Source organism: Corynebacterium sp. 2571A (genome assembly GCF_055700935.1).
This window is the reverse complement of the sequence record NZ_JASTTE010000005.1, coordinates 219537-264335: the sequence shown is the minus strand read 5'-3', so window position 1 is coordinate 264335 and position 44799 is coordinate 219537. Positions and strand designations below refer to the sequence as shown.

The 44799-nt window shown below is 64.6% G+C and carries 39 protein-coding genes, 5 tRNA genes and 1 pseudogene (1 of these 45 cut by a window edge); 15 read left to right on the top strand and 30 right to left on the bottom strand.

Annotation, left to right across the window (positions count from 1 at the left end; translation table 11 throughout):
• Positions 1-162: 162 nt before the first annotated feature.
• Positions 163-1431 (bottom strand): UDP-N-acetylglucosamine 1-carboxyvinyltransferase, encoded by a 1269-nt coding sequence (gene murA, locus QQS53_RS11330; protein WP_472775912.1) that lies wholly within the window; start codon positions 1429-1431, stop codon positions 163-165.
• A 20-nt stretch (positions 1432-1451) separates the two neighbouring features.
• Entirely contained in the window at positions 1452-2294 is an 843-nt protein-coding gene (gene ramA, locus QQS53_RS11325) for an acetate metabolism transcriptional regulator RamA (RefSeq protein ID WP_472775911.1), read from the bottom strand.
• Between the two features lie 358 nt (positions 2295-2652).
• Between ramA and cysK the strand changes: the two genes are divergently transcribed.
• Both cysK and epsC read left to right on the top strand, forming a co-directional pair.
• Complete coding sequence (gene cysK, locus QQS53_RS11320) at positions 2653-3591, top strand: cysteine synthase A (RefSeq protein WP_448239553.1); 939 nt, start codon at positions 2653-2655, stop codon at positions 3589-3591.
• Between the two features lie 92 nt (positions 3592-3683).
• On the top strand, positions 3684-4247 hold the full coding sequence (gene epsC / locus QQS53_RS11315; RefSeq protein ID WP_472775910.1) for a serine O-acetyltransferase EpsC: 564 nt from the start codon (positions 3684-3686) through the stop codon (positions 4245-4247).
• A gap of 73 nt (positions 4248-4320) precedes the next feature.
• On the opposite strand, the gene QQS53_RS11310 is transcribed toward epsC, so the two are convergent.
• The 5 genes from QQS53_RS11310 to QQS53_RS11290 all read right to left on the bottom strand — a co-directional run bounded on the left by QQS53_RS11310 (position 4321) and on the right by QQS53_RS11290 (position 5281).
• Positions 4321-4695: a GNAT family N-acetyltransferase gene (locus tag QQS53_RS11310; protein WP_472775909.1), complete on the bottom strand. Its 375-nt coding sequence runs from the start codon at positions 4693-4695 to the stop codon at positions 4321-4323.
• Positions 4660-4735, bottom strand: a tRNA-Phe gene (locus QQS53_RS11305). Before QQS53_RS11305 ends, QQS53_RS11310 begins: the two co-directional genes overlap by 36 nt.
• 20 nt (positions 4736-4755) lie before the next feature.
• Positions 4756-4832, bottom strand: a tRNA-Asp gene (locus QQS53_RS11300).
• 246 nt (positions 4833-5078) lie between these two features.
• A tRNA-Asp gene (locus QQS53_RS11295) sits at positions 5079-5152 on the bottom strand.
• Positions 5153-5208: 56 nt separating this feature from the next.
• A tRNA-Glu gene (locus QQS53_RS11290) sits at positions 5209-5281 on the bottom strand.
• Positions 5282-5397: 116 nt separating this feature from the next.
• Here QQS53_RS11290 and QQS53_RS11285 point away from each other — a divergent pair.
• Positions 5398-5730 (top strand): metal-sensitive transcriptional regulator, encoded by a 333-nt coding sequence (locus QQS53_RS11285; protein WP_472775908.1) that lies wholly within the window; start codon positions 5398-5400, stop codon positions 5728-5730.
• A 1275-nt stretch (positions 5731-7005) separates the two neighbouring features.
• On the opposite strand, the pseudogene QQS53_RS11280 reads toward QQS53_RS11285, so the two are convergent.
• From QQS53_RS11280 to QQS53_RS11270, 3 genes and pseudogenes are all read right to left on the bottom strand, one after another.
• A pseudogene (locus tag QQS53_RS11280) lies at positions 7006-7363 on the bottom strand (transposase); the annotation flags it as partial.
• Positions 7364-7571: 208 nt separating this feature from the next.
• Positions 7572-7644, bottom strand: a tRNA-Lys gene (locus tag QQS53_RS11275).
• 111 nt (positions 7645-7755) lie between these two features.
• The gene (locus QQS53_RS11270) at positions 7756-9255 is read right to left on the bottom strand and encodes an acetyl-CoA hydrolase/transferase family protein (protein WP_472775907.1); all 1500 of its coding nucleotides are present in this window, start codon (positions 9253-9255) and stop codon (positions 7756-7758) included.
• A 181-nt stretch (positions 9256-9436) separates the two neighbouring features.
• On the opposite strand from QQS53_RS11270, the gene dusB reads away from it, so the two are divergent.
• Both dusB and phoU read left to right on the top strand, forming a co-directional pair.
• Positions 9437-10582 carry a tRNA dihydrouridine synthase DusB gene (gene dusB / locus QQS53_RS11265; RefSeq protein ID WP_472775906.1) on the top strand — a complete coding sequence of 382 codons (1146 nt, stop codon included), beginning with the start codon at positions 9437-9439 and terminating at the stop codon, positions 10580-10582.
• A gap of 88 nt (positions 10583-10670) precedes the next feature.
• Positions 10671-11399: a phosphate signaling complex protein PhoU gene (phoU, locus tag QQS53_RS11260; RefSeq protein ID WP_472775905.1), complete on the top strand. Its 729-nt coding sequence runs from the start codon at positions 10671-10673 to the stop codon at positions 11397-11399.
• Between the two features lie 185 nt (positions 11400-11584).
• On the opposite strand, the gene pstB is transcribed toward phoU, so the two are convergent.
• The 5 genes from pstB to mshD form a co-directional block, all read right to left on the bottom strand.
• Positions 11585-12358, bottom strand: a complete 774-nt coding sequence (gene pstB / locus QQS53_RS11255; protein ID WP_472775904.1) for a phosphate ABC transporter ATP-binding protein PstB — start codon at positions 12356-12358, stop codon at positions 11585-11587.
• A gap of 59 nt (positions 12359-12417) precedes the next feature.
• Positions 12418-13332 (bottom strand): phosphate ABC transporter permease PstA, encoded by a 915-nt coding sequence (gene pstA, locus QQS53_RS11250; protein WP_472775903.1) that lies wholly within the window; start codon positions 13330-13332, stop codon positions 12418-12420.
• Positions 13333-13352: 20 nt separating this feature from the next.
• Positions 13353-14429: a phosphate ABC transporter permease subunit PstC gene (gene pstC, locus QQS53_RS11245; RefSeq protein ID WP_472775902.1), complete on the bottom strand. Its 1077-nt coding sequence runs from the start codon at positions 14427-14429 to the stop codon at positions 13353-13355.
• A gap of 167 nt (positions 14430-14596) precedes the next feature.
• Complete coding sequence (pstS, locus tag QQS53_RS11240) at positions 14597-15694, bottom strand: phosphate ABC transporter substrate-binding protein PstS (protein ID WP_472775901.1); 1098 nt, start codon at positions 15692-15694, stop codon at positions 14597-14599.
• A 338-nt stretch (positions 15695-16032) separates the two neighbouring features.
• Positions 16033-16962, bottom strand: coding sequence for a mycothiol synthase (gene mshD, locus QQS53_RS11235; protein ID WP_472775900.1), 930 nt, complete (start codon positions 16960-16962; stop codon positions 16033-16035).
• A gap of 32 nt (positions 16963-16994) precedes the next feature.
• Here mshD and QQS53_RS11230 point away from each other — a divergent pair, with 32 nt between their 5' ends.
• Entirely contained in the window at positions 16995-17813 is an 819-nt protein-coding gene (locus QQS53_RS11230; protein ID WP_472775899.1) for an LmeA family phospholipid-binding protein, read from the top strand.
• A 6-nt stretch (positions 17814-17819) separates the two neighbouring features.
• Here the strand turns inward: QQS53_RS11230 and QQS53_RS11225 are convergent, their stop codons facing one another.
• The gene (locus tag QQS53_RS11225; RefSeq protein WP_472775898.1) at positions 17820-18872 is read right to left on the bottom strand and encodes a diacylglycerol/lipid kinase family protein; all 1053 of its coding nucleotides are present in this window, start codon (positions 18870-18872) and stop codon (positions 17820-17822) included.
• 93 nt (positions 18873-18965) lie between these two features.
• Here QQS53_RS11225 and QQS53_RS11220 point away from each other — a divergent pair, with 93 nt between their 5' ends.
• Positions 18966-19694, top strand: a complete 729-nt coding sequence (locus QQS53_RS11220; RefSeq protein WP_472775897.1) for a heme-binding beta-barrel domain-containing protein — start codon at positions 18966-18968, stop codon at positions 19692-19694.
• 9 nt (positions 19695-19703) lie between these two features.
• Here QQS53_RS11220 and QQS53_RS11215 read toward each other — a convergent pair whose 3' ends face one another.
• The gene (locus tag QQS53_RS11215; protein ID WP_472775896.1) at positions 19704-20549 is read right to left on the bottom strand and encodes an aminodeoxychorismate lyase; all 846 of its coding nucleotides are present in this window, start codon (positions 20547-20549) and stop codon (positions 19704-19706) included.
• A 62-nt stretch (positions 20550-20611) separates the two neighbouring features.
• Between QQS53_RS11215 and ygfZ the strand changes: the two genes are divergently transcribed.
• A complete protein-coding gene (gene ygfZ, locus QQS53_RS11210; RefSeq protein ID WP_472775895.1) occupies positions 20612-21673 on the top strand; it encodes a CAF17-like 4Fe-4S cluster assembly/insertion protein YgfZ in 1062 nt (353 codons plus the stop codon).
• A 195-nt stretch (positions 21674-21868) separates the two neighbouring features.
• Positions 21869-22078, top strand: coding sequence for a DUF3073 domain-containing protein (locus QQS53_RS11205; RefSeq protein WP_210400087.1), 210 nt, complete (start codon positions 21869-21871; stop codon positions 22076-22078).
• Positions 22079-22151: 73 nt separating this feature from the next.
• On the opposite strand, the gene purM is transcribed toward QQS53_RS11205, so the two are convergent.
• The 3 genes from purM to QQS53_RS11190 form a co-directional block, all read right to left on the bottom strand.
• A complete protein-coding gene (purM, locus tag QQS53_RS11200; protein WP_448871858.1) occupies positions 22152-23213 on the bottom strand; it encodes a phosphoribosylformylglycinamidine cyclo-ligase in 1062 nt (353 codons plus the stop codon).
• A 30-nt stretch (positions 23214-23243) separates the two neighbouring features.
• A complete protein-coding gene (gene purF / locus QQS53_RS11195; RefSeq protein WP_472775894.1) occupies positions 23244-24752 on the bottom strand; it encodes an amidophosphoribosyltransferase in 1509 nt (502 codons plus the stop codon).
• Positions 24753-24821: 69 nt separating this feature from the next.
• Positions 24822-25217, bottom strand: coding sequence for a sterol carrier family protein (locus QQS53_RS11190; protein ID WP_472775893.1), 396 nt, complete (start codon positions 25215-25217; stop codon positions 24822-24824).
• Between the two features lie 170 nt (positions 25218-25387).
• Here QQS53_RS11190 and QQS53_RS11185 point away from each other — a divergent pair, with 170 nt between their 5' ends.
• Positions 25388-26338 carry an acyl-CoA thioesterase gene (locus tag QQS53_RS11185; protein ID WP_448871852.1) on the top strand — a complete coding sequence of 317 codons (951 nt, stop codon included), beginning with the start codon at positions 25388-25390 and terminating at the stop codon, positions 26336-26338.
• A 134-nt stretch (positions 26339-26472) separates the two neighbouring features.
• On the opposite strand, the gene trhA is transcribed toward QQS53_RS11185, so the two are convergent.
• A complete protein-coding gene (gene trhA, locus QQS53_RS11180) occupies positions 26473-27174 on the bottom strand; it encodes a PAQR family membrane homeostasis protein TrhA (protein WP_448871850.1) in 702 nt (233 codons plus the stop codon).
• A 127-nt stretch (positions 27175-27301) separates the two neighbouring features.
• Here trhA and QQS53_RS11175 point away from each other — a divergent pair, with 127 nt between their 5' ends.
• A complete protein-coding gene (locus QQS53_RS11175; RefSeq protein WP_472775892.1) occupies positions 27302-28354 on the top strand; it encodes an alpha/beta hydrolase in 1053 nt (350 codons plus the stop codon).
• Positions 28355-28492: 138 nt separating this feature from the next.
• Here the strand turns inward: QQS53_RS11175 and purL are convergent, their stop codons facing one another.
• The 3 genes from purL to purS are packed head-to-tail and all read right to left on the bottom strand — an operon-like array spanning position 28493 to position 31692.
• Positions 28493-30763 (bottom strand): phosphoribosylformylglycinamidine synthase subunit PurL, encoded by a 2271-nt coding sequence (gene purL / locus QQS53_RS11170; protein ID WP_472775891.1) that lies wholly within the window; start codon positions 30761-30763, stop codon positions 28493-28495.
• Between the two features lie 9 nt (positions 30764-30772).
• Entirely contained in the window at positions 30773-31450 is a 678-nt protein-coding gene (gene purQ / locus QQS53_RS11165) for a phosphoribosylformylglycinamidine synthase subunit PurQ (RefSeq protein ID WP_472775890.1), read from the bottom strand.
• Positions 31450-31692: a phosphoribosylformylglycinamidine synthase subunit PurS gene (gene purS / locus QQS53_RS11160; protein ID WP_070768624.1), complete on the bottom strand. Its 243-nt coding sequence runs from the start codon at positions 31690-31692 to the stop codon at positions 31450-31452. The genes purQ and purS overlap by 1 nt, the downstream gene beginning before the upstream one ends.
• A 320-nt stretch (positions 31693-32012) precedes the next feature.
• Here purS and QQS53_RS11155 point away from each other — a divergent pair, with 320 nt between their 5' ends.
• A complete protein-coding gene (locus tag QQS53_RS11155) occupies positions 32013-34748 on the top strand; it encodes an ExeM/NucH family extracellular endonuclease (RefSeq protein ID WP_472775889.1) in 2736 nt (911 codons plus the stop codon).
• On the opposite strand, the gene QQS53_RS11150 is transcribed toward QQS53_RS11155, so the two are convergent.
• From QQS53_RS11150 to QQS53_RS11130, 5 genes are all read right to left on the bottom strand, one after another.
• Entirely contained in the window at positions 34745-35428 is a 684-nt protein-coding gene (locus tag QQS53_RS11150) for a DUF2334 domain-containing protein (protein WP_472775888.1), read from the bottom strand. The genes QQS53_RS11155 and QQS53_RS11150 overlap by 4 nt on opposite strands.
• A gap of 46 nt (positions 35429-35474) precedes the next feature.
• Entirely contained in the window at positions 35475-37613 is a 2139-nt protein-coding gene (locus tag QQS53_RS11145) for a S9 family peptidase (protein ID WP_472775887.1), read from the bottom strand.
• Between the two features lie 879 nt (positions 37614-38492).
• Positions 38493-39377, bottom strand: coding sequence for a phosphoribosylaminoimidazolesuccinocarboxamide synthase (locus QQS53_RS11140; RefSeq protein WP_472775886.1), 885 nt, complete (start codon positions 39375-39377; stop codon positions 38493-38495).
• A 26-nt stretch (positions 39378-39403) separates the two neighbouring features.
• The gene (gene purB / locus QQS53_RS11135) at positions 39404-40834 is read right to left on the bottom strand and encodes an adenylosuccinate lyase (protein ID WP_472775885.1); all 1431 of its coding nucleotides are present in this window, start codon (positions 40832-40834) and stop codon (positions 39404-39406) included.
• Positions 40835-40856: 22 nt separating this feature from the next.
• A complete protein-coding gene (locus QQS53_RS11130) occupies positions 40857-41534 on the bottom strand; it encodes a metal-dependent transcriptional regulator (RefSeq protein ID WP_368534240.1) in 678 nt (225 codons plus the stop codon).
• Positions 41535-41588: 54 nt separating this feature from the next.
• Between QQS53_RS11130 and nrdI the strand changes: the two genes are divergently transcribed.
• A complete protein-coding gene (gene nrdI, locus QQS53_RS11125; RefSeq protein ID WP_472775884.1) occupies positions 41589-42023 on the top strand; it encodes a class Ib ribonucleoside-diphosphate reductase assembly flavoprotein NrdI in 435 nt (144 codons plus the stop codon).
• A 62-nt stretch (positions 42024-42085) separates the two neighbouring features.
• A complete protein-coding gene (nrdF, locus tag QQS53_RS11120) occupies positions 42086-43087 on the top strand; it encodes a class 1b ribonucleoside-diphosphate reductase subunit beta (protein WP_472775883.1) in 1002 nt (333 codons plus the stop codon).
• Between the two features lie 34 nt (positions 43088-43121).
• Here nrdF and purD read toward each other — a convergent pair whose 3' ends face one another.
• Positions 43122-44411, bottom strand: coding sequence for a phosphoribosylamine--glycine ligase (purD, locus tag QQS53_RS11115; RefSeq protein ID WP_472775882.1), 1290 nt, complete (start codon positions 44409-44411; stop codon positions 43122-43124).
• 34 nt (positions 44412-44445) lie between these two features.
• Between purD and QQS53_RS11110 the strand changes: the two genes are divergently transcribed.
• A protein-coding gene (locus QQS53_RS11110; protein ID WP_472775881.1) for an HIT family protein crosses the window boundary here: on the top strand, positions 44446-44799 show its 5' portion. The gene runs 72 nt beyond the window's last position; only the first 354 of its 426 coding nucleotides appear in the window; the start codon lies at positions 44446-44448; its stop codon lies beyond the right edge, outside the window.

Genomic DNA, 44799 nt, shown 5'->3' with positions numbered 1-44799 from the left:
TTCAACCTTACTCACAACCGTAAACAAAGTCAAACACCGTCACCGCCCGTTAACCTCTCGGCTACCTCGCGGCGACTGGGATTAATTTACACACAGTCCTAGAAAGACACAAATCCGCCGGTCACCGGTATTTTCCGGTGCCGACGGATGAGAGTTTATAAGCTAGTACCGCTCCTCTTCCTGGGTCCGCTCCACCTGAGCGCCCAGTCGGTTCAGGTTCTCTACGAAGTTCGGATAGCCGCGGTCGATGTGGAAGACATCGTGGACCACGGAGACCTCGTCCGCACACAGGCCCGCCAAGACCAGGCCGGCGCCGGCGCGGATATCCGAGCTCCAGACGTGGGTCGAGGACAACCGCTCTTGCCCTCGGACGATGACGTGGTGCCCATCGACTTGCGCGTCCGCGCCTAGGCGGAGCATCTCGTCGACAAAGCGGAAGCGGGATTCAAAGACGTTCTCGGTGATCATCGTCGTACCCTCGGCCACCGCGGACAGGCCAATGGCCATCGGCTGCAGGTCGGTCGGAAAGCCCGGGAACGGCAGAGTATTGAAGTTGACCGCCTTCGGGCGCCCATCCATGCGGACCCTAAAGCCCGTCTCGTAGGTCTCCACGTCGGCGCCGGCGGACTTGAGCTTTTCCAGCGGCAGATGCAGGTGCTTCGGGGCGATCCCGCCCACGGTCAGGTCGCCGCGGGTCATGGCCGCAGCGTAGGCCCAAGTGCCAGCGACGATACGGTCGCCGACAACCTCGTGCTCGGTGGGCTGAAGCTTGTCCACACCCTCGATAGTCACGGTCGAGGTACCCGCGCCACTGATGTGGGCGCCCATGGAGTTGAGCATGTTGCACAGGTCCACGATCTCCGGCTCGCGCGCGGCGTTATCTAAAACCGTGGTCCCCTCCGCCAGCACCGCGGCGGTCAAGATGTTCTCGGTGGCGCCGACCGAGGGGAAGTCGAGCTTGATCTTCGCGCCGTGGAGGCGCTGCGCCTCGGCGACGACGGCGCCGTGCTCGATCCGGGTCTTGGCACCCATCTTCTCCAGACCCGACTGGTGCATGTCCAGCGGGCGGGAGCCGATGGCGTCACCGCCGGGGAGGGCGACCTTTGCCCGGCCGCAGCGCGCGGTCAGCGGGCCCAAGACGCAGACGGAGGCGCGGAACTGCCGAACGGCGTCGAAGTCGGCGTCCGATCGCGGCTGGTCCGGGGTATCGATGGTGACTACCGAGCCATCGATAGCGACCTCGCAGCCCAACCCCTCAAGAACCTTCTTCATGAGGGGTACGTCGAGAATCTCCGGACAGTTAGTCAACGTCGTGCGGCCCTCCGCAAGCAGGGCGGCCGCCATCAGTTTCAGCACACTATTCTTGGCGCCGTCTACCCTCACAGAACCCTGCAGGCGGGCGCCACCGGTGACAATAAATTGGTCCTTCACACCGACCAACTTACAGCGTCTTAGGGCAGAGCGCCGATCCGGCGGGCGGCGTTTACCGCCTCGTAGCGGGTGTGCGCGCCGAGTTTACGCATCACAGAGCGCAGATAAGACTTGACGGTTTCGGCGCCAATACCCATCTCTTCGGCGGCCTCGACGTTCGTGTGGCCCAGGGCCACGCACGAGAGCACGTCGAGCTCGCGGGCAGAAAGCTTGGTGGACTGCTTGACGCGGACCGGCGAGACCATCTGATCGCACAGGGTCTCGAGTTCCTTGCGAATATCGTCCTCGGCCACGCGGTTGGCCAGCATGCGCAGCTTCGAGTGGGTGGAACGGACCTGCTCCCACTCCGCACCGTTCATGACGTGCCCGCTGCGGCCGGCACCGCTCTTGCCGCCGTCGGTGCGGCGCAGCACCGAGTTCACGGCCAGATCCTGCTCGAGGCAGCGGGCCGTCATGGTGACTTCCTCGATGACCTTGTCGCCCAGGCGGACCGGCGAGTGCACGCCGACGTAGAGCACGCCGCGGATTTCGCGCTGGACGATGACCGGCACGGCGACGATGGAGTGCAGTCCCTCGTCCTGGATGAGCCGGTCGTTTTCGTGGGAGATGGTCTTGGCGCGCAGGTAATCCGAAACGCCTACCGCGCGGCGGCTCTTGACGACGCGGCCGCCGACGCCGACGCCGGCATCGATAGTCAGGTTCTGCAGGGCGGGGGTGCGCAGGCCGACCCACTGTGTGATCTGCAGGCGATTATCCGGCAGCAAGGTGCCGTACATCGTCACCGGGATACCAGTGGCGGTCTTCAAGGAAGACAATGCGGCCCGTACGGCCTCGTCGTCATCTTTAATTCGGTGCGCTTCCAAGACGTACTCCTACTCGGGGGTACCCATTAAGGTGCACCCAGGGGTGCCCCTTTTGAACGGGTGTATTACAACACTGTTTCCCAACTGTAACGGGCTAACGGGGGTAATTCTAAATCAGCACTCACATAAAACACGAATCCGGCACCTATTTAAAATACAGACGACGGGGTTAGCCCTAAGCGCCGGCGCGCTCCAGCTGGTATAAGCACCCGCCCTCCCTACGGCAACTGCCGTGGTAGGCACGGTGGCCAACTGAATAAAACTCGGTCTATTTCTTGCGTACTGGTCGGTCTAGCCAACTAGTGTAGGGTGGGAAAAGTAAATCGGAAAACAGCTGCACAAGGAGTCCCGAATACCTATGGCAAAGATCTACGACAACATTCTCGAGACCATCGGCGGCACCCCGCTGGTTCGCGTCAACCGCCTGACCGAGGGCCTGAAGGCCGACGTGCTCGTTAAGGTTGAGTCCTTCAACCCGGCCAACTCGGTCAAGGACCGTATCGGCCAGGCCATCGTCGACGCCGCCGAGGCCTCCGGCGAGCTCAAGCCGGGCGGCACCATCGTGGAAGCCACCTCCGGCAACACCGGCATCGCCCTGGCCCTGGTCGGCGCGGCTCGCGGCTACAAGGTCATCCTGACCATGCCGGAGACCATGTCCAACGAGCGCCGCGTCCTGCTGCGCGCTTACGGCGCCGAGATCGTCCTGACCCCGGGCGCCGCCGGCATGCAGGGCGCAGTCGACAAGGCCAACGAGATTATTGAGCAGAACGAAGGCGCCATCCTGGCTCGCCAGTTCGCCAACGAGGCCAACCCGACCGTGCACTACAACACCACCGGCCCGGAGATCTGGAACGACACCGACGGCAACGTCGACATCCTGGTCGCGGGCGTCGGCACCGGCGGCACCATCACCGGCGCGGGCCGCTTCCTGAAGGAGAAGAACCCGGACCTGAAGGCCGTGGCCGTCGAACCGTCCGCTTCCCCGCTGCTGTCCGAGGGCAAGGCCGGCCCGCACAAGATCCAGGGTCTGGGCGCCAACTTCATCCCGGAGGTCCTGGACCGCAAGCTGGTCGACGAGGTCATCGCCATTAGCAACGAAGACGCTGTGGAGACCTCCCGCAAGCTGGCCGTCGCCGACGGCATCCTGGGCGGTATCTCCACCGGCGCCAACCTGAAGGCAGCCCTGGAGCTGGCGCAGCGCCCGGAGAACGAGGGCAAGACCATCGTCACCGTCGTCTGCGACTTCGGTGAGCGCTACGTCTCCACCATCCTCTACGAGGACATCCGCGAAGATTAATTTCACGCGTTAAGTGCCTGCTTGAGCCTTGTATAGCCAAGCAGGCACTTTTTCTTGCCTTTTAAGCGACCGGTTTTTAGTACGCTTTGGATATGAACTTCCTCAGCCGAATCCGCGAAGACCTAGCTAACGCCCGCGACCACGACCCCGCTGCCCGCGGCGACGTAGAAAACGCCATCGTCTATTCGGGACTGCACGCCATTTGGGCCCACCGCGTCTCCCACTGGCTCTGGAAGCGCGGCCTGAAGGGCCCGGCCCGCGTTTTAGCGCAGCTCAACCGCTTCTTTACCGGCATTGAGATCCACCCCGGCGCCACCATCGGACGCCGCTTCTTCATCGACCACGGCATGGGAATCGTCATCGGTGAGACCGCCGAGATCGGCGACGGCGTGATGCTCTACCACGGGGTTACCCTGGGCGGCCAGGTGCTCACCCAGACCAAACGCCACCCCACCATCGAAGACAACGTCGTCATCGGCGCCGGCGCCAAGGTACTCGGCCCCATCACTATCGGCCACGGCTCCGCCGTCGGCGCTAACGCGGTAGTCACCAAGGACGTGCCCCCGGAACACAGCGCCATCGGCATCCCGGCCAAGAACCGGCCGCGCCGCCACGAAGAGCGCATCAAGCTGGTCGACCCCGACTACTTCATCTAGCCAGCACGCCGAACGGCCGCAGCGCCCCACACGGGCCTGCAGCCGCTTGCCTAGCCTCCGGCTAGTATCCCGCTTATTTACCCGCCTGCAAGTCCCTGTAGGCGGGATTTTTGTCGATAAAGTGCGCCACGGCCGAGCAGGTCGGCCGCACGCGCTTGCCGGCCTCCCGGGCGCCTTCCAGCGCCGCCTGGATCAGGGGCTTGGACAGGCCCTTGCCCTGGAAGTCCGGGTGGACGACCGTGTGGTCGAACTCGCGCACGTCCGCATCATCCACGTAATGCGCGTAGCCGGCCTCCTGGCCGTCCACGGTGATGACGTACTGGGAGCGGTCGGTCTGGTTCGCAACGGCGTAATTATCCATGGCCCCAGTATGCCAAAAAGGCCCGTTCCCATGAGAGGAAACGGACCTTGCTGGTGGCCAGAGCCAGGATCGAACTGGCGACCCCACACTTTTCAGGCGTGTGCTCTACCGACTGAGCTATCTGGCCGAAGACTACGAAAGTAGCCTTGGCGACCCTGACGGGACTTGAACCCGCGACCTCCGCCGTGACAGGGCGGCGCGCTAACCAACTGCGCCACAGGGCCATTATTTAATTTGCGGCATTCCAGGGTGCCTGCACCCTGTCTTGCACGAGTTATTACTCTACACAGAACGCCGAAACATAGGCAAATCGCCTGCTAGCCATCCATATTCATAGCGAAAACCGGCGCCCATCAGGACACGTCGGCAAGCCTGCCCCACCCGCCTGCTGCCGCCCCGACACCAGCGGAAAACCGCGCCTCAAAAACGCGAAAAAGGGCCGAGGAAAACCTCGACCCTTCGCACTACTGCGACCCTGACGGGACTTGAACCCGCGACCTCCGCCGTGACAGGGCGGCGCGCTAACCAACTGCGCCACAGGGCCAGTACGTAAAAACGTACGTGGTAAAGAGGGACCCTAGAATTATGGAAACCTCTCCGTACCCCCAACGGGATTCGAACCCGTGCCGCTGCCGTGAAAGGGCAGTGTCCTAGGCCGCTAGACGATGGGGGCCTGCCGCGGTACCCAAGGCAGAAAACTCTCGCTTTCCCTTGCGCGACTTCTCAAAATATACTGGAAGAATCACTCAATACAAAATCGCGTCCTACCCCGGAGAAAAAACCACCGTCATGCCCGAAAATCACGAAGCCTGCTCGTGCCACGCACCGCATAAACACGGCTACAACGCGGATGCCGAGTCCAAGAAGGAGTACCTGGCCAGGCTGCGCAGGATCGAAGGACAAACCCGCGGCATCCACCGCATGCTCGACGAAGACCAGTACTGCATCGACATCATCACCCAGATCTCCGCGGTCACCTCTGCCCTGGAAAACGTCTCCCTCGCCCTCCTCGAGGACCATATCGCCCACTGCGTGGCCGGGGCCCGCAACGCGGACGGCACCATCTCCCAGGACAAGCTAGATGAGGCCATGCGCGCCATCAAAAAGATGGTCAAGAGCTAGGAGCCCGCAGCCGGCACCCCAGCCCTTCCCAACGGGCTTTAAGGGTCAATGCTTTTCAAGACACAAAAGAACCCACTAACGGCGCCGTGGCGCGCGTTAGCGGGCGTGTGCCATGAAAATAGGCTCGCCAGCGACCATAGATGCTGGTCAGGGGGCGTGAACACTGGTAACCAGATAGCAGGCCGCTTGTGTCAGGCAATACGCCGGCGCATTCACGTATCAGTATGAGCAACAAAGAGCGCTTAAAACGTTAGAGCGCGCACGCGCAAACGAGTGTCCGGACGTGACAATCACACGGGGCAAGGAAGTCGCGCCCCGTGACTCCCGCGCCAGCACCAGCTGGTTAGGTTGTGTCATTGGTTCATTTCGTCCAATCGATGAAAATCATTAGCACAAACAAAAGTGACCTTAACTAACTGCTCTAGTTAAGGTCACTTTTCTCGCATCATGATTTTACGATTTAATTACGCTCAAACCGTAAACGGACGTCCGTAGTCAATGTACATTACTCTTTTCCTGGAACGGAGCCAAAAGGTAGCGGCTTTTCCACGGGCAAGGAACTCTCCACAGATAGTAATCATTACCTACATATCCGTCTTCCCGTAGCACTCCTTCTGTCTCAGGTTGGGGGCGTACAACTCCATTAAACTTTTCGGGGATAAGGGCTCTACGACCTACTGGATCTGTCCACTGGAAATCATGTTCCCACCCTTCGTTAAAAGAACACCCATCGAAATAAACTAATACCTCACCCGGCGAGCTGAAAGAATGGGGAAGATTCTCTATCGGAATTTCCTCGTACCAAATGTCATGGTCTACTTTTTTGCCTTCATCAATCCACTCGAGAATCTCTTACTCATCAAAACTGGCACCTGCAAAAACCTGGATTGCTGTATCAGGCCTGTCTAGAAAGAAGCGTTTGACGTAGGCGAGATAAATATTAGATATATGCATTAACCGAGACCTATCTTTTAAAGGTTAAATGGAAGATTTCAGTTCTATCGAATGAATAAGTCGGTTTATTATCTGTATCACCACTTAAATCAGATGCTTTTCCACCATGCATGGTACTAACATGCGTCACGCTCGATACTCTTTATATGTCATGAAATTGGGCGCGCCAGCGACCATGGATAGTGTTCAGGAGGCGTGAACACTGGCGACCAGATAGTAGGAGAGCTTATGTGTCAAGCAGTATACCAGCGTATTCACGGAGAGTTTCCGATAGTTTGTGTACGGGGACTTGGTTTACAGCTAGTCCGCGAATCGGTCTGGTTATGCCACAGCTAGTTGGTTGATGTCTTTATTCCAGCCATTGGCCTTCGCTGCTTCAACATACCCGTTGCACTCAACGGCGCGCTTGGCTTGCTTCGCGCGTGTGGCAGCGCGTTTGTCTTCGATGTTGCGCACCATCAGCCACAGCGTCTTCAGCGCTGCAGTATCGTTCGGGAACTGGTCCCGGTTCCAGGTAGTTGTGCGCAGCTCAGCATTAAGTGACTCGATCGAATTCGTGGTGTACAACACCTTTTTGCGCAGCTGGCGGGAACTGCACAAACGGCACGAACCGATCGCATGCATCACGCCACACCTTCACCGACTGCCGGTAGTTCTGGCCAAGATCAGAGGTGTCGAAAGGTTAACTGACGGTGACCGCCCCACTATTTCCGGGGCCCACCATCAGCAAACGTTACACCACACTAAAAGACGCAACCCCGAGAAAATGGCGGCACTGATAAACTCAACCGAAACATAGGAAGTGTTTCCACGACCCCTAGAATCCGCCCACCAGCCCAGATACAACAAACCCCCGGTCAATTACGACCAGGGGAAGTGTTAATTCGTGGGCCCTGAGGGGCTCGAACCCTCGACCTGCGGATTAAAAGTCCGTAGCTCTACCAGCTGAGCTAAAGGCCCAATGCGTTCCTTATTCTAATAGGAGTCCACGACAGGAAGAAAATAGCCCCCGAACTCGACCCCAAAGGCCCAGTTCAAGGGCTACCAACTGCCTAAAAAGCGTCGGCGCGCTTACTGGGGACGCATATCCCCGGTCTCGGCGAAGCGGATCTGGAAGTCGAAGGCGGACTTCAGATCGTGCGGGGTGTGGATGAACTTACCCTGCTTGGCACGCTCGAAGTACTCCTCCAGCGCCGGGCGGTAATCCGGGTGGGCCACGGCGATGACCTTCTCGGCGCGCTCGCGCGGGGCCAAGCCGCGCAGGTCGGCCACGCCGTACTCGGTGATAATCACCATGGTGTCGTGCTCGGTGTGGTCGGTGTGAGCCACGAAAGGCACGATGGCGGAGATCTTGCCATCCTTAGCGATAGACGGGGACACGAAGGTGCTGATGTAGGCGTTGCGGGTGAAGTCGCCGGAGCCGCCGGTGCCGTTCATGATGCGGGTTCCGCCCACGTTGGTGGAGTTGATGTTGCCGTAGATATCGGCCTCAATCATGCCGTTGGAGGAAATCAGGCCGACGCGGCGGATGACCTCCGGGTGGTTGGAGACCTGCTGCGGGCGCAGCACGATGTGCTTGGCGTAGCGGTCGGCCTCGGCGTTCATCTTCTCCGCGTACTCCGGGGACAGCGCGAAGGAGGTAGCGGAAGCGACGGTCATCTTGCCGGCGTCGATAAGATCCAGCATGCCGTCCTGGATGACCTCGGTGTAGGCCTGGATGTTTTCGAACTTGGAATCCAGCAGGCCGGCCATCACGGCGTTCGGGACGTTGCCCACGCCCGACTGCATGATGAACTGGTCGTAAGCCAGGCGGCCGGCGGCAACCTCGCCCTCGAGGAAGTCGATGAAGTTCGCGGCGATCTTCTCGGAGGTCTCGTCCGGGGCCTTGAAGGGGGCGTTGCGGTCCGGGGCGTTGGTCTTAACGACGGCCACGACCTTGTCCTTGGGGACCTCGATGTAGGTCTCACCGATGCGGTCGCTGACCTTGGTGATCGGGATCGGCTGGCGGTTCGGCAGCTTCTCGATGCGGTAAATATCGTGCATGCCCTCCAGGTTCAGCGACTGCCACTCGTTAACCTCGAGGATGATCTTGTCCGCGGCCTCGATGTACTCGAGGTTGTTGCCCACGGCGGACGACGGCACGATGTTGCCGTCCTCGGTAATGCGGACGACCTCGATGATGGCTACCTGGAAGTCGCCGTAGAAGCCCTCCTCGACCTGCTGGCCCATGTGGGACAGGTGGACGTCCTGGTAGAGCAGCTCGCCGGAGTTGGCCTTGTTGCGCAGCACCGGGTCAGAGTTGTACGGAGCGCGGAAGCGCAGGGCGTCCGCCTCGGCCAGGACGCCGTCGCAGTCCGGGGCGGTGGAGGCGCCGGAGAAGACGTCAATCTTGAATTCTTCGCCCGCCTCGTGGGCCTTGGTGGCCTTCTCAGCGATGGCGGTCGGCAGTGCCTTCGGGTAACCGGCACCGGTGAAGCCGGAAATGCCGACTCGGTCGCCATTGTTAACGTACTTGGCTGCTTCCTCGGCGGAGACCACAAGGTCCTGGTAATACCCAATCCGCTCAGTCAAATCTTTACCTCCTGTAATTGTAGCGGCGCGCGAGTATGACGCACGCCGCATGGTTTTAGTTACACGCACCACATTAGCGAATATTTGCAACCTTTTCCGCAACAGTGCCAGAACTGTGAAGCCAGGTGCACCCGCCGTCCCGGTTTGCCAGCGTTTCTGCCCACAGTCCACAATATAGAACGTGACTTTGCGCATTGGTTCTATTTCTCTCGACTCCCCCGTCATCCTCGCCCCGATGGCCGGGGTGACGAACGTGGCTTTCCGCACGCTCTGCCGCGAGCAGGAGCTCGCCCGCACCGGCACCGTGTCCGGGCTCTACGTCTGCGAGATGGTCACCGCCCGCGCCCTGGTCGAACGCAATGAAAAGACCATGCACATGACTACCTTCGCCCCGAACGAAGATCCGCGCTCGCTGCAGCTCTACACCGTGGATCCGGAATACACCTACCGCGCCGCAAAGATGATCGTGGACGAGGATCTGGCCGACCACATCGACATGAACTTCGGCTGCCCGGTCCCGAAGGTCACCCGCCGCGGGGGCGGGTCCGCCCTGCCGTACAAGCGCCGACTGTTCGGCAATATCGTCGCCGCCGCCGTCAAGGCCACGGAAGGCACCGATATCCCGGTGACGGTGAAGATGCGCGTCGGCATCGACAGCGAGCACCACACGCACCTGGACGCCGGCCGGATCGCCGTCGAGGAGGGGGCGGCCGCCGTCGCCCTGCACGGGCGCACCGCCGCCCAGCGCTACTCCGGCCAGGCCGACTGGTCGGAGATCGCTCGCCTGAAGGAACACCTCGCCGACAGCGGCGTGCCGGTGCTGGGCAACGGCGACATCTTCAAGGCCTCCGATGCCGCCGCGATGATGGAAGCCACCGGCTGCGACGGCGTCGTCGTTGGCCGCGGCTGCCTGGGGCGGCCCTGGCTCTTCGCGGAGCTCTCCGCCCACCTGCGCGGCGAGCCGGTACCGCAGGAGCCTACCCTGGGGGAGGTCACGCGGATCCTCTACCGTCACGCGGAGCTGCTCGCGCACTACGACGGCGAGGCCCACGCCTGCCGCGATATTCGTAAACACATTGGGTGGTACCTGCGCGGTTTCCCGGTCGGCGGCGAGGTCCGCTCGCAGCTGTCCAAGGTCAACTCCCTGCCGGATCTGCGCGAGCTGCTCGCCCCCTGGGCCGGTTCTGACGCCCGGGCCGACGACGCCTCGGGGCCCCGCGGACGTCAGGGCTCACCGGCCAAGGTCGCGCTACCCGACGGTTGGCTGGATGACCCGGAAGATGAGGCGGTGCCCGCCGGTGCCGAGATTATGAACTCCGGCGGCTAAACCCCCAGCTTGTATACACCTATAGAGGTATCGAAAAATACTAGTTCTCGACGGGCGTTACCAATATACGTGCACTATACTGTGGGGCATGCGAATTGCCTACAGAGAGAAGTTAGATAACTTCGCGCACGACCTGATCCTGATGTGCGACACGGTTCAGGCGATCATGTCTCAGGCTTCGCGCGCGCTTCTGACGGCCGCCCTGCAGCCGGCGGAAGACGGTCTGTCCCTATCCGACGAGCTAGAAGAGCTGCGCACCCGGTGCGAAGAACGCGCCGTATCCCTCCTGGCACTGGAAAACCCCATGGCCAAGGACCTGCGCCAAGTGGTCTCCTCTATCTATATCGTGGAGGACCTCTACCGCATGGGCCAGCTGGCCAAGCACATCGCGAAGTCCGCGCGGCGCCGCCACCCGCACCACGTGGTTCCGGAGGAATTCATGGGGTACCTGGAAGAGCTCACCCGCCTGGTGGATGAGATGTGCTCGCGCACGCGCAACGCCCTCATCGACCCGGACCCCCAGCTGGCCCTGGAGCTGGCGAGCGACGATGACGCGGTGGACGACATCAACCACCACCTGATCACCATCCTGACCCAGCGGGAGTGGAAGTACTCCACCCGCTCGGCCGTGGACCTGGCCATGCTCTCGCGCTTCTACGAGCGCTACGCGGACCACTGCGTCAACGTGGCCGCCCGCATCCTGTACCTGAGCACCGGCATGCTGCCGGACGAGTACCTGGCCCGCCGAGCCGACGAGGACCGCCGCCAGGACATGGAGGCCCACTTCGCCGCCCTGGAGCGCCAGTTCCGCCGCTAAGCCCGTACACCCCCTCCCCTAGCCCCCTTTCCTCCCCTCTGCCCGCCGCGCGCCCTGCGCGGCGGGTTTCTCAACGACTAATCCCCCGGCACCAGGGCTCAACCTGGCGCCGGGGGATGAAGTCTTTAGCTCAGACAATCAAGTTTTAGCGCAGCGCACGGCGCAGCCGTGCGCGAGGGGAATCCTTAGCCGAAGCGGCCGGAGATGTAGTCTTCGGTTTCCTTCTTTTCCGGGTTCTCGAAGATCTTGGTGGTGTCGTTGAACTCCACCAGGTGACCCGGCTTACCGGTGGCCTCCAGGGAGAAGAAGCCGGTCTTGTCAGACACGCGGGAAGCCTGCTGCATGTTGTGGGTCACGATGACGATGGTGAAGTCCTGCTTCAGCTCGTGAATCAGGTCCTCGACCGCCAGGGTGGAAATCGGGTCCAGGGCCGAGCACGGCTCGTCCATGAGCAGCACTTCCGGCTCGACCGCGATGGCGCGGGCGATGCACAGACGCTGCTGCTGACCGCCGGAGAGGCCGCCGCCCGGCTTGTCCAGGCGGTCCTTGACCTCGTCCCACAGGTTGGCGCCGCGCAGGGACTTCTCCGCGACCTCCTTGAGCTTCTTCTTGTTCTTCTCGCCGGACAGCTTCAGGCCGGCGACGACGTTGTCCTCGATGGACATGGTCGGGAACGGGTTGGCCTTCTGGAAGACCATGCCGATGGTGTTGCGCACGGAGACCGGGTCGACCTTGGAGTCGTAGATATTCTGGCCGTCCAGCAGGATTTCGCCCTTGACGTAGGCGCCCGGGATGACCTCGTGCATGCGGTTGAGGGTACGCAGCACGGTGGACTTACCACAGCCGGACGGGCCGATGAACGCAGTTACCGCCTGGGCCGGGATGTGCATGTTGACGTTCTGCACAGCGTGGAAGTCGCCGTAGTAGATATTGACGTCGTTGAGTTCGAGTTTGGACATCTTGTGCTCCTGTGTATGAGAGTTGTCGGTGAAAGTTCGGGCCGTCAAGCCAGTGCGGGTTACTGCTTGACCGAGAACTTCGCGGAGATGATTCGAGCGGCAACGTTGAGCAGCGCGATGAGAAGGACCAGGGTGAAGGCGGCGCCCCAGAGCTTGTCGAGGACGGGTTCGGTAACGCCGGCCTTGTACATGTCCAACATCATCAGCGGCAGCGAGGACATGGTGCCGCTCGTCGGGTCCCACTTCAGGGCGCTGGTGGAACCGACCAGGATGAGGACCGGAGCGGACTCGCCCATGATGCGGGCGATTGCCAGCATCACACCGGTGGCAATACCGGACAGTGCGGTCGGAAGAACGATCTTGGCGATGGTCTTCCACTTCGGCACGCCCAGAGCGTAGGAGGCCTCGCGCAGGTCCATCGGGACCACGCGCAACATCTCCTCGGTGTTACGGACGACAATCGGAATCATCAGCAGCAACAGGGACCACGCCAGGGCCAGACCAGAGCGGTCGAAGCCCATGACGCCAATCCAGGCGGCGTAGACGAACAGGGCGGCAACGATGGACGGGACACCGGACAGGATGTCCACCATGAAGGTGGTGATGCGGCCGAGCCAGCCACCGCGGGAGTACTCCACCAGGTAGATGGCGGTGAACACGCCGATCGGGACAGCGATGATGGTCGCCAGGCCGGCCTGGATGAGGGTACCGACGATGGCGTGCAGCGCACCGCCGCCGGGCTGGTGGTACATGACGCCCAGCATGTCCTCGGTCCACCACTCCAGGTTCAGAGTGACGGGCAGGCCCTTGACGATGAGCTCCCAGAGCACCCACACCAGCGGGATGAGAGCGACAATCATGCACAGGTAGATAAGGACAGTCGCCGCGCTGTTGGCGAACTTGCGCTTGCCCGAGATGTCGGTAAAGGAGTTGTGCGTGGTCGAAACGTCAGAAGCAGCTACAGCATTAGACATTGTTTTTTATCCTCACTCTTCTACTTCTTGGAGACGATCGCGCGGGCAATAGCGTTGACGATGAACGTCAGCAAGAACAGCACCAGACCGGCGGCGATGTAGGCGCCCGCCTTAATCGGGTTGTTGAACTCCGGTGCCGCGTTCGCAATCGCGGTCGCGAAGGTGGTACCGCCATCGAACAGGGAGAAGCGGAACTCGGACGACGGGCCGACGACCATGTACAGGGCCATGGTCTCACCGAGCGCGCGACCCAGACCCAGCATGGCGCCAGAGATGTAGCCCGACAGGCCGAACGGCAGAACGGTCATGCGGACGACTTCCCAGCGGGTAGCGCCCAGGGCGAGGGCGGACTCGACCTGCCCCTTCGGGGTCTGGACGAAGACCTCGCGCGCGGTTGCGGCGATAATCGGCAGAATCATCACGGCCAGGACAATGCCACCGGTGAACATGTTGCGGGCGGTGGCGAACGACGGCGAGTTCTCGTAGACGGTGAAGAGGAAGAACCCACCGGCCCAGCTGTGAATCCACTCGTAGAATCCCGAGAGCACCGGGCCCAGGACCAGCCAGCCCCACAGGCCGTAAACGATGGACGGGACGGCGGCCAGCATGTCGACCAAGAAGCCCATCGGCTTGACCAGGCGCGCCGGCGCGTAGTTGGACAGGAAGATGGCCACGCCCAATGCCACCGGCATGGCGATGATGAGAGCCAGCACCGACATGGTGACCGTCGCGGCGAACAGGTTCGGGATACCGAAGTACATTTCGTCCACGTTGGACGTGTCCCACGGACCCGTGTAGGTGAAGAAGCCGAGGTAGCCTTCGGCGTTGCGGTTCAGCGCGGGGACGGCACGGATAATCAGGAAGATGCCGATAGCCGCAATGAAGACGGTGATAAGGGTGGCGGACGCCGTGGATAAAATCTCAAAGACGCGATCGCCCGGGCGCTTAACGCCGCCGGTCTTCACGCCCTCGGAAGCGCCCTGGGGTTCGTTGTCGGGTTGGCCCGCGGCGGTGGTCGTAGCCACGGAGTGGCCTTCCACGTTGCGGTCGTCGTCGAGCTTCTTATGCTCACCCGTTGTCGAGTTGTACTCAGCCATGTGGCGGGGATCCTTCAACTTGTAGGGTTTTTACGTGTGTCACATCATCCCGCTTAACGGGAAGAACCCCCGACGGCGTAGAAAGCGGCCGGCGGGGGAAATTCAACCATCTGGAGCACCACCCCGCGCTTCGTGCGGGACGATGACCCAGTCAGTATGAGGATGCTTTAGGACGCCTGAATCTCGTCGACAGCCGTCTTCAGGCGATCCAGGTGAGCGCCGGAGACCGGGATGTGGCCGGCCTCGGTCAGACCCTCATCCTGGTGATCCAGAGCGGTCTTCAGGAACTCCTTCAGCAGGGCTGCCTCGGACTCGTCGTAGCCAGCGGAGCAGACAATCTCGTAGGTGGTCAGGATGAGCGGGTAGGACCCCTCATCGGAGGAGGAGAACAGGGCCTCGGAGTTAACAACCATGTCGTTGCCCTCGGTCTCGAACTCCAGGTTCTCCAGAGCGGTACCGACGGTCTCCTCGGACAGCTCGGTCGGGCCGGCACCGAAGTCGATCTTGGCGACGCCCAGGCCAGCCTGCTCAGCGTGAGAGTGCTCGACGTAGGTGATGCCGCCGTCGATGCTGGAGACCTGGGTAGCAACACCGGAGGAGCCGTTGGCACCCTCGCCTACCTCGGTCGGGAAGTTCTTGCCGCCTTCGTTGTCCCACTCTTCGGTGGCGTCGTGCAGGAACTTCTGGAAGTTGTCGGAGGTACCGGACTCGTCGGAGCGGTAGACCACAGAGATGCGGGTGTCCGGCAGGTCAACGCCCTCGTTGTCAGCCTGGATGGCCTCATCGTTCCATTCGGTGATGTCACCCTTGAAGATCTTGGCAACGTTCTCGGTGGAAAGGTTCAGCTCGTCAACACCCTCCAGGTTGTAGGCGATAGCAACCGGGCCGATGACGAACGGCAGGTGCCAAGCGTCGTTGCCGTTGCAACGATCCTTAGCAGCGTCGACCTGCTCCTCCTCCAGCGGGGAGTCGGAACCGGCGAAGGTGACCTGGCCATCGACGAACTGAGTACGGCCGGAGCCGGAGCCGGTGGCGTTGTAGGCCAGGCTAGCGTCGCCGCCAGTAGCTTCCTGGAACTTGGAAGCAAAGTAGTCCATAGCGTTTTGCTGGGAGGAAGCGCCCTCACCAGTCAGCTCGCCGGAAACCTCGGTCTCGCCCTCAGCGGAGGAGTCGGAGGAGTCAGAGTCGTTGCAGGCGACCAGAGCGGTAGAAGAAGCCGCGATGATGCCGAAGATTGCAGCGGTGCGCTTGAAATTGCGAATCACGGGAAACCTTTCCTGTGGAGATCAGATTCAACTTGATTGTCCGAGCACCTTTACCCGCGTGCTTCCACCCCATGGGACGGTGGAGCCGGGCTGACCTCCAGCGCGGTGGAACTGGCCTTTAAGCGGTGAACTAGTCCGCAGCGCAGTGCCTCCGAGCCGTGAAGGCCTGGATACTCACAACGCTTAAAGCTATCCAGTCTTGGTTAACCCGAAAGGTGCCTTTCGGTTAACACTGAGTTAACAATCGTCCCACCGCAGGTGATTCTACTCACCTTTCACGTTTCACTGTGTTCTTCGCCTGGTTGTGGTTTGGATTTGGTCTGGTTTTCAGGCTGTCCCTAGCGGTTCTGCACGCCGTAGACGCAGTGGCGCTCGGCCACCTCGAAGCCCGCCTTCTCGTAGGAGCGCACGGCCGCCGCGTTGTCCGCCTCCACGTACAAAATCACCTTGTCAGCGCCCTTGTCCTGCATGCGCTGCAGGCCCAGCGCCAGCAGCGGACGGGATAGCCCCTTGCCCCGGTAGGAGCTGGCCAGACCGATGACGTAGACCTCGCCGAAGGACTCGTCCTCCTCGGTGGTTGCCGGGGAGTGCCATTTGGTCCAGTGGAAGCCGGCCAGCGTCGGTTCCGCGCCGCGGGTATCCCACAGGAAGAGCACGTCCGCAGGGTCGAACCAGGAGTTGTCCTTGCCGCGCTCCAAGCGCTCGGCGTCCCAGCCGCCCTGCTCCGGGTGCCAGCTAAACGCCTCGTTGTTGACCGCCAGCCAGGCTCGGTCCACGGCAGCGGCCCCCAAGCGTTCGGCGGCCGCCGGGTAATCCAGGGCCTGAAGTCCCGGCGCGTCGTCGGCAGAAAAGGCCGCGGCGCTGGACAACGGTTCCCCTTCAACTGCCATGACCAAAAGCTCGCGCTCTACCTCCCGGCCCGCGGCGGCAGCCAGGTGCTGGGCCGCCGGCAGGTTGCCGTGTGCCCAGACCGGGCGATCGCCAAGCTCGGCCAGCAGGGCCTTGCCCCCGCCGTGGCCGCGGAAGTCGGGGGCGACGAAGAGCTCGGCGCTGTCGCCGTCGTCAGCCGCCGCCCCGGCCAGGTCCTCACCCACCCAGAGCAGGGTATGGGTATGGCCCAGGCGGGCATCCGCCAGCCCCGCCAGGAACTGCTCGGACAGGGGTGCCACCCCGTCGGCTTGGGCGGCGTCGCGCGCTAGGGCGGCTACGGCGCGGGCCGTGGCGGCATCGTCGGGCAGGTGCGTGGTCTTAGTGCTAGTCGCTGTCATGGTTTCCAGGATAGTTTGCAACAATGGAACATGTGACTGACGTTGTTGTGCCCGCCCGCGCCCGCAAGCCGCTTGCCTGGTTGTTGGGCATCGCCGCGGTGGGCGGAAGCCTGTTCGTGGTGGACTCCGGCTTCGCCATGCATGCGGAGCACTCCATTTCCCAGCGGGTCAAGGAAGAATCCAAGCTGGAAAACTCCCCCGAGGTCTTCGTCGGGGGCATGCCCTACCTGGGGGCGGCGGTAACCAACGAGATCCCGCTGATCGAGGTCAAGTCCCTCGACGTGGAGGTCCCCCACCTAGGGATGATCAACGCGCAGACCACCCTACGCGATATCACCGTCGCCGCCGACCAGCTGACCAGCGGCAACTTCGCCGGCGCCCCGGTGTCCACCTTCTCGCGCGCCATCACCCTGGACGGGGTGGCGCTCGGGCGCCTGCTGGACATCACTGACTTGTCGATTGCCAACCCGGACAACATCTCGCCTACGGGCGGCATGGCCTCCGAGGCCGAGCTCAGTGGCACCGTCGCCGGCGCGAAAGAGCCCACCCGGGTGCGCGTGACGCTGCGGCTAGTCGGCGAGCGCTTCTACATGCGCCCGGTGGAGATCCTGGAGCTGGCCGCGGGCACGAGCGAAGAAGAGGCCACGAAGGCCTTCGAGTTGGAGCTGGATACCCGGCAGCTGCCGCTGCCCGCCCAGGCCACCGCCGTGCGCCTGCAGGGCGGCGGCATCACCTTCGAGACCCAGCGCCGCAACACCCACCTGCAGCCCGGGCAGCTCGCCCCCATCGAGATCGCCGGGGACTACGACTCCGACGGGCGCGAGGTCAACGACGAGAATTCCGGCGCCTAGCCGCGCCTACTTAATCCGGATCAGATCCCGCAAGATCTCCTTGAGGCTGCGCTTGTGCGGCTCGCCGGCCTCCTGCGGGGCGAAGACCTCGAGGGCGTCCGGCACCGACTTGAGCTGTACCCGGGTGTGCGTGCCCTCGGATTCCCCGTCCGCCTGGAAGCGGTGCGGGGTCGGGCAGCTCAGCGTCACCGCGGTGGCGTCGTCGAATTGCAGGGTGCGCGCGCTGGTGACCTTGTTGAGCCAGCGGCGGTGATCCACGCCGATGAGGTGCAACATGCCCACCAGGCCGGACACGCCCTGCAGGCTGCTCAGGCCGAACAGACCCAGTCCTTCGTCGAAGGAGTTGCGCGGGTTGGTCACCATGGGCAGCGGGCCCAGGAAAGTCCACGGGTTGGTATTCGAGGCCAGCATCAGGGGCACGTTCTCGTGCTCCCAGCGCTGCCCGTCGCGGCCTTCCGCGACCACGTTGATGCGCGGCGGCCGGCGCAGCGCGCGGGTATAGGCGCGCACCCCGATGGCCAGGTATCGCAGCGGGGTGGCCGCAAAGCCGCGCTCGCGGGCGCGGTCCACGCGCGCCAGGACGTCGGCGTCCAGGCCGAAGCCCGCGTTCACCGCGAACCAGCGCTCGTCCCAGGTGCCCAGGCAGATGGTGCGGGTGCTGTGGCGGTCAAGCAGCCGGGCCAGCACGTGGGTCGCGTCCACGGCGCCGGCGGGAAAGCCCAGCGCGCGCACGAAGACATTCGCCGAGCCGGTCGGGATGATAGCCAGCACGGGCAGGTCCTCCGGGCGGGGTTGCTGCCCAGAGCCTGCGGAGTCTTTGACCGTGCCGAGTAGGCCGTTGACGATCTCGTTGACGGTGCCGTCGCCGCCCATGGCGATGACCGCGTCGAAGTCTGCGCGGCGCATGCCGGCCACCATCTGCTCCGCATGCCCCGGGTACTGGGTCATCCGGGCCTCCATGGACAGCCCGGGCACCGACCGCAGGGCCGGCACGACCTGCCGCAGCAGGCCGGCGTTCTGGCTCGTGGAGTTCGGGTTCAGGATTAATAGGACACGCACACACCACACTCTATCGACCTGGGCCGGGTTTCGCTGGCTTTCTCCCCCGCCCAACCACGCAGTGCCGACGCGCAGTTAGCTAGGATCGAGGGCATGACTGAGCGAAACGAACACTCCGAAAACCCCGAGAACACCACCCCGGCGGGCGAGCCGGCCCCGGACACGGCTGCCGATGCCGCCGCGGCGAACACCGGCTCCAATGGCAAGCTCAACGGCAACGCCGCCGTGAACCACGCCGCCGAGGCCTGGAAGGACGCCTCGGCGCGCAACATCCCGGCCCCGGACTTCGCCGAGATCCCCGTCTCGGAGGACACCGCCAACCTGCGCCAGGGCCCGTCCCTGCACGACGGCCTGCTGGCCCTCCTGCCGCTGGTAGGCGTGTGGCAGGGCGAGGGCCAGGCACACGGCACCGACGGCAACGAGTACACCTTCGGCCAGCGCCTGATTATCGCCCACGACGGCGAGAACTACCTGTCCTTTAGCTCCCGGACCTGGAAGATCGACTCCGATGGCAACCCGGGCGAGGCCGACGTGCGCGAGTCCGGCTTCTGGCGCATCTCCCCGAAGGACGAGATCGAGATGACCTACACGTCCTCGACCGGAATCGTCGAGATCTTCTACGGCGAGCCCTTCAACGAGCGCGCCTGGCAGCTCGAGTCCGCCTCGACCATGGTCACCGAGACCGGCCCGAAGAACCTGGGCCCGGGCAAGCGCATGTACGGGCTGATGCCCAACAACAACCTGGGCTGGGTCGACGAGCGCCTCGTCGACGGCGAGATGCGCCCGTACATGTCCGCCGAGCTTTCCCGCGTCGCCGGCTAGCTTCTCGCGCTACGCCGCCACCGCGGCGTCGATAAGCGCGCGGATCTCCTTCTCGTTGTCCGGGGCCGCCAGCTTGGTCCCGTTCAGCGAGCGGACGCGCACCCCGGTGCGCACCGAGGAAACCAGCCAAACCGAGTCCGAGCGCTGCAGGTAGCCCAGGTCCATCTCCTTGGCCTTGCAGTTATAACCGCGCTCCTCGGCCAGCGCGAACAGCGCCGCCTGCGTGGTGCCCGGCAGAATCCCCGGGGCCTTGGGCGTGCGCAGCTTCTTACCGCGCACCGCCACGACCGTCGAGGTCGCCCCCTCCAGCACCAGCCCGCTGTCCGGGTGGGTATAGATGACGTCGTCGTAGCCGTCGTGGCGGGCCTGCCGCAGCGTAGCCAGCGTCGCGGCGTAGTTCAGGGTCTTGGCCAGCACCTTGTCATCGGCCTGCCAGCGCCGCGGGGTGGCCCACACGCGCACCCCCTTCGCCCGCTGGGTCAACACGTCCGCGCCGATGGGCTGGACCGCCACCCACGCCGTGGGTACCCCGGTCGAGGCCCGCCCCCGCGAATAGGTCCAGGTGCACTTAGCCTCCTCCGCGTCGAATTCGTTCGCGGCCAGCGCGGTGGCCTCCAGCCACTTGTCCAGGCACGGTTCCGGCAGCCCGAGGGCGCGGGCGGAGCGGGCGAAGCGCTGCGCGTGCCGCTCGACGTTTTTGGCCTCCCCGCCCCTAATGAGCAGGGACTCAAAGACCCCGTCGCCCCGCGTGACGGCCGCGTCGTCCCAAAAGACCAGCGGCAGCGTGGGGTTGTGGCGGCGGATCGAACCCCCGAAGGGCTCGACCACGTAGATTACGGGCGCAGGTTGTAGCATGCCCATAATTATGCCCCGTTGGGCCTAGCCAAGCAGGCGAATGGCGCGTTACGATGGCAAGTGTGAGTTATTCTTCTGTTCTTCTTCAGCGCCCCGGCGCTGCCGAATTCCAGTCAGAAACACCGCTTGATGCCGCCGGGGTCGCGTGGCATTACGGAAACCCGCTGGGCGAACAGCGCGCCGCCCAGTCCGGCCCCATCGCCGTCGACCGCAGCCACCGCCGTTTCGTGCAGGTCAGCGGCCAGGACTCCGCGGAGTTCCTAAACAACCTCCTGTCGCAGAAGCTGGACGATGTCCCCGTGGGCTACAGCGCCACGGCCCTCGACTTGGACATCCAGGGCCACATCCTGCACCAGGCGGATATCGCCCGCACGGCCGAGGGGTTCTTCCTCGATCTGCCCGCGGGCCAAGCAGACAGCCTACGCGATTTCCTGACCAAGATGGTCTTCTGGTCCCAGGTAGAAATCGCCGAACCCGACTACGCCCTGCTGACGGTCCTGGGCGACGGGGAAGTCTCCACCCCCTCCTCCACCGTCTTTAGCCGGGACGTCGACTGGCCGGGGATCCGCCGCCGCGACATCGTCGTGCCTCGCGCGGAGCTGGCCAGCGCCGTCGGGGAGCTGGAAGCGGCCGGGGCCACCCTGGCCGGGCTGATGGCGTATACCGCCGAGCGCATCCGCGCCCGCGAACCGGAGCTGGCCGTGGACTTGGACAACAAGTCCATCCCCCACGAGGTCCCGCAGTGGATCGGCCGCGGCGAGCACGCCGGCGCCGTGCACCTGAACAAGGGCTGCTACCGCGGGCAGGAGACCGTGGCGCGCGTAGAAAACCTCGGCCGCTCTCCCCGCCTGCTAGTGCTGCTGCACCTGGACGGCTCGGCCCCGCAGCTGCCCGAACCGGGATCCGAAATCACCTTCTCCGGGCGCCGCGTCGGGCGGATGGGCTCTCTCGTCGACGACTGCGACTTCGGCCCCATCGCCCTAGGCTTGGTCAAGCGCTCCGCCCTGGATGCCGGGCAGCTGACCATCGGCCAGGCGGCCGCCAACCTGGATCCGGATTCCATTCCCACCTCCGAGGGGCCGAAGGCCGGGCGCGCGGCCATCAACAAGCTGCGCGGCAAGTAGAGCCACCCGTTTACGGGCCTAGTGGGAAAAACCTTTAAGTCTCTCACTAGGCCATTTGCCCTGCCTTAGGGGGTCGTGCGGAATTTTTTTGACGTACAGGCTATTGTGTCTTACAGGAAGATACTCAAATGACAAGCCGATGGGGCCATCCGAAACCCTGGATCGTGCCCTACACACCTCAAGGGGGTCATGCACATGGGACGCGGACGCGCGAAGGCAAAGCAGACCAAAGTTGCACGCCAGTTGAAGTACAATTCTCCGGAGATGGACTTGGATTCGCTCCAGCGCGAGCTAGCCTCCAAGAAGCCGGGCGATGGATGGGGCCGAGAGGATGAAGAAGACGACCGCTACGAAGACCCATACGCCGACTACATCGACGACTGGGACGACGAAGACAAAGGTTAACCCCTAAAAACGCCACTACGCCGCCGGCGACCAGGACTTGGTCACCGGCGGCGTAGGTGTATATGGTGGGCGATTAGAAGTTCGGGTGGTTGCCGCTCACGACGACGCGGGGCTCGCCCTCGGCGGACTTGCGCACCTCGCCCAGCTCCCAGGCATCCAGGTGGCGGGCGGTGAGCATGGCCAGCGCTCGGTCGCGGTCCTCGGCGGAGACCACCGCCACCATGCCGACGCCCATGTTGAAGGTCTTTTCCATCTCGGACAGCTCGACCTTGCCTACCGAGGAGATGGTGCGGAAGATCTGGCCCGGGGTCCAGGTGGAGCGGGCCACGTGCGCGGTCAGCCCCTCCGGGATCACGCGCTCCAGGTTGCCGGCCAGGCCGCCGCCGGTGACGTGGCAGAACGTTGCCACGTGGCACTCCGCGGCCAGCGCCAGGCAGTCCTGGGCGTAGATGCGGGTCGGGATGAGCATCTCCTCTCCCAGGGTGCGGCCGAGCTCGTCCATGTAACCGTCCAGCGGCAGTCCGGCCTGCTCGAGCAGGACGTGGCGGGCCAGGGAGTAGCCGTTGGAGTGCAGGCCGGACGAGCCCATGGCGATGAGCACGTCGCCGTCGCGGACCTTGTCCGGGCCCAGCACGCTATCGGCCTCGACCACGCCCACGGCGGTGGCGGAGACGTCGTAATCATCGACCTCCATCACGCCGGGGTGCTCGGCGGTCTCGCCGCCCAGCAGCGCGGCACCCGCCTGCACGCAGCCCTCGGCGATGCCGGCCACGATCTCCGCGACCTTTTCCGGAACGACCTTGCCGACGGCGATGTAGTCCTGCAAAAACAGCGGCTCGGCGCCGCAGACCACCAGGTCGTCGACGCACATGGCCACCAGGTCGATGCCGATGGTGTCGTGCTTGTCCATCGCCTGGGCCACTGCCAGCTTCGTGCCCACGCCGTCCGAGCCCGCCGCCAGGATGGGTTCCTTGTAGTCGCCGAGCTTGAACAGGCCCGCGAACCCGCCCAGGCCGCCCATGACCTCCGGGCGGGTCGCGCGCTTTGCGTGCGGGGCGAACAGCTGGACAGCGCGGTCGCCGGCGGCGATGTCCACACCGGCGGCGGCGTAAGTGTTGTCAGTCGTATCGGTCATAGCGAAAGTTTCATTCCTTGGGGGTCTTTTTTAAGAGTTCTGGCTCATAAGCGTACGCACGGCATCCGCGTTGGGGTTGCCGGCCGGCAGGCCCAGCGGGTAGTGGCCGTCGAAGCAGGCGGCGCACAGCTGGCTGCGCGGCTGCTCGGTCGCCGCGATCATTTCATCCACGCTGACGAAGCCCAGGCTGTCGGCGCCGATGGCCTCGCAGATGGTCTGGCAGATGACCTCCGGGTCATCGCTCGGCGCGACGTTGGCGATGAGCTCGCCCGGGGAGGCAAAATCGATGCCGTAGAAGCACGGCCACTTCACCGGCGGGGAGGCGATCCGCACGTGGACCTCGGCGGCTCCGGCCTCCCGCAGCATGCGGATGAGGGCGCGCTGGGTGTTGCCGCGGACGATGGAGTCATCCACCACCACCAGCTTCTTGCCGGCGATGACCTCCTTGAGCGGGTTGAGCTTGAGCCGGATGCCCAGCTGGCGCAGGGTCTGCGTGGGCTGGATGAAGGTGCGGCCCACGTAGGCGTTTTTCACCAGGCCGTGGGCGAAGGTGATGCCGGATTCGCGGGCGTAACCGACCGCGGCCGGGTTGCCAGACTCCGGCACCGGGATGACCAGGTCGGCGTCCTCCGCCGGGAACTGGCGGGCCAGGCGGCGGCCGATATCCACGCGGGTCTCGTTGACCGAGCGCCCGGAGATATGGGTATCGGGCCGGGCCAGGTAGACGTATTCGAAGACGCAGCCGTGGCGGGTGGGCTCGACGAATTTCTCGGAGCGGATCCCCGTCTCATCAATGGCGACGAGCTCGCCCGGTTCGATTTCCCGGATGAACTGCGCGCCCACGATATCAAGCGCGCAGGTCTCGGAGGCGACCACGAAGCCCTGCGGCAGGCGGCCCAGCGCCAGCGGGCGCACGCCGTGGCCGTCGCGCGCGGCGTACAGGGTATGGCCGTCGGTAAAGGTCAGGCAGAAAGCGCCCTGAACGCGGGGCAGCAGTTGGCGGGCGGATTCAAAGACGGAGGTTTCGTCATTGACGCCGTCGCCCAGCAACATGGACAGGCACATCGAGTCGGAGACCGACTCCTCGTGCGGCTTAATCAGCCCGCGGTCCACGGCTTCCTGGCGCAGTTCCAGGTAGTTGACCAGGTTGCCGTTGTGACCGAGCGCGATATCCACCCCGTTGGAGGACGCGCCGAACATCGGCTGCACGTTGGACCATTCCTTGCCACCGGCGGTGGAATAGCGGGTGTGCCCGACGGACACGTTGCCCTGCAGGGAGCTCAGGATGGACTCGTCGAAGATATTGGCCACTAGCCCCATGTCTTTGAAAACCACCAGGCGGTCATCATCCCCGACCGCCATGCCGGCGGCCTCCTGGCCGCGGTGCTGGAGGGCGAAAAGCCCGAAATAGGTAAGCTTGGAAACCTCTTCTCCCGGGGCCCAGACGCCAAAGACGCCGCATTCTTCCCGCGGAGAGGTCTCGCCGTGATCGTCGAGATTAGTGAGGCCAGTTGTCTGAAGTGATTTGACGGCTTCCACGCCGGTTATCTTAGTCGTTTCGCCAGCCCGGTACTAATGCCCGGCCGCCTTGGTGCCCGCTTGCGCGGCTTAGCGGCCCAGCGGGATGACGGGCAGCCACTCCGCGATCTCCGCCGCGCGGGAGCCGGAAGCATCAACCTGCCCTGCGTCGACGGCGGCTTGCCAGCTGGTATGCCCGGTGGCCAAGCGCAGCCACGTGTGCGGATCCGTCTCCACGACATTGGGTGGGGTGCCGCGGGTGTGGCGCGGTCCCTCAATACACTGGACGGCCACGAACGGGGGTACCCGCAGCTCCACCGAGTGCCCCGGCGCGTCCTGCTCCACCAGCCGGGCCGTGTTGCGCACCGCCTGCGCCAGCGTGGCCCGCGCCGGCCGCCGCGCGGAGTCCGGGTTTTCTTTCTGGATCCACTCTGCCAAAGCCACGACGGCCGCGCGCGCCGCGGCGGGATCTGCCTTCTTTGCCATGCCGCCCAGTCTAGTCCCCGCCACCCCGGCGCTGCCTGCGCGCACCCTTGCGGCAGTCCGCGACGCCACGTGCCCTAATCCTTCCTCCCGCCCTGGTAGCTTTATATATTATGACCACTACTCCGCAGACGCAGGATGCTCTCAAGTCCCCGCAAATCACCCTTCGTTTCATGGCTTCGCCCACTGATGTCCTCATGGCTGGCGCCCAGGGCATCAGCGGCGGCCGCGTTCTGGAATGGATCGACAAGGCCGCCTACGCGTGCGCGGTCCAGTGGTCCGGTCAGTACTGCGTGACCGCTTACGTAGGCCACATTCACTTCACCCGCCCCATCCCCTCGGGCCACATCGTGGAGGTCCGCTCCCGCATTGCGATGACCGGCCGGTCGTCCATGCACATCGTCAACGAGGTGCTCTCCGCGGACCCGCGCGACGGCATCTTCACCCGCGCCTGCGACTGCCTGGTCATCTTCGTGGCCAAGGACGCCGAAACCAACAAGTCGACCCCGGTGCCCACGTTCACCCCGGAAAACGACGAGCAGCGCCGCGTCGCCGAGGCCGCCCAGTCCCGTATTGAGCTGCGCAAGGCCATCGAAGAGGAGATGGAACAGCAGACCTACGAGGGCCCGTCCTACGCCCCGCGGCTTGTAAACCGCTTTCTGGCCAAGCCGACGGACGTCAACTGGGGCGGCAAGGTCCACGGCGGCACCGCCATGGAGTGGATCGACGAGGCCGGCACCGCCTGTACCATGGAATGGTCCGGTGAGCACACCGTGGCCGTCTACGCCGGCGGCATCCGCTTCTACCGCCCGATTGCCATCGGCGACCTCATCGAGGTCGACGCCCGCATGATGCGCACCGACAACCGTTCGATGCAGATGTCCATCCACGTGCGCGCCGGCAACCCGCGCGGCGGCCGCAACAACCTGGAGACCGCCATCCACGCCACCGTGGCCTACATGGCCATCGACCGCGACTTCCAGCCACAGGCCGCCCGCCAGTTCACCCCGGTCACCGACGAGGACAAGCGGCTGGCCGAGCACGCCAACATCCTGCGGGAGTTACGCGGCAAGTACTCCCCCAAGCCCCTCATCGTCGCGCCCAACAACCAGCACATCGACTAAGCCCCCGCCCCAGCAGTCAGCGCCCGGCAGCCAGCGCTAGGACCGGCAATTCGTCCGAGTTTCTCGTCCCCTGGCGGTTCTTCGGCCCCGGTGGCCCTGTCTTCACTATTTATATTAGCGGCCCGCCCGGGCTTTTAGCCGGCACCAACGACCACCATCCACACGGCGACCAGGTGGACCGCGGCGGCCGCGATTGTCGCGGTGTGGAAATGCTCGTGGTAGCCGTAGATGCGGGCGTTACGCCCCGGCCACTTGAATCCGTAGACCACCGCGCCTAAGGAATAGACTAGGCCGCCGGCAAACAGCAACCAGACCACCGCGGGGCCTTCCTGCCGCCACAGGGTCGGGATGAGCGGGACTATCAACCAGCCGAGCACCAGGTACACGGCCACGGATAGCCAGCGCGGGTGCTCCACCCAGACCAGGTTAAGTATTACGCCAGCTACCGCTCCGCCCCAGGCCACCCCGAGCAGGATCCACGCCGTCGCGCCGTCGAAGGCGATAAGGGACAGCGGCGTATAGGTCGCCGCGATGAACACGGCAATGGTGGCGTGATCTGCCCGCCGCCACCACTGCACGGCCCGGAAACTGCCCCACGGCCAACGGTGGTAGGTTGCGGAGACCGCGAATAGCCCGACCAGGCACACCCCGTAGACCGTCACGCCCATAGCCGGCGCCCAGCTCAGCGTCATCCAGGAATATGTAATGAGCACGGTGGCGGCAACTAGGGCAGCCAGGGCGGCGAAGACGTGCCCCCACCCGCGGGTAAGCGGGCGCGGGCCACGGTCGGCCACCAGCCTGGTCCGTTCGACTATGCCGTCCTGTACCGGCGCCATTTTTCCTCCTCGCAAGACTCAACCGACGTTGTGACCGCCGCTGCTAGCCGTAGTATAACCTACGGTCGCGTAACCCAAGGCTGTGAAAATCCTTCGAATTCCTTGCTATATGCGTTATAGTCGAACGGTGTTTAAATCTGTCTCTCTCCGCCGCCCCCGTGCGCTAGCCGCCGCCTTCGCCGCGGTCGCCGCCCTGGGGTTCGGCCTCGCCAGCCCTGCCACCCCGTCTGCCCAGGCCCAGTCGAGCCTCATCGACGGCTCCTTCCAGCTGCCCGGCAACCAGAGCAAGCAGCCCTGGTTGGGCAACCAGCCGAAGATCGTGAACAAGCGCCACGTCAACGGCAACTTCTGGAAGGTGGACGTGTGGTCCCCGGCCAACCGCGCCGTTATCACCAATAACGTGCTGCTGCCCGGCGGCGACCAGCCGCGCGGCTCCTTCTACCTGCTGCCCGGAATCCAGGGTGGCGAGCAGGGCATGAACTGGATGAGCCACACCGACATCGGCCCGTGGTTCGCCGGCAAGAACGTCAATGTGGTCATGCCCATCGGCGGCGCTTATTCCCTCTACACCGACTGGAATACCGCGGATCCCATCCTGGGCGTTAACAAGTGGAACACCTACATGACCCACGAGCTTCCGCCGCTCATCGACGCCGAATTCCACGGCAACGGCCGCGACGCTATCGCCGGCCTGTCCTCCACCGGCGCCGCCGCCCTCGACATCGCCGGCCACGCCCCGCAGCGCTTCCGCGCCGCCGCCTCCTACTCCGGTTGCCCGGTCCGCTCCGGCGCCCTGGGATGGCCGGTCTCCAGCATCATGATGGCCGCCGGCGGCGGCTCTTCCGTCAATGCCTGGGGCCTGCCCGGCTCCCCAGCCTGGGCCGACCACGATCCCAACGCCCAGCCGCACCGACTGCGCGACGTCAAGGTCTTCGTTGCTTCCGCCTCCGGCACCCCCGGCCCCATAGACGGCAACTACGGCCCCGCCCAACACCTGGGCCCGTCCGCGACCGAGAAGGTTGCCAACGAGTGCACCAATATCTACACCCGCACCGCCCGCGCAGCCGGCGTCGACGTCAACCGCTACTACACCAACACCGGCTCCCACTCCTTCCCGCTGTTCTCCCACCAACTCAAGGTCAGCTGGGCACAAACCATCCAGCCGACCATCGGCGGCTAAAGCGGCCGCCCCGGGCGGGGTTAGCCGCGCAACGCTAAAGCGTCTTAAGCGCCCTTTCTACACCCCGCATACGGTCGATTGGCCCCACGAAAAATGCCTCACACCGCGTACCACGGTGCGAGGCATTTTCTGTCGGCCCTATTCCACCACGGAGTTCGCCCCCACGGCGTGGCCGAAGAGGTCGGGCAGGGTGGCGGACCAGGCGTCGACCAGCTGGGTCAGCGGGACGGCGGTCTGGCCCAGGATGAGGCTGTCCACCGCGGTGGTCTTGCCAACCTGGGCGGCCGGGATGCCCAGCTCCTGGGCGCGCTGGAGGACCGCGTCCGCCTTGTCCTTGGTCGTGGCGACCAGGGCGCGGGAGGCGGACTCGGAGAACGCGGCGACGAACTCGTCGTCGTGCACGGCGGCCAGATCGAGCTCGACGCCGACGCGGTTGCGCTTGGCCATCTCGAACGCGGTGACGGCCAGGCCGCCCTCGGAGACATCGTGGGCCGCGGTGAGGTCGGAGTTGCCGTGGAAGAACTCGGCCAGCTTGGCCTCGTTAGCCAGGTCCACCTGCGGCGGCAGGCCGGACAGGCCCTTGCCGGAGACCTGCTGCCAGATGGAGCCGCCGAATTCGTCCTGGGTGGAGCCCAAGAGGATGAGGACCTCGTCCTCAGCCGTGCCCAGGTGGTGGCCGATGGAGTCGGCGACGTCGTCGATAACGCCTAGCACGCCGACGACCGGGGTCGGCAGGATGGGCTCCTCCCCAGTCTGGTTGTAGAAGGAGACGTTGCCGCCGGAGACCGGGATGCCCAGCTCGACCGCGCCGTCGGCCAGGCCGTGGACGGCCTGGCGGAACTGCCACATCACGTCCGGGTTTTCCGGGGAACCGAAGTTCAGGCAGTTGGTGACGGCCACCGGGCGGGCGCCGGTCACCGCGACGTTGCGGTAGGCCTCGGCCAGGGCCAGGCGCGCGCCCATGTTCGGGTCCAGCTTGGTGTAGCGGCCCGAGGCGTCCGCGGAGACGGCGACGCCGCGGCCGGTCTCCTCGTCGATGCGCAGCACGCCGGCATCCGCGTGGTGCGATTGCACCGTGTTGCCGCGGACGTAGCGGTCGTACTGGTTGGTAATGAAGTCACGAGAGCACAGCGCCGGGGAGGACACCAGCTGGAGGAGGGCATCTCCCAGCGGGGCGTGATCCACGCCGCCGAAGTCCTGCAGCTCGTCCTGCCACTCCGGGCGGGCGTAGGGGCGCTCGTAGACCGGGGCTTCGTCGGCGATGGTGCCGGCCGGGGCGTCCACGACGACCTCGCCCTGGTGGCGGATGACCAGGTGCTTGCCGGTGGTGACCTCACCAATCTCGGCGCAGGTGACGTCCCAGTGCGCACAGATCTCGCGGAAGCGCTCCACGTTCTCCGGGGCCACGACCGCGCACATGCGCTCCTGAGACTCGGAAGCCAGGATTTCGGCGGCGGTCATGTGCTCGGCGCGCAGCGGGACCTCGTCCAGGTTGATTTCCATGCCGCCGTCGCCGGAGGCGGCCAGCTCACTGGTGGCACAGGCCAGGCCGGCGCCGCCCAGGTCCTGGATGCCGACCACCACGCCGGCGTGGTAGAGGTCCAGGCAGCACTCGATGAGGACCTTCTCCGCGAAGGGGTCGCCCACCTGGACGGCCGGCAGCTTGCGCTCCGCGCCGTCCTCGAAGGTGTCAGAAGCCAGCACGGACACGCCGCCGATGCCGTCCAGACCCGTGCGGGAGCCAAACAGCATGACCTTGTTGCCGGTGCCGGAGGCGAAGGCCAGCTTCAGGTCCTCGACCTTCAACGTGCCCACGCACAGGGCGTTGACCAGCGGGTTGCCTGCGTAGGACTCATCAAAGACGGTCTCGCCCCCAATATTGGGAAGACCCAGGCAGTTGCCGTAGCCGCCGATACCTTCGACCACGCCCGGCAGGACGCGCTTGGTATCCGCGGCATCGGCTGGGCCGAAGCGCAGCTGGTCCATGACCGCGATGGGGCGCGCGCCCATGGCCATGATGTCACGGACGATCCCGCCCACGCCGGTGGCCGCGCCCTGGTAGGGCTCGACGTATGACGGGTGGTTGTGGGACTCCACGCGGAAGGTCACCGCGTTGCCGTCCCCGATGTCGACCACGCCGGCGTTCTCGCCGATACCGGCGAGGATCTTCTCCCCCATCTCTTCGGTCATGGTCTGGCCGAAGTAGCGCAGGTGCGTCTTCGAGGACTTATACGAGCAGTGCTCCGACCACATCACGGAGTACATGGTCAGCTCGGCATCGGTCGGCCTACGCCCCAGGATGTCCTTGATGCGCTGGTATTCGTCGTCCTTGAGCCCCAGCTCGCGGAAGGGCTGTTCCAGGTCCGGGTCCTGCTGGGCCTGGGAGACGGTGTCATTGTGTACGGTCATGTGCGCCTCCTAAACTGCGGCCGTCACGGCGTTGATAGCGGATACAAAAAGACCCAGGCCGTCGGTGGACGGCCCGGTAAGCGGATCGATGGCGTGCTCGGGGTGCGGCATCAGCCCCACGACCCGGCCGGTCTCGTTGGTAATACCGGCGATCGCGTTGACGGACCCGTTGTAGTTGTCCGTGTAGCGGAAAACCACGCGGCCTTCCTTCTCCAGCTCCTCGACGGTCTCCGCGGCGGCCTGGAAACGGCCCTCGCCGTGCTTGGCCGGGATGAGGATCCGCTGGCCAGCCTCAAACTCGCTGGTCCAGGCGGTCTGCGCGTTCGCGACCTCCAGGTAGGTGTCGGTGCAGTGGAAGTGCAGCCCCTGGTTGCGGGTCAGCGCCCCGGGCAGCAGGCCGGCTTCAGTCAGGATCTGGAAGCCGTTGCAAATGCCCAGCACCGGCATGCCCTTGTGGGCGGCGTCGACGACCGAGCGCATGACGGGCGCGAGGGCGGAAATCGCCCCGGAGCGCAGGTAGTCGCCGTAGGAAAAGCCCCCGGGGACCACGACCGCGTCCACGCCACGCAGGTCGGCATCAGCGTGCCAGAGGTTTTCCACCTCGGCGCCGGCCCGGCGCGCGGCGCGGGCCGCGTCAACGTCGTCGAGCGTGCCCGGGAAAGTAATTACTCCGATCTTGGCGGACACTACTTGACCTCCAGCCCGGTGACCTCGTAGTCCTCGATGACGGTGTTGGCCAGCAGGGTGGCCGCGACCTTCTCCAGCTCCTCGGCCGTCACGGAGTCCGCGACCTCCAACTCGAAGCGCTTGCCCTGGCGGACATCGCTGACCCCTTCAACCCCAATCCGACCCAGCGCGCGGACAACAGCTTGCCCCTGCGGATCCAGAATCTCGGCCTTCGGCATGACATTGACAACTACACGAGCCATTAAATTTCCTTACTGTGCTCACGGCTAGGTCTGCGCGCACTAGTTTAGCCTGCCTAGGGCCGCAAAACCTACCCATCCCAGCGGTCACCCCCACACCAATTCCTGCTCCCCCGATCGGGGCCGGAAAGTAAACACCGGGTATACCCGGCAAAGACGGAAACCAAAATCTAGGCCACACCTAGGCAAACCCCCTGCGGGCGTCGAACACGCGGCAGCGCTTACTCCCGCTAGTGTCCGCTCCGTGTTCTACAACTGAGGGTAATGCGCTCGGAACGCAGGAAATTGTCTGTCTTTCCCCCAACAAAGGTGGTTCGTTCCCTATGTCTTCTCCCCAGTTGTCTTCTCCCCAGTCCTCGCGGCGGGTGGCCCGCCGCCGCGGCGCGCTCGTGCTCGCGGCCGTCACCTCTACCGTTAGCGCCGGTCTCTGCGTCCCCGCAGCCTCGGCCGCCCCGGCCGGGGACAACGTCGTCATCTCCGAGGTCTACGGCGGCGGTGGCAACTCCGGCGCCGAGTACACCCACGACTTCATCGAGCTCTACAACCCGACGGATAGCGACATCAGCTTAGACGGCTGGAACGTCGAGTACTTCTCCGCCAAGGGCGGCTCCGGCGGCACCACCCAGCTGAGCGGGAAAATCCCGGCCGGGGCCCACTACCTCATCCAGCAGGCCCAGGGCAACGGCGGCAGCACCGCTTTGCCGGCTGCCGATGCCACCGGCAGCCTGGCCATGTCCGCCACCAAGGGCTCGGTCCAGCTCAGCGACGGCGCGGGCGAGGCGATCGACTTGGTGGGCTTCGGCGAGGCCAGCCTGTCCGAGGGCTCGCCGGCCCAGGCGCCGAACAACCAGACCTCGGTCCAGCGCGACGAGCACGGCACCGACACCGATGACAACTCAGCGGACTTCACCGCCGGCGCCCCCAGCCCGGCGGGCACCGGCGGAGGCGTGGCCCCGGAACCGGGCACTGATCCGGAGCCGCAGGATCCTCCCGCCGAGGGCGAGGTCGTGGCCATCGCCGATATCCAGGGCACGGGCCCGGCCTCCCCGCTGGTCGACCAGACCGTGACCACCGAGGGCGTCGTCACCGCCGTGTGGGAAGAAGGCGGCCTGAACGGCTACACCATCCAGACCGGCGGCGAGTCCGCGGCCGGCGAGGCCAGCCACGGCCTGTTCGTCTACGCCGGCAACGACGGCGAGTACCCGGAAATCGGCCAGTCCGTGCGGGTTACCGGCAAGGTCTCCGAGTACTACGGCAACACCCAGGTTTCGGCGCGCAACTTCACCGAGCTGGAGGAGCCGCTGGAGAAGGTCGAACCCATCGACATCGAGGAACTGCCCGCCGGCGACGAGGCCCGGGAGGCCTACGAGTCCATGCTGGTACTGCCCGGCACCCACACCGTGACCAACAACTACGCACTCAACACCTACGGCGAGGTCGGCTTGGCCGCGGGCCAAGACGCCCTGCGCCAGCCCTCCGATGTCCATGCTCCCTCGACGGATCCGAACTCCCCGCTCAAGCAGCTGGAAAAGGACAACGCCGAGCGCCTGGTCACCCTGGACGACGGCCGGACCCGCGACTACCTGAAGACCGACAAGGACACCCCGCTGCCGTATATCGCCCAGAACGGCGGCCAGACCATCAAGAGCCTGCGCACCACCGACCAGGTGGAATTCCAGCAGCCGGTCGTCGTGCACTACTCCCACGAGCAGTGGCGCTTCCAGCCCACCTCCCCGGTCACCGGCGAGACCGCCGGCGCGGATCTGCCGATTAGCTGGGAGGACTCCCGCGCCGCGGAGCTAAACGCCCTCGACGTGGGGGGCGACTACACCATCGGCGCCTTCAACGTCCTGAACTACTTCACCTCCCTGGGCGAGGAGTTCGGCGGCAGCTCCTACGACGACAAGGACGGCAACCCGGTCACCGTCAACCGCGGGACCACCCGCGGCGCCTACACCCAGAGCGCCTTCGAAGACCAGCAGGCCAAAATCGTCGCGGCCATCAACGGCCTGGACGCCGACGTCATCGCGCTGTCCGAAATCGAGGACACCTTCGGCGTGACCGGGGATCTCTCCCGCCGCGACGAGGCACTGAACCACCTCGTCGAGGAGCTCAACGCCGCGGGCGGAAACTGGAAGGCCGTCGCCTCCCCGTCCGAGGGCGTGCCGGAGGACGTCGACGTCATCCGCACCGCGTTCATCTACGACCCGGACCGCGTGCGCCCGGTGGGCGAGTCCCGCATCTTCAGCGACGCCCGCTTCACCGGTACCGCGCGTGAGCCTCTGGCCCAGGAGTTCGCCCCGGCTGGTGCCAGCGAGGACGCCGAGACCTTCGTGGCCGTGGCCAACCATTTCAAGTCCAAGGGTTCCGTAGTCAAGGATGACGCGGACCGCGGCGACGGCCAAGGCAACAACCCCAACGTGCGCAGCGCGCAGGCCCAGGCGGTCTTAGACCACCTGGCCAAGCAGCCGGACTGGCAGGACAAGGCCACCTTCGTCATGGGCGATCTGAACACCTACACGCGCGAGGAGGCCCTGGATATCTTCCGCAACCACGGCTACACCGTGCCGGCGGAGACCTTTGATGCCGATGCCTCCTACCAGTTCAGCGGCCTGCTCGGCTCCCTGGACCACGTCCTGGCCAACGGGGTGGCCAGCGAGCACGTCACCGACGCGCAGGTCTGGAACATCAACGCGGACGAGCCCGTCGCCTTCGAGTATTCGCGCCGCAACTACAACGCGGTCGACTTCTACGACGGCTCCCCGTTCCGCTCCTCCGACCACGACCCGGTCAAGGTCGGCTTCTCCCTCGGCGACGACGACGGCGCCGGCGAGGAAAACGATGGGGACGATAACAACGAAGACGACGACCAGGGCAAGCCGGCGGGTTCGGGGGATGCCGGCTCGAGTGGCTCCTCGGTGGGCGGCGCTATCGTGGCAGGGATCGCTGGCGTGGCCGCGATCCTGGGCATCGGTACCGCCCTGGCGGGTGGCCTGCGCGGCGTGCTGCCGATGTTGCCGGCGGATGTCCGCCGCGTCATCGAGCGCCTGCTGCCCTAGTTCGGCAGGAAGATGCTGTAGTCGGCCGGCTGCGCGCCGGCCGCTGCGGCCTTGTGCACGGCCTTGACGAAGTCCTTGACCACCTTCCGGTCGTCGAGGTTACGGCCGGACACGGACAGACGGACCGTGTTGCCGCGCTGGGCGGAGCGTTCCGCCGCGCGGATGATGTTGCGGCGCCACCACTTGGCCGCGCCGAAGCCCTCGCCGTAGGAGAGGTTGCGCGACTGGTAGAACTTCCCGGACTCCAGCTCGTGGATGCCGCGGGTAGACACGGCCACGTCGAAGCCGAAGGCCGGCAGCACCTTGAGGGTTCCCTCCGACATGCGCCAGCGCGGCGGGGCGAAGATGGTGGGACTAAAGCCGATCTTGCCCATCTGCCGGGTCGCACCGGCCAGCCGCAGCTTTGCTTCGTGCTCATCGAGGTTGGCGAATTCCGCGCGGCGGCCCTGGACGGCCTGATCGAAGCCGTTGAGAATCAGTACCCGGCCGGCGTCTGCTTGCTCTTTGACCCAGCCCTTCGTCTTGGAGTCCTTAGCCAAATGCCAATTGCCGTCAATGTGCGGGGCAATCAGAAGAGACACAGGAATCCCCTCGGCATCCAGGATGCGGAGGAGATTCGAGGCCTGTTTCCGGGTGTCGTCGAAAATACTGGAAATCGAAACCAGGAGGTGGCCATGCATAAGAAGTATTATCGCACAGCCTTCTAGGTTCCGCGCGTCGAGAACGCTACTCGGCACACCCCGTGGCCTGGTTAATGATCCAGGCGTATTCGAAGGCGTTCTGGCGCCACTTGTCGTAGCGACCGGACACGCCGCCGTGGCCGGCGACCATCTCCGTCTTCAGCAGGAACTGTCCGCCGCTGGCAACGGTGCGCAGCTTGGCAATCCACTTGGCGGGCTCCACGTAAAGCACGCGGGTGTCGTTCAGCGAGGTCGTGGCCAGGATGTTCGGGTAATCCTGCGCCGTGACGTTCTCGTACGGGGCGTAGCTGGCCATGTAGTCGTAGAAGGCCGGGTCGTGGTACGGGTCGCCCCACTCGTCCCACTCCACCACCGTGAGCGGGAGCTCCGGCATGAGCATGGAGGTCAGCGGATCGACGAAAGGCACGGCGGCCTGGATGGCGGTGAAACGGTCCGGGGCCATATTCGCCACCGCACCCATGAGCATGCCGCCCGCGGAGCCGCCTTCCGCTGCCAGCCGGTCCGGGCTGGTCAGGCCGCGGGCGATGAGATCATCGGCCACGTCGATGAAGTCGGTGAAGGTGCTCTTCTTCTCCATGAGCTTGCCGTGGTCGTACCAGCCACGGCCCATCTCCCCGCCGCCGCGGACGTGGGCGACGGCGAAAACCATACCGCGGTCCAGCAGCGACAGGCGGGTGACGGAGAACCCGGGGTCGACGCTGGTCTCGTAGGAACCGTAGCCGTAGAGCAGCATCGGCTGCGGCGCGGAGGTGTCCAGGTCCGCGCGGTGCACCACGGAGACGGGGATCTCCGTGCCGTCTTGCGCGGTGGCCCACAGGCGGTAGGCGGTGTAATCACTGGGCTCGTAGCCGCCCTGGACCTCCTGCTGCTTCAGCAGGGTGCGCTCGCCGGTGGCGACGTCGTACTGCAGGACCTGGGCAGGCTGCGTAAATGAGCCGTAGACCATGCGGATGACCGGGGTGTCCCACTCCGGGTTGCCGGTGGTGCCGGCGGTATAGATCTCCTCGTCGAAGTCGACCTGGGTGAACTCGCCGAGCCCCTCGCCCTCGGTCAGGGGCATGACGGCGATGCGTCCGATGCCGCCGCTGCGGTAGACCAGCACCAGCTGGTGCTGGTAGGTATCCACGCCCTCGATACGCACGTCCTCGCGGTGCGGGACCAGCACCTGGGTATCGCGCAGGGCGGGTAGGCCGGTGTCCTTCGTCAGCGCCGGGCAGACGGTGACCTCGAAGTTGGCGCCGGCGGCGTTGTGGGTGACGATCCAGCGGTCCTCGCCGTCGATGACGGCGTGGTCCACCTCGTATTCGACCCCGGATTCGCGCTCCCAAAGCAGCTGGAATTCGCCTTCCGGCTGGTCCTGCTCCAGCACCCAGAACTCCGAGGTGATCTTCGAACTGGAGACCAAGAACAGGTACTTGTCGCTGCGGGTGCCGCCCACTCCCACACTGAAGTGGGCGTCTTCCTCGTAGAAGATGCGCACGTCGTCTTCCTGCGGCGTGCCTACCTTGTGGCGCCACACGCTGTCGGCGCGCCAAGCCTCGTCGACGGTCTGGTAAAAGATGTAATCCTCGCCGACCCAGGTCGCGCCGTAGAACAGGCCAGTCAGGTGATCGTCGAGCAGTTCGCCCGTAGCCAGGTCCTTGATGCGCAGCTCGAAGCGCTCGTCACCGCTGACGTCGACGGAATAGGCCAGGTAGCGCCCCGAGGTCGTGATGGAAGAAGCCCCGAGGGAGAAGAATTCGTTGCCTTCGGCCAGCTCGTTCAGGTCCAGTAGCACCTCTTCGCCTGCCGGGCGGCCCTCCTTCGGGATGACGGGCGGGAACCACGGGTCCGCGCCTTCCTCAACCGGCAGGCGGCAGGACAGGCCGTAGCTTTTGCCCTCCTGGGAGCGACCGTAGTACCAGTAATCGCCCTGGCGCACGGGAACGGACATATCCGTTTCCTTGATGCGCGATTTAATCTCCTGGTAGATATTCTCGGTCAGCGTCTCCAAGTGCGCGGTCTGCGCCTTGGTGTAGTCGTTTTCCGCGTTAAGGTAGTCCAGCGTGTCCTGCGACTTCTTATCCCGCAGCCACTCGTAATCATCGACGAAAGTGCGGCCGTGGAATTGGCGCGAAATCGGACGGACGGGGGCTACCGGAGCATGCATGGATTCATCAGTCATAGGCCCCCATCCTACGTCACCGCGTCCCCCAGCCGGCGGGTCACTCCCGCCCGGAATCGCGCTGGTTGTCTTTAAGGATCCTGCCTAAGTAAAGAAATCCGAGCACCAGAATAAGGGGGACTGCTAGCCCGCCCACTACGGAAAGGATAAGAACAAGTATTTCCACAGTGAACCTTTCTTTTTATGCCTTGATAGTCACACATGCCCAGTTGCCTGGACCGTCACTAGTTTTGACCCGTCCGCAGAATTTGCTACCGGGATCCATATTCCGGTGAATTTCAAAAGTGTGCGAAACTCGGGCGGGGCTACATTTTGGCCCAAACGAATCCGACCCGGAGCGCCCATTCTCTCGATAAACGATCTCGAAGCCGTCAACGCATGCATTGCCTGAAGCGATTTCCGTCCCAGGGATATAAGAAACGCTGGCTTTCTCTACATGAACGCCACCACCCTTCACAAAAATTCGGTTCGAAGCCGCAACACCTCCGGGAGCCCAAGTCAACCCTTCCGCCGATCGAGTTTGGATCTTCCCATTCATCCTTTCCTGCGGCACATCCGAAGTCACCTCCGGTGCGGGGCCTCAGCTTCCAACACTTCATGTTCCTGTCCGCCCTCAGCACTAGCAGAGACCACACCGAAACCAAGTTGTGAAACTACAACACCTACAATGGCTAGTGTTCCGCTCGCCTTCTTTAGCAAAGCCTTCTCCAATCACAGAAGTAGTTCTCACCTTCAATCGATATATCTATCAAAGCAATACGTCTCCGTCAAGACTCGAGGTTCATAACCAACTGACGTTACAGAGTTTTCACGAGCGATAGAGTGCCGCGACGGAACAAAAGCGATCGTGGAGCATTCTGAGCTGCTTCCAAAGATGAACTACCCCACCCACTCGATGAACTGCTTGCCCGACAGGCGCTCGTAGGCCTCGATGTAGCGAAGGCGGGTGGCGGAGACAACCTCGTCCGGCAGGGCCGGCGGGGTGGTCTCGGAGGCCTTGTCCCAGCCGGATTCCGGCGAGGTCAGCCAGTTGCGGACGTACTGCTTGTCGAAGCTGGGCTGGACCTCGCCCTCGACGTAGGAGCCGGCCGGCCAGTAGCGGGAAGAGTCCGGGGTCAGCACCTCGTCAGCCAGAACGAGGGTGCCGTCGCTGTCCAGGCCGAACTCGAATTTGGTGTCGGCCAGGATGATGCCGCGTTCCTCGGCGATCTGGGCGGCCTGGGCGTAGATGGTCAGCGTGGCGTTGCACAGCTGGGCGGCGCGGTCGGCGCCGAGGTCTTTCACGACGCGCTCGTAGGTAACATTCTCGTCGTGCTCGCCCTGCTCCGCCTTAGTAGCCGGGGTGAAGATGGGCTCCGGCAGGCGGGAGGCCTCCACCAGGCCGGAGGGCAGCTCGATGCCGCAGACCGTGCCGTTGGCCTGGTATTCCTTCAGGCCGGAGCCGGTCAGGTAGCCGCGGGCCACGCACTCGAAGGGCAACATCTTGAGCTTCTTGACCACGAAGGCCCGCCCCAGGACCTCTTCCGGGATCCGCTCGTCGTCGACCGGGCCGGCCAGGTGGTTGGGGAAATTGATGGCGTCGAAGAAGAACTGCGAGGTCGCAGTCAGCACCCGCCCCTTGTCCGGGATGGCGGGCTCCAGGGCGAAGTCGAAGGCGGAAATCCGGTCGCTGGCCACCATGAGCAGCGTGTGCTCATCGATGGCGTAGATGTCGCGGACTTTGCCGGATACGAGGTGCTGATAATCGCTAAGACGTGGTCGCATGCCCCACATCTTAGCGCGCCGGCAGGCTAAATAATCTCGCCCGGGCGGTACTGGGCGGCCTGGGGGTGCTGGTCCGCCTTTTCAGCAATCCGGGACAGAACCTGGCCTACCTGCGCTTCCGCAGCGCCGATGAAGGCGTGCTTGTCGGCGAGGGCCTCGTCCAGGGCAGCCCTGTCAAGGGGGAGGCGCTCGTCGGCGGCCAGGCGCTCCACCAGGTCTTGGTCCGCGCCGTTTTCGCGCATGTTCAGCGCCACGGCTACGGCGTTTTCCTTGATGACCTCGTGGGCGGTCTCGCGGCCGACCCCGGCGCGCACAGCCGCCATGAGGATGCGGGTGGTGGCCAAGAACGGAAGGTAGCGCTCGAGCTCGCGGTCGATCATGGCCGGGAAAGCACCGAACTCCTCCAGCACGGTCAGGAAGGTCTCGAACTGGCCGTCGAGGGCGAAGAAGGCGTCCGGCAGCGCGACGCGGCGGATGACCGAGCAGAAGACGTCACCCTCGTTCCACTGCTGCCCGGCCAGGTCGCCGACCATGGTGAGGTAGCCGCGCAGGATGACCTGGAAGCCGCAGACGCGCTCGCAGGAGCGGGCGTTCATCTTGTGCGGCATGGCAGAGGAACCGACCTGGCCTTCCTTGAAGCCCTCGGTGACAGTCTCATTGCCGGCCATCAGGCGGATGGTGGTGGCCAGCGAAGACGGCGCCGCGCCCAGCTCGACGAGGGCGGAGACCGCATCGAAGTCCAACGAACGCGGGTAGACCTGCCCGACGGAGTCGAAGATCCGGCTGAAGCCGAGGTAATCCGCCACGGAGGTCTCCAGGGAGGACAGCTTGTCGTGGGACCCGCCCATGAGATCCAGCATGTCCTGGGCCGTACCCATCGGCCCCTTGATGCCGCGCAGCGGGTAGCGCCCGAGCAGTGCCTCGACGCGTTCGATGGCCAGCAGCATCTCATCGGCGGCGGAGGCGAAGCGCTTGCCCAGGGTGGTGGCCTGGGCGGCGACGTTGTGGGAGCGGCCCGCCATGACCAGGTGCTGGTACTTGTCCGCGTGCTCACCCATGCGGGCCACCACGGCGATGGCCTTGTCCCGGATGATCTGGAGGGAGCGGTAGATCTGCAGCTGCTCGACGTTTTCGGTCAGGTCGCGGCTGGTCATCCCTTTGTGGATGTGCTCGTAGCCGGCCAGCGCGTTGAATTCCTCGATACGCGCCTTCACGTCGTGGCGGGTAACGCGCTCGCGCTGGGCGATGGAGTCCAAGTCGACGTCTTCGACCGCTGCCTCGTAGGCGCTGATCGCCTCTTCGGGGATATCCACCCCCAGGTCTTTCTGAGCGCGCATGACCGCGATCCACAGCTGCCGCTCGAGCACGATCTTGTGCTCGGGGCTCCAGATTTCGGTCAGCTCCGCCGAAGCGTAGCGGGAGGACAGGACGTTGTTAATCTTCTTCTTTTCAGCCACAAGCCCTCATTATTCCACGTGACTAAGACGCGGGGGCAACCCAGATGGCGTCGGCGGCAGCTGCCCCCAAGTGTACGGATCCTTCCTGCGTCACCACCTCAACCGTCTCCGTGTACGCCGCCCCCGCTTGGGTGCGCACCTCCACCCCGGCGCGCACGCCGTGGGCAGCCAGGAAGCGCAACAATTCGTCATCCGCGTCGGAGATGCGCTCCACGCGGGCCTTAGCCCCCACTGGCAGCTGGCTAAGCTGCACTGCACTCGGCTGGTCCACCACACCATCAGCGGTGGGAATCGGATCGCCGTGCGGGTCACGGGTGGGGCGGCCGAGCGCGTCATCGATGCGCGCTACCAAGAGATCGGAGACCGCGTGCTCGAGGACCTCGGCCTCCGCATGGACCTCGTCCCACGTGTACCCCAGCTTTTCCTGCAGGTAGGTCTCCAGCAGGCGGTGGCGCCGGACCATTTGGACCGCGAGCTCGCTGCCTTCCTCCGTCAGGTCAAGCGCCCCGTAGCGGGTGTCGGTGAAGAGCCCTTGCTGCGTGAGCTTACGAACGGCGTCGGACGCCGAGGACAACGTGACCCCCACGCGGGCGGCCAGCGCGGTTTTGGTGACCGGTTCGGGGGACCATTCCTTCAACAGCCACGCGGCTTTGAGGTAGTTCTGCGTGCTAACCGGCAGGTCATTGAGCTCGATGTCCATGGGGATACTCTAACAAACTTGAAACTACGGACTGCCGTAGTTTAAATTTACCCCATGCCGTATTCTGCCGATTCGTTCCGGACGTGCGCGGCCGATTTGATCTACTTTTCCTCCGCCTCCGAGAACACCCACCGTTTCGTAGCCCAGCTCAACCGGCCCGCCGCGCGCATCCCCCTGCGCCCTAAACGCGAACCCATGCTGCTGGCCACTCGGCCTTTCGTTTTGGTCGTCCCCACCTACGGCGGCGGCAACCGCGCGCAAGCGATCCCGCGCCAGGTGCGCGCGTTCCTCAACGTGCCCGCCAACCGCGCCCTCTTGCGCGGCGTCATCACGAGCGGAAACACCAATTTCGGCGAGGATTTCTGCGTCGCCGGAAAACTGATTGCTGACAAGACCGGGGTTCCGGAGCTGTACCACTTCGAGCTTTTAGGCACCCCCTTCGACGTCGAACGCGTCAACGCGGGACTGGCCTATTTCTGGGCCCACTAAGCGGCGGCAATACGCAACGCTTTTACCCACCCCACCCACCAAGCCTTAAAGGAGAGCAAGAATTGTCCATTATCTCGCAGTCCGTCACCCCGCCCGAGCTCAAGCGGACGCCTTCAGCCCGCGTGCGGCCCATCAACTGGAACCGCACCCAGGATCCGAAGGACCTAGAGGTCTGGAACCGGCTGACTTCCAATTTCTGGCTGCCCGAGAAGGTCCCGCTGTCCAATGACTTGAACGACTGGCACGGGCTAACAGCCACGGAACGCACCCAGACCATCCGCGTTTTCACCGGGCTGACCCTGCTGGACACGCTCCAAGCCACGGTGGGCGAGGTCTCCCAGATCCCCGACGCCCAAACCGAGCACGAGGAAGCGGTCTACACCAACATCGCTTTCATGCAATCCGTGCACGCGCGCAGCTATTCTTCGATCTTTTCAACCCTGACCACCACGGAGGAAATCGACGCCGCCTACCAGTGGGCGGTGGACAACGACCTGCTTCAGCGGCGCGTGAAAATGGTAGCCCGCCACTACTTCGGCGCGGACAAGCTGAAGCGCAAGGCCGCGGCCACCTTGCTTTCCTCGCTGCTGCTCTACGCGGGGTTCTATCTCCCGCTCCACTTCGCCGCGCGCGGCACCCTAACCAATACCGCGGATCTCATCCGCCTCATCTTGCGGGACAAAGCGGTGCACGGCTACTACTCCGGCTACAAGTTTCAGCGGGGCCTGGAAAAGGCCCCGCACCGCGCCGCGGAGCTCGACAACTTCGTGCACGATCTGCTCGACAAGCTCTACGAACTCGAGCTGCAGTATTCGGCAGAGCTCTACGAGCCCTTGGGGCTAATGGACGGCGTGGCCACGTTCGTGCGCTACAACGCCAATAAGGCGCTCATGAACCTGGGATACCCGGCGCGCTTTGACTATTCGTCCACGGCCGTGGACTCGGCGGTACTGACCGCGCTGGCCCCCAGCGCGGACGAGAACCACGACTTCTTTTCCGGATCGGGCTCCTCCTACGTCATCGGCCGCGCCGAGGCCACCAACGACGCAGACTGGAGCTTCTAACGCTGGTGCCCGACCAGCCGGGCGCCCGCGCCTGCTAGCGGTTACGGCCGGGCACCTCGATGCGCCCTTCCTGGGCGGCCAGCGCGATGTCGCGGCGGTAGAAGCCGCCGTCCATGGTGATGCCTTCGAGCACCGCGTAGGCGGCCTCGCGGGCGGCGGCGAGGGTCGAGCCCTTGCCCAGGGCGTTGAGCACGCGCCCGCCGTTGGATACCACCTTGCCCTCGGCCACGGTGGTGCCCGCGTGCAGGATGCGCTCCGGATCCTCCAGGGCGTCGCCGGTAATTTCGTCGCCCTTGCGCGGGGAGGCCGGGTAGCCCTCGGCGGCCAGCACCACGGTCACGGCGAAGGCGGGCTCCCATTCCAACGGGCTGAGCTCCGCCAGCTTGCCGGTGGCCACCGCGTTGAGAGCTTCTGCCAGCGGGGAGGTCAGCAGGCTCAGCACAGCCTGGGTCTCCGGATCGCCGAAGCGGCAGTTGAACTCGATGACCGCCGGGCCCTCCGGGCCCCACGCCAGGCCGGCGTAGAGAAGACCCGAATAGGGGGTGCCGCGGGCGACCAGCTCGCGGGCGACGGGCGCGCAGACCTCGTCGACGATGGTGCTGACGCCGTCCTGCGGCAGCCACGGCAGCGGCGTGTAGGCGCCCATGCCGCCGGTGTTGGGGCCTTCGTCGTTGTCGTAGGCGCGCTTGTGATCCTGGGCGGGCAGCAGCGGCACGACGGTTTCGCCATCAACTAGGCAGAACAGGGAGACCTCCGGGCCGGGCAGGAAGGACTCGATGAGCACCGAGTTGCCGCCGTTGTGCACTGCCTTGATGTGCTCCTCGGCCTGCTCGCGGTCCTCGGTAACCACCACGCCCTTGCCGCCGGCCAGGCCGTCGTCCTTGACCACGTAGACCGGGCCGAATTCGTCGAGGACCCGGGAGATCTCGTCCTCCGCGGCGTCCGGGCCGATGGTCTCCGCGTGCGCGGTGCGCACGCCGGCCGCGTCCATCACGTCCTTGGCGAAGGCCTTGGAGCCCTCGATCTGGGCGGCCTCCTGGTTGGGGCCGAAGACCGCGATGCCGGCGTCCCGCAGGGCATCGGCGACGCCGGCCACCAGGGGAACCTCCGGGCCGATGACCACCAGGTCCGCGGCGATGTCCTGGGCCAGGCCCGTCATCTGGGCCGGGTCGTCTACCTGGGTATAATCCGCGTGCACGGTGGCGATCCGGTCCATGCACGGGCTGCCCGGCGCCACATGCAATTCAGTGGTCGCCGGATCAGCGGCTAGTCCTTTCAAGAGGGCATGTTCGCGGCCGCCCGAGCCAATCACGAGAATACGCATGCCGTCTATCTTAACTTGCCGGTAGCCTGGGGCCATGGCTTCTGTATTTACCAAGATCATCGACGGAGAACTCCCCGGCCGCTTTGTCTACCGGGACGAGCAGTGCGTGGCGTTTTTGTCCATCGAGCCGCTGCGTTACGGGCACACCCTGGTCGTGCCGGTGCAAGAGGTTGACAAGTGGACTGACCTCGATCCGGAGACCTGGGGCCACCTGAACCAGGTCGCCCTGCGCATCGGCCAGGCCATCAAGAACGCTTTCGGAACCCCGCGCGCCGGCTACATCATCGCCGGCTTCGACGTCCCCCACACCCACATCCACCTCTTCCCCACCGAGAAGATGTCGGAATACGATTTCTCCAAGACCTACGCCGCCGAGGACACCGACCCG

What these genes read in the sequence shown, in the direction of transcription:
- trhA (WP_448871850.1), bottom strand. Translation starts at nt 27,174, where the DNA reads ATGGCGCCGGTACAGGACGGCATAGTCGAACGGACCAGGCTGGTGGCC.
- QQS53_RS11150 (WP_472775888.1), bottom strand. Translation starts at nt 35,428, where the DNA reads ATGCATGGCCACCTCCTGGTTTCGATTTCCAGTATTTTCGACGACACC.
- QQS53_RS11145 (WP_472775887.1), bottom strand. Translation starts at nt 37,613, where the DNA reads ATGACTGATGAATCCATGCATGCTCCGGTAGCCCCCGTCCGTCCGATT.
- pstC (WP_472775902.1), bottom strand. Translation starts at nt 14,429, where the DNA reads ATGGCTGAGTACAACTCGACAACGGGTGAGCATAAGAAGCTCGACGAC.
- QQS53_RS11205 (WP_210400087.1), top strand. Translation starts at nt 21,869, where the DNA reads ATGGGACGCGGACGCGCGAAGGCAAAGCAGACCAAAGTTGCACGCCAG.
- purL (WP_472775891.1), bottom strand. Translation starts at nt 30,763, where the DNA reads ATGACCGTACACAATGACACCGTCTCCCAGGCCCAGCAGGACCCGGAC.
- QQS53_RS11220 (WP_472775897.1), top strand. Translation starts at nt 18,966, where the DNA reads ATGACTGAGCGAAACGAACACTCCGAAAACCCCGAGAACACCACCCCG.
- QQS53_RS11285 (WP_472775908.1), top strand. Translation starts at nt 5,398, where the DNA reads ATGCCCGAAAATCACGAAGCCTGCTCGTGCCACGCACCGCATAAACAC.
- epsC (WP_472775910.1), top strand. Translation starts at nt 3,684, where the DNA reads ATGAACTTCCTCAGCCGAATCCGCGAAGACCTAGCTAACGCCCGCGAC.
- pstA (WP_472775903.1), bottom strand. Translation starts at nt 13,332, where the DNA reads ATGTCTAATGCTGTAGCTGCTTCTGACGTTTCGACCACGCACAACTCC.
- QQS53_RS11215 (WP_472775896.1), bottom strand. Translation starts at nt 20,549, where the DNA reads ATGCTACAACCTGCGCCCGTAATCTACGTGGTCGAGCCCTTCGGGGGT.
- purD (WP_472775882.1), bottom strand. Translation starts at nt 44,411, where the DNA reads ATGCGTATTCTCGTGATTGGCTCGGGCGGCCGCGAACATGCCCTCTTG.
- pstB (WP_472775904.1), bottom strand. Translation starts at nt 12,358, where the DNA reads ATGTCCAAACTCGAACTCAACGACGTCAATATCTACTACGGCGACTTC.
- mshD (WP_472775900.1), bottom strand. Translation starts at nt 16,962, where the DNA reads ATGACAGCGACTAGCACTAAGACCACGCACCTGCCCGACGATGCCGCC.
- nrdI (WP_472775884.1), top strand. Translation starts at nt 41,589, where the DNA reads ATGCCGTATTCTGCCGATTCGTTCCGGACGTGCGCGGCCGATTTGATC.
- QQS53_RS11155 (WP_472775889.1), top strand. Translation starts at nt 32,013, where the DNA reads ATGTCTTCTCCCCAGTTGTCTTCTCCCCAGTCCTCGCGGCGGGTGGCC.
- cysK (WP_448239553.1), top strand. Translation starts at nt 2,653, where the DNA reads ATGGCAAAGATCTACGACAACATTCTCGAGACCATCGGCGGCACCCCG.
- purS (WP_070768624.1), bottom strand. Translation starts at nt 31,692, where the DNA reads ATGGCTCGTGTAGTTGTCAATGTCATGCCGAAGGCCGAGATTCTGGAT.
- phoU (WP_472775905.1), top strand. Translation starts at nt 10,671, where the DNA reads ATGCGAATTGCCTACAGAGAGAAGTTAGATAACTTCGCGCACGACCTG.
- QQS53_RS11190 (WP_472775893.1), bottom strand. Translation starts at nt 25,217, where the DNA reads ATGGCAAAGAAGGCAGATCCCGCCGCGGCGCGCGCGGCCGTCGTGGCT.
- QQS53_RS11185 (WP_448871852.1), top strand. Translation starts at nt 25,388, where the DNA reads ATGGCTTCGCCCACTGATGTCCTCATGGCTGGCGCCCAGGGCATCAGC.
- QQS53_RS11140 (WP_472775886.1), bottom strand. Translation starts at nt 39,377, where the DNA reads ATGCGACCACGTCTTAGCGATTATCAGCACCTCGTATCCGGCAAAGTC.
- purM (WP_448871858.1), bottom strand. Translation starts at nt 23,213, where the DNA reads ATGACCGATACGACTGACAACACTTACGCCGCCGCCGGTGTGGACATC.
- QQS53_RS11130 (WP_368534240.1), bottom strand. Translation starts at nt 41,534, where the DNA reads ATGGACATCGAGCTCAATGACCTGCCGGTTAGCACGCAGAACTACCTC.